Source organism: Pedobacter frigidisoli (assembly GCF_032678525.1).
Taxonomy (GTDB): domain Bacteria; phylum Bacteroidota; class Bacteroidia; order Sphingobacteriales; family Sphingobacteriaceae; genus Pedobacter; species Pedobacter frigidisoli_A.
Map to the genome: position 1 here is coordinate 1 of NZ_JAVTSE010000006.1, position 57,671 is coordinate 57,671.

General features: G+C 41.3%; 49 protein-coding genes and 1 tRNA gene. 30 read left to right on the forward strand and 20 right to left on the reverse strand.

Annotation, left to right across the window (positions count from 1 at the left end; all coding sequences use genetic code 11):
* The first annotated feature begins 405 nt into the window (after nt 1–405).
* From R2Q80_RS16315 to R2Q80_RS16335, 5 genes are all read left to right on the forward strand, one after another.
* Nucleotides 406–477: transfer RNA gene (locus R2Q80_RS16315), tRNA-Arg, on the forward strand.
* A gap of 265 nt (nt 478–742) precedes the next feature.
* Entirely contained in the window at nt 743–2,074 is a 1,332-nt protein-coding gene (locus R2Q80_RS16320; RefSeq protein WP_316800624.1) for a Gfo/Idh/MocA family oxidoreductase, read from the forward strand.
* 434 nt (nt 2,075–2,508) lie between these two features.
* The gene (locus R2Q80_RS16325; RefSeq protein WP_316800625.1) at nt 2,509–3,246 is read left to right on the forward strand and encodes an Error-prone repair protein ImuA; all 738 of its coding nucleotides are present in this window, start codon (nt 2,509–2,511) and stop codon (nt 3,244–3,246) included.
* 2 nt (nt 3,247–3,248) lie between these two features.
* Nucleotides 3,249–4,760 carry a DNA polymerase Y family protein gene (locus R2Q80_RS16330; RefSeq protein WP_316800626.1) on the forward strand — a complete coding sequence of 504 codons (1,512 nt, stop codon included), beginning with the start codon at nt 3,249–3,251 and terminating at the stop codon, nt 4,758–4,760.
* 11 nt (nt 4,761–4,771) lie between these two features.
* Nucleotides 4,772–8,002 carry an error-prone DNA polymerase gene (locus R2Q80_RS16335; RefSeq protein WP_316800627.1) on the forward strand — a complete coding sequence of 1,077 codons (3,231 nt, stop codon included), beginning with the start codon at nt 4,772–4,774 and terminating at the stop codon, nt 8,000–8,002.
* Between the two features lie 200 nt (nt 8,003–8,202).
* Here the strand turns inward: R2Q80_RS16335 and R2Q80_RS16340 are convergent, their stop codons facing one another.
* From R2Q80_RS16340 to R2Q80_RS16350, 3 genes are read right to left on the reverse strand one after another with little or no spacing between them, the layout of a single operon-like run.
* Nucleotides 8,203–8,973, reverse strand: a complete 771-nt coding sequence (locus R2Q80_RS16340) for an alpha/beta fold hydrolase (protein ID WP_316800628.1) — start codon at nt 8,971–8,973, stop codon at nt 8,203–8,205.
* Complete coding sequence (locus R2Q80_RS16345; protein ID WP_316800629.1) at nt 8,973–9,782, reverse strand: SDR family NAD(P)-dependent oxidoreductase; 810 nt, start codon at nt 9,780–9,782, stop codon at nt 8,973–8,975. Before R2Q80_RS16345 ends, R2Q80_RS16340 begins: the two co-directional genes overlap by 1 nt.
* A gap of 52 nt (nt 9,783–9,834) precedes the next feature.
* Nucleotides 9,835–10,551, reverse strand: coding sequence for a DUF3891 family protein (locus tag R2Q80_RS16350; RefSeq protein ID WP_316800630.1), 717 nt, complete (start codon nt 10,549–10,551; stop codon nt 9,835–9,837).
* A 218-nt stretch (nt 10,552–10,769) separates the two neighbouring features.
* Here R2Q80_RS16350 and infC point away from each other — a divergent pair, with 218 nt between their 5' ends.
* Nucleotides 10,770–11,339 carry a translation initiation factor IF-3 gene (infC, locus tag R2Q80_RS16355; protein ID WP_316800631.1) on the forward strand — a complete coding sequence of 190 codons (570 nt, stop codon included), beginning with the start codon at nt 10,770–10,772 and terminating at the stop codon, nt 11,337–11,339.
* Nucleotides 11,340–11,449: 110 nt separating this feature from the next.
* Here the strand turns inward: infC and R2Q80_RS16360 are convergent, their stop codons facing one another.
* Nucleotides 11,450–11,911, reverse strand: coding sequence for a PA2169 family four-helix-bundle protein (locus R2Q80_RS16360; RefSeq protein ID WP_316800632.1), 462 nt, complete (start codon nt 11,909–11,911; stop codon nt 11,450–11,452).
* A gap of 290 nt (nt 11,912–12,201) precedes the next feature.
* On the opposite strand from R2Q80_RS16360, the gene R2Q80_RS16365 reads away from it, so the two are divergent.
* The 3 genes from R2Q80_RS16365 (at nt 12,202) to R2Q80_RS16375 (ending at nt 16,211) form a co-directional block, all read left to right on the forward strand.
* The gene (locus R2Q80_RS16365) at nt 12,202–14,028 is read left to right on the forward strand and encodes an ABC transporter ATP-binding protein (RefSeq protein WP_316800633.1); all 1,827 of its coding nucleotides are present in this window, start codon (nt 12,202–12,204) and stop codon (nt 14,026–14,028) included.
* 189 nt (nt 14,029–14,217) lie between these two features.
* Nucleotides 14,218–15,594 (forward strand): magnesium transporter, encoded by a 1,377-nt coding sequence (mgtE, locus tag R2Q80_RS16370; protein WP_316800634.1) that lies wholly within the window; start codon nt 14,218–14,220, stop codon nt 15,592–15,594.
* 5 nt (nt 15,595–15,599) lie between these two features.
* Entirely contained in the window at nt 15,600–16,211 is a 612-nt protein-coding gene (locus R2Q80_RS16375; RefSeq protein ID WP_316800635.1) for an HAD hydrolase-like protein, read from the forward strand.
* A 53-nt stretch (nt 16,212–16,264) separates the two neighbouring features.
* Here the strand turns inward: R2Q80_RS16375 and ychF are convergent, their stop codons facing one another.
* Nucleotides 16,265–17,365, reverse strand: coding sequence for a redox-regulated ATPase YchF (gene ychF, locus R2Q80_RS16380; RefSeq protein ID WP_316800636.1), 1,101 nt, complete (start codon nt 17,363–17,365; stop codon nt 16,265–16,267).
* Between the two features lie 182 nt (nt 17,366–17,547).
* Between ychF and R2Q80_RS16385 the strand changes: the two genes are divergently transcribed.
* On the forward strand, nt 17,548–18,009 hold the full coding sequence (locus R2Q80_RS16385; protein ID WP_316800637.1) for a hypothetical protein: 462 nt from the start codon (nt 17,548–17,550) through the stop codon (nt 18,007–18,009).
* A gap of 80 nt (nt 18,010–18,089) precedes the next feature.
* Here R2Q80_RS16385 and R2Q80_RS16390 read toward each other — a convergent pair whose 3' ends face one another.
* Both R2Q80_RS16390 and R2Q80_RS16395 read right to left on the reverse strand, forming a co-directional pair.
* Complete coding sequence (locus tag R2Q80_RS16390) at nt 18,090–18,413, reverse strand: DUF3276 family protein (protein ID WP_047799385.1); 324 nt, start codon at nt 18,411–18,413, stop codon at nt 18,090–18,092.
* Nucleotides 18,414–18,481: 68 nt separating this feature from the next.
* Nucleotides 18,482–20,272: an ABC transporter ATP-binding protein gene (locus R2Q80_RS16395; protein WP_316800638.1), complete on the reverse strand. Its 1,791-nt coding sequence runs from the start codon at nt 20,270–20,272 to the stop codon at nt 18,482–18,484.
* A 108-nt stretch (nt 20,273–20,380) separates the two neighbouring features.
* Between R2Q80_RS16395 and R2Q80_RS16400 the strand changes: the two genes are divergently transcribed.
* The 8 genes from R2Q80_RS16400 to R2Q80_RS16435 all read left to right on the forward strand — a co-directional run bounded on the left by R2Q80_RS16400 (nt 20,381) and on the right by R2Q80_RS16435 (nt 26,216).
* Nucleotides 20,381–21,469 carry a Glu/Leu/Phe/Val dehydrogenase gene (locus R2Q80_RS16400; protein ID WP_316800639.1) on the forward strand — a complete coding sequence of 363 codons (1,089 nt, stop codon included), beginning with the start codon at nt 20,381–20,383 and terminating at the stop codon, nt 21,467–21,469.
* A gap of 46 nt (nt 21,470–21,515) precedes the next feature.
* Nucleotides 21,516–22,466, forward strand: a complete 951-nt coding sequence (nusB, locus tag R2Q80_RS16405; RefSeq protein WP_047799382.1) for a transcription antitermination factor NusB — start codon at nt 21,516–21,518, stop codon at nt 22,464–22,466.
* A gap of 1 nt (nt 22,467) precedes the next feature.
* Nucleotides 22,468–22,914 carry a DUF1573 domain-containing protein gene (locus R2Q80_RS16410; RefSeq protein ID WP_316800640.1) on the forward strand — a complete coding sequence of 149 codons (447 nt, stop codon included), beginning with the start codon at nt 22,468–22,470 and terminating at the stop codon, nt 22,912–22,914.
* Between the two features lie 51 nt (nt 22,915–22,965).
* A complete protein-coding gene (gene yajC / locus R2Q80_RS16415) occupies nt 22,966–23,286 on the forward strand; it encodes a preprotein translocase subunit YajC (RefSeq protein ID WP_047799380.1) in 321 nt (106 codons plus the stop codon).
* Nucleotides 23,287–23,401: 115 nt separating this feature from the next.
* Nucleotides 23,402–24,349, forward strand: coding sequence for a YbbR-like domain-containing protein (locus tag R2Q80_RS16420; RefSeq protein WP_316800641.1), 948 nt, complete (start codon nt 23,402–23,404; stop codon nt 24,347–24,349).
* A complete protein-coding gene (gene coaE, locus R2Q80_RS16425; protein WP_316800642.1) occupies nt 24,349–24,963 on the forward strand; it encodes a dephospho-CoA kinase in 615 nt (204 codons plus the stop codon). Before R2Q80_RS16420 ends, coaE begins: the two co-directional genes overlap by 1 nt.
* Nucleotides 24,964–25,031: 68 nt before the next feature.
* On the forward strand, nt 25,032–25,979 hold the full coding sequence (locus R2Q80_RS16430) for an exonuclease (protein WP_316800643.1): 948 nt from the start codon (nt 25,032–25,034) through the stop codon (nt 25,977–25,979).
* 84 nt (nt 25,980–26,063) lie between these two features.
* Nucleotides 26,064–26,216, forward strand: a complete 153-nt coding sequence (locus R2Q80_RS16435) for a DUF5522 domain-containing protein (protein WP_316800644.1) — start codon at nt 26,064–26,066, stop codon at nt 26,214–26,216.
* Here R2Q80_RS16435 and R2Q80_RS16440 read toward each other — a convergent pair.
* The 3 genes from R2Q80_RS16440 to R2Q80_RS16450 are packed head-to-tail and all read right to left on the reverse strand — an operon-like array spanning nt 26,213 to nt 28,220.
* Nucleotides 26,213–26,929 (reverse strand): ZIP family metal transporter, encoded by a 717-nt coding sequence (locus R2Q80_RS16440; protein WP_316800645.1) that lies wholly within the window; start codon nt 26,927–26,929, stop codon nt 26,213–26,215. The genes R2Q80_RS16435 and R2Q80_RS16440 overlap by 4 nt on opposite strands.
* Nucleotides 26,929–27,492 (reverse strand): phosphatase PAP2 family protein, encoded by a 564-nt coding sequence (locus R2Q80_RS16445; RefSeq protein WP_316800646.1) that lies wholly within the window; start codon nt 27,490–27,492, stop codon nt 26,929–26,931. The genes R2Q80_RS16440 and R2Q80_RS16445 overlap by 1 nt, the downstream gene beginning before the upstream one ends.
* Nucleotides 27,489–28,220, reverse strand: a complete 732-nt coding sequence (locus R2Q80_RS16450) for a class I SAM-dependent methyltransferase (RefSeq protein ID WP_316800647.1) — start codon at nt 28,218–28,220, stop codon at nt 27,489–27,491. The genes R2Q80_RS16445 and R2Q80_RS16450 overlap by 4 nt, the downstream gene beginning before the upstream one ends.
* Nucleotides 28,221–28,381: 161 nt before the next feature.
* Here R2Q80_RS16450 and R2Q80_RS16455 point away from each other — a divergent pair, with 161 nt between their 5' ends.
* The 3 genes from R2Q80_RS16455 to R2Q80_RS16465 all read left to right on the forward strand — a co-directional run bounded on the left by R2Q80_RS16455 (nt 28,382) and on the right by R2Q80_RS16465 (nt 30,235).
* Nucleotides 28,382–29,062: a DNA alkylation repair protein gene (locus R2Q80_RS16455; protein ID WP_316800648.1), complete on the forward strand. Its 681-nt coding sequence runs from the start codon at nt 28,382–28,384 to the stop codon at nt 29,060–29,062.
* A 79-nt stretch (nt 29,063–29,141) separates the two neighbouring features.
* Complete coding sequence (locus R2Q80_RS16460; protein ID WP_316800649.1) at nt 29,142–29,864, forward strand: pirin family protein; 723 nt, start codon at nt 29,142–29,144, stop codon at nt 29,862–29,864.
* Between the two features lie 68 nt (nt 29,865–29,932).
* Nucleotides 29,933–30,235, forward strand: coding sequence for a hypothetical protein (locus R2Q80_RS16465; RefSeq protein WP_316800650.1), 303 nt, complete (start codon nt 29,933–29,935; stop codon nt 30,233–30,235).
* Between the two features lie 14 nt (nt 30,236–30,249).
* Here the strand turns inward: R2Q80_RS16465 and R2Q80_RS16470 are convergent, their stop codons facing one another.
* The 5 genes from R2Q80_RS16470 to tgt all read right to left on the reverse strand — a co-directional run bounded on the left by R2Q80_RS16470 (nt 30,250) and on the right by tgt (nt 37,752).
* Nucleotides 30,250–30,531, reverse strand: coding sequence for a LapA family protein (locus R2Q80_RS16470; protein ID WP_316800651.1), 282 nt, complete (start codon nt 30,529–30,531; stop codon nt 30,250–30,252).
* Between the two features lie 4 nt (nt 30,532–30,535).
* On the reverse strand, nt 30,536–33,340 hold the full coding sequence (locus R2Q80_RS16475) for a hypothetical protein (RefSeq protein WP_316800652.1): 2,805 nt from the start codon (nt 33,338–33,340) through the stop codon (nt 30,536–30,538).
* A gap of 1,293 nt (nt 33,341–34,633) precedes the next feature.
* Nucleotides 34,634–35,512, reverse strand: a complete 879-nt coding sequence (locus tag R2Q80_RS16480) for a DMT family transporter (RefSeq protein WP_316800653.1) — start codon at nt 35,510–35,512, stop codon at nt 34,634–34,636.
* A 3-nt stretch (nt 35,513–35,515) separates the two neighbouring features.
* Nucleotides 35,516–36,619 (reverse strand): LptF/LptG family permease, encoded by a 1,104-nt coding sequence (locus R2Q80_RS16485; RefSeq protein WP_316800654.1) that lies wholly within the window; start codon nt 36,617–36,619, stop codon nt 35,516–35,518.
* Nucleotides 36,620–36,621: 2 nt separating this feature from the next.
* Nucleotides 36,622–37,752 (reverse strand): tRNA guanosine(34) transglycosylase Tgt, encoded by a 1,131-nt coding sequence (gene tgt, locus R2Q80_RS16490; protein WP_316800655.1) that lies wholly within the window; start codon nt 37,750–37,752, stop codon nt 36,622–36,624.
* Between the two features lie 228 nt (nt 37,753–37,980).
* Between tgt and R2Q80_RS16495 the strand changes: the two genes are divergently transcribed.
* On the forward strand, nt 37,981–39,108 hold the full coding sequence (locus tag R2Q80_RS16495) for a glycosyltransferase (RefSeq protein ID WP_316800656.1): 1,128 nt from the start codon (nt 37,981–37,983) through the stop codon (nt 39,106–39,108).
* Between the two features lie 23 nt (nt 39,109–39,131).
* A complete protein-coding gene (gene rsmG / locus R2Q80_RS16500) occupies nt 39,132–39,767 on the forward strand; it encodes a 16S rRNA (guanine(527)-N(7))-methyltransferase RsmG (RefSeq protein ID WP_316800657.1) in 636 nt (211 codons plus the stop codon).
* A 48-nt stretch (nt 39,768–39,815) separates the two neighbouring features.
* Here rsmG and R2Q80_RS16505 read toward each other — a convergent pair whose 3' ends face one another.
* The 3 genes from R2Q80_RS16505 to R2Q80_RS16515 form a co-directional block, all read right to left on the reverse strand.
* Nucleotides 39,816–40,790: a M28 family peptidase gene (locus R2Q80_RS16505; RefSeq protein WP_316800658.1), complete on the reverse strand. Its 975-nt coding sequence runs from the start codon at nt 40,788–40,790 to the stop codon at nt 39,816–39,818.
* A gap of 40 nt (nt 40,791–40,830) precedes the next feature.
* On the reverse strand, nt 40,831–44,370 hold the full coding sequence (smc, locus tag R2Q80_RS16510; protein WP_316800659.1) for a chromosome segregation protein SMC: 3,540 nt from the start codon (nt 44,368–44,370) through the stop codon (nt 40,831–40,833).
* 147 nt (nt 44,371–44,517) lie between these two features.
* Nucleotides 44,518–46,815 carry an ATP-dependent helicase gene (locus tag R2Q80_RS16515; RefSeq protein WP_316800660.1) on the reverse strand — a complete coding sequence of 766 codons (2,298 nt, stop codon included), beginning with the start codon at nt 46,813–46,815 and terminating at the stop codon, nt 44,518–44,520.
* Between the two features lie 139 nt (nt 46,816–46,954).
* On the opposite strand from R2Q80_RS16515, the gene R2Q80_RS16520 reads away from it, so the two are divergent.
* Entirely contained in the window at nt 46,955–47,278 is a 324-nt protein-coding gene (locus R2Q80_RS16520) for a DUF493 domain-containing protein (RefSeq protein WP_316800661.1), read from the forward strand.
* A gap of 25 nt (nt 47,279–47,303) precedes the next feature.
* Here R2Q80_RS16520 and R2Q80_RS16525 read toward each other — a convergent pair whose 3' ends face one another.
* A complete protein-coding gene (locus R2Q80_RS16525; protein WP_316800662.1) occupies nt 47,304–48,278 on the reverse strand; it encodes an SGNH/GDSL hydrolase family protein in 975 nt (324 codons plus the stop codon).
* 265 nt (nt 48,279–48,543) lie between these two features.
* Between R2Q80_RS16525 and R2Q80_RS16530 the strand changes: the two genes are divergently transcribed.
* The 6 genes from R2Q80_RS16530 (at nt 48,544) to R2Q80_RS16555 (ending at nt 55,994) form a co-directional block, all read left to right on the forward strand.
* Nucleotides 48,544–49,914 carry a dipeptidase gene (locus R2Q80_RS16530; RefSeq protein ID WP_316800663.1) on the forward strand — a complete coding sequence of 457 codons (1,371 nt, stop codon included), beginning with the start codon at nt 48,544–48,546 and terminating at the stop codon, nt 49,912–49,914.
* A gap of 238 nt (nt 49,915–50,152) precedes the next feature.
* Nucleotides 50,153–51,541, forward strand: coding sequence for a phosphoglucosamine mutase (gene glmM, locus R2Q80_RS16535; protein ID WP_316800664.1), 1,389 nt, complete (start codon nt 50,153–50,155; stop codon nt 51,539–51,541).
* A 3-nt stretch (nt 51,542–51,544) separates the two neighbouring features.
* Entirely contained in the window at nt 51,545–52,693 is a 1,149-nt protein-coding gene (locus R2Q80_RS16540; protein ID WP_316800665.1) for a cysteine desulfurase family protein, read from the forward strand.
* A 558-nt stretch (nt 52,694–53,251) separates the two neighbouring features.
* Nucleotides 53,252–53,455 (forward strand): hypothetical protein, encoded by a 204-nt coding sequence (locus R2Q80_RS16545; RefSeq protein ID WP_316800666.1) that lies wholly within the window; start codon nt 53,252–53,254, stop codon nt 53,453–53,455.
* A gap of 209 nt (nt 53,456–53,664) precedes the next feature.
* Nucleotides 53,665–54,987, forward strand: a complete 1,323-nt coding sequence (locus tag R2Q80_RS16550; protein WP_316800667.1) for a cytochrome ubiquinol oxidase subunit I — start codon at nt 53,665–53,667, stop codon at nt 54,985–54,987.
* Between the two features lie 2 nt (nt 54,988–54,989).
* Nucleotides 54,990–55,994: a cytochrome d ubiquinol oxidase subunit II gene (locus R2Q80_RS16555; RefSeq protein WP_316800668.1), complete on the forward strand. Its 1,005-nt coding sequence runs from the start codon at nt 54,990–54,992 to the stop codon at nt 55,992–55,994.
* Between the two features lie 80 nt (nt 55,995–56,074).
* Here the strand turns inward: R2Q80_RS16555 and R2Q80_RS16560 are convergent, their stop codons facing one another.
* Entirely contained in the window at nt 56,075–57,622 is a 1,548-nt protein-coding gene (locus R2Q80_RS16560) for a M20/M25/M40 family metallo-hydrolase (RefSeq protein ID WP_316800669.1), read from the reverse strand.
* Nucleotides 57,623–57,671 lie beyond the last annotated feature (49 nt).

Here is a 57,671-nt window from a genome sequence, read left to right on the forward strand (position 1 = left end):
GGAAGTCATGTTAGCGTCTTGTGCAAATAATTGCGACGACAGGCCCAATAAAGCAATCAACATTGTTGATTTTGTAAATTTCATGTTCATGTTGTTCATTTTTAATTTGGCTTAACAACAGGAACTGCTATACAATGTTTCAAAACCGTTACAAAATTAACACAACCTGTAGGTTTGGTTTTTAGTGAATCTTTCATGCCTCCTTTGCCGTAGGTGCCCGATTTTTATTATGAGCTGAGGTACCAGGGTAATTGAGATACGGGGTTAATTGATCGCGTTATCGGTTGTGATAGTATTGTTAGATTTTGTCTGATTTTCCGATAGTTCCAGCATCCAAGTTTTTGTAGAAAATTAGCATCAAAACATTAGTAATTGTAATCTAAAGTCATATATTTGCGGCTCAAAGTTCCCATAGTTCAATGGATAGAATTGTGGTTTCCGGTACCACCGATGGGGGTTCGAATCCCTCTGGGAACACTTGAAGGGACGATTGTTAAATCATCCCTTTTTTTATTTACATTCGTTACTGCTAAATCCCTCATTTTAAGATAGTTGGTTTTTCTGATAAACCGGGCGACTTTTTTCTTTATAACCTGGAAAACAATAGTGGCGCAACAGCACGTGAAGTGATGTTTTGGCTTTAGAAATGAGTAACATTCTTATTGATTTTAACGATATTTCTTGGAGGCTCCACTTATTATTTTGTAATTTACTGTCAGTATAAACCGTAAACCAAATATAAATGCTAAACCGTAGAAAATTCATTAACTATGCTGCAACCGCAGTGGGAACCACCGCCATGCTTTCTGCTTTAGACAATCCTGCCTATGCCCTTTTTAATAAGACTATTGGTGCAAACGACCAAATCAATATTGGTGTTATAGGAATCAAAGGCATGGGATGGTCTGACCTCAAAGCGGCCCTCAAAGTACCAGGCGTAAATCTGATCGCCCTGTGTGACAGTGATGCAAACGTGCTTGATGAAAGGATGGCCGAATTAAAGTTGATGAATGTTGACGCCGCAAAAGTAAAAAGATATACAGATTATCGTGCGCTGCTTGATAATAAAGATGTTGATGCCGTAATTATCGGAACACCTGATCACTGGCATGCCCTGATGATGATTCATGCCGTACAGGCAGGAAAAGATGTATATGTTGAAAAGCCCGTCGGCAACTCCATTGTTGAATGCAGTACCATGGTCAAAGCACAGGAAAAATACAATAAGGTTGTGCAGGCGGGTCAATGGCAGCGCAGTCAGCAACATTTTAAAGATGCTGTTGATTTTGTAAAGAGCGGCCAGCTTGGAAATATCAGAACGGTGAAAGTATGGTGTTACCAGGGCTGGATGAAACCCGCTCCGGTAGTACCTGATACATTACCTCCTGCAGGCGTTGATTATGCCATGTGGCTTGGACCGGCGAATAAAAGAGCATACAATGCCAGCAGATATCACTTCAATTTCCGCTGGTTCTGGGATTATGCCGGTGGGTTAATGACCGACTGGGGAGTGCATTTATTGGATTATGGCTTGCTGGGTATGAATTCTCCTGTACCAAAAACCATATCTGCATTAGGTGGCCGCTTTGCTTATCCTGATTTGTATGAAGAAACGCCTGATACGCTGACCACCTTATATGAGTTTGATAAGTTCAACATGGTATGGGACTCTGCTATGGGTATTGATAATGGCTCTTATAACCGCAACCATGGGATTGCCTATATTGGCAACAACGGCACACTGATCCTCAACAGGCAAGGCTGGGAAGTTATTGAGGAAAAGGTAAGTGGAAATAAAGTGAGCAAGCCTTTTATTAAATCATCAGATAATGGATTAGACAATCATATGGTCAATTTCTTTAGTGTGATCAGATCCAGGAAAAAAGAAGAACTAAACTGCTCTATACAGGATGCTGCGCATGTAGCTACCGTTGCTCAAATGGGAAATATTGCCTTCAGAAGCGGACAAAAATTATCATGGGACAATGCTAAACACGAGTTTACAGACAAACAGGTTAACCATAAATACCTGCTGGCCAAGTATCATAACGGTTACAGTTTACCCAAAGTTTGATCTGACTAACTTATTAAAAACCTTGGTCACTAAATCACAAGCATGCGCTAAGCATGACTAGTTTCATACTTTTATAAATTGTAATAAAATTGTTTATCGGGTAAGACGTGACTGCTTTAGAACGCCACAGTCAGCTATCATTCATAATCGTGGATAATGTTTTACAGGGTTCTTAATTGGTTATAACATGTATATTACTTGGTTCTAATTTGGTTAACGCCAAATAATACCCGGTTTAAATGCTTTTAAACCGGCTTTTTTAAGCGAGAATGCCTTTGACGACTCTTTAAACCCGGTTTACAATTAACAGTTACATAGCGGAAGTGACAAATCATATCTTTTCCACATTTTCTGTTTGCTAACAAAATTAGCTTTATGTTTGTTGTGTAATTTTATATTACTATTTAATTTAGTATTATAATTATGCATTAATCATGGGAGCTAAAAAAGATATCGTTCAAAAACTGCAGCAGGATATCCTGCTTTGGCAAGGCTTTAAGCCTAAATCTGCCGGCAAAGCTGAGCGCATCGGACTTGGCGAAATCGAAGATGCCTTCCCTGGAGGCGTATTTCCCAAAAAAGCCATCCATGAATTTATCACGCTCTTTCCTGAACACGCAGCTGCCAGCGATGGATTTATTGCCGGGCTGCTTTCCGTACTCATGAAGAACGGTGCCGCCTGCGTTTGGGTCAGTACCTCCCGGAATTTATTCCCTGCTTCCTTAGGCCTTTTTAATGTTGAAACCGAACGGATCATCTTTATGGATGTGCAGACAGAAAAGCAAGTGCTCTGGATAACGGAAGAAGCTTTAAAATGTGAAGGCCTTGCTGCGGTGGTGGCAGAAGTCAATAATATATCGCTGATTGAATCCCGAAGGTTACAGCTTGCTGTAGAAAACAGTGGGGTAACCGGGTTTATACTGCGTAAGGATGGAAACAAAAAAGCCAGTACGGTTGCCACTGCAAGGTGGAAAATAAGTCCCTTGCCTTCACATACCGAAGACGGGATGCCCGGGCTTGGTTTCCCGCTCTGGCAGGTAGAACTGTTAAAAGTGCGCAATGGTAACCCCGGTATTTTCATACTGGAATGGGCAGGAGAAAGATTTGTAGAAGTGAAGCAAGTTCAAACACCAATAATGTGGTCTGACCTGGAGGAGAGGCAAATTGGATAGTGATGATGCAAAAGCGTTTTGTTTCCATATGGTTCCGCCAGCTGCTGGTTGACTGGCAGCTTATCCGCCGTCCGGAACTTGCTGAAGTACCTTTTGTTTTTGCAGCGCCTGATCATGGAAGGTTGATGATCACCGCTGTAAGTCCGTTAGCCTTCAGCTTTGGGATTGAAGTGGGTATGCGCGCAGCCGATGCAAAGGCCATTTGTCCGGGACTGGATGTGCTTGATGATAAACCTGGCCGGGCAAGAAACTTACTTAAAGGACTAGGAGAGTGGTGTGTTCGTTATTCACCAATTGTCGCTATTGATGAGTTTGGTATGAATGGCCTGTTGCTGGATATTTCAGGCTGCGCGCACCTTTGGGGTGGCGAGCGGCAATATCTTAAAGAAATTGTTTCCCGTTTAAAAAGTAAAGGATATACGGCCCGCTTAGCCATTGCTGATACACCTGGTGCTGCCTGGGCAGTATCTCATTATGGCAAGCTTACCCCATTAATTCCTTCCGGGGGGCAGGTGGATGCATTGCTTGCGCTTGAGCCCGACGCGCTGCGACTTGAAGCATTCACGCTGGCGAAACTGCGTAAACTGGGCTTTCATCAGATCAAAAATTTTATCGGCATGCCCCGCTCCATTTTACGCAGGCGCTTTGGCGAAGATTTCCTGTTGCGGCTGGCCCAGGCCATTGGTACTGAAACAGAAGTAATCGTGCCGCTACAAGTACCGGTTCCTTTCAGCGAAAGGCTGGCCTGCCTGGAGCCGATTAAAACCAAGGTGGGTATAGAAATTGCCATTACTAAAATGTTGGAAAATCTGTGTAAACGCATGCAGACAGAAGGCAAAGGGCTACGTGCCGGAATGCTGACTGGTTATCGTATTGATGGCAAAATGGTGCAGGTTTCTATCGGCACCAGCGCTGCCACCCATAGCATCAGCCATCTTTTTAAGCTTTTTCAGTTGAAGATCGATCAGATCCGTCCGGGATTGGGGATTGAGCTTTTTGTCCTCGATGCGAGCAAAGTAGATGAGGTGCAAATCGCCCAGGAAGAGATGTGGACCTCCACACCCGGATTGGATGATCAGAGTGTGATCCGGCTTTTAGACCGGGTAGCAGGAAAGGTTGGTCCGCAGGCCATACAAAGATATTTGCCGGCAACCAGGTTCTGGCCCGAACGGTCAGTTTTTCGCGCTGCATCCATCACCGAAAAACCCTTATCCGGCTGGCGCGTGGATAAGCCCCGGCCTACTGAGCTGCTAAAGAATCCTGCACCCATAGAAGTGATGGCACTGATTCCCGATCACCCGCCGAAGTTTTTTATCTACAATGGTGTTCGTCATCTAGTCACCAAAGCCGATGGCCCTGAGCGGATTGAGCGGGAGTGGTGGTTAGATCAGGGTGAGCACCGGGATTATTATCAGGTAGAAGATGAGCAGGGTAGCCGTTACTGGCTCTTCCGTTCCGGCCACTACGGTGGTGATGAAAAGTATCAATGGTTTATTCATGGATTTTTTGCTTAAAGGAATAGGTTATGGCATATAGCGAATTACAGATTACTTCAAATTTTAGTTTTTTGCGTGGGGCCTCCCATGCCCATGAACTGGTGCAACAGGCCGAATCGTTTGGCTATCAAAAGATCGCCATTACCGACCGGAATACCCTTGCCGGAATCGTACGTGCCCATGCGGCCTGCAGGGAAACCAATGTTAAGCTGATTCCTGCCTGCAGACTGGATCTGTTAGATGGGCCAGCTTTGCTGGCTTACCCTACTGATAAAGAAGCTTACGGTCGGCTCTCGGCACTGTTAACCCTGGGCAATATGCGGGCCGAAAAAGGTTCCTGTCATATCTCACGGGCAGATGTATATGCGCACAGCAAAGGCATCATTTTTACAGTGGTGATGCCGGGAGTGCTCAACCGCCGGTTTGAATATGAAGCGGATTTCATCAACGCAGTGGCCGAGTACAAGCAGGCATTTGGAAGTCAGTTATACCTCAGCGCCACCCGCTCTTATATGGGTAATGATGATAAACTCATCTTTAGAACTTCACAGCTCTCAGAGATTTATAACATCCCGGTTGTGGCCACTGGTGATATCCATTATCATGATCCTTCACGCCGGGAATTGCAGGATGTATTGACCTGTGTGCGTGAAAAATGTACCATTCAGGAAGCTGGCTTTCGTTTGCATCAGAATGCAGAACGGTATATGAAAGAGGTAGTGGAGATGGAACGTCTGTTCAGAAGATACCCCAGCGCCATCCATAATACCACGGTAATTGCTGAAGCCTGTAATTTTTCACTTGATGAGCTCAGATACGTGTATCCGGAAGAGATTAACCAAAGCGGGCGAAGTCCCATGGAAGAACTTGAATACCTGACCTGGAAAGGTGCACACGGATACTATGGGGAGGTGATCCCGGAGAAGGTGATTAATATGATTAACCGTGAAATGGAATATGTCAGGCAGATGGATTATGCCAATTATTTTCTTTTTGTAGAAGATATCGTGCGTGAGGCAAGGTCGCGCGGAATCCTTTGCCAGGGAAGAGGATCGGCCGCCAATTCAGCCATCTGCTTTGTACTGGGTATCACTTCGGTAAATCCCATGAAGTTTGATCTGCTGTTCGAACGTTTTATTTCACCGGCCAGAAATGAACCACCTGATATTGATGTCGATTTTGAACATGAGCGAAGAGAAGAGATCATCCAGTATATCTACAATAAATACGGCCGCGACCGGGCAGCCATTGTGGCTACCGTAACCCAGCAACATCAAAAAGGGGCTATCCGGGATGTGGGGAAAGCCATGGGACTTTCCGTAGATACCATTAACCGTTTGTCCAGTTCCATCTGGGAGTTTACCAATGAATGGTTTGAAGGAAAACGTGTAAAGGAACAAGGGCTCAACCCGAATGATCCCCACCTGAAGAAGACCCTGGAACTCACCTCTCAGATGATGGGTTTCCCACGGCAGCTCGGGCAGCATACAGGTGGATTTGTGGTAACGCAGGGCAAGCTGACTGATCTTTGCCCGATCCTGAATGCCCGGATGACCGACCGGACCAATATCGAATGGAACAAGGATGATATTGATGCGCTGGGTTTTTTAAAGGTAGATATCCTTGCGCTGGGCATGCTCACCTGTATCCGTAAAGCATTTGATTTGTGCCGGGATCATTACGGCGTGCAATATACCTTGGCCAATATTCCGGAAGACGATCCTGATGTTTATGATATGATCTGTGTGGCAGATACTTTAGGGGTATTCCAGATCGAGAGCCGCGCCCAGATGTCGATGCTGCCCAGATTAAAGCCCAGGAAGTTTTATGATCTGGTGATAGAAGTCGCAATTGTAAGACCAGGTCCTATACAGGGCGATATGGTACACCCTTATTTGCGCAGGCGGAATAAAGAAGAAGATCCGGTTTATCCTTCGAAAGAACTGGAGGCCATACTTCACAGGACTTTAGGTGTCCCACTATTCCAGGAACAAGCCATGAAAATCGCGATTGTAGCTGCTGGATTTACCCCTGCAGAAGCCGATGGACTGCGCAGGAGCATGGCTACTTTTAAGCTAAAGGGGATGGTGAACCAATATGAGCAGAAGCTGATCGATGGGATGCTGAATAAAGGCTATTCTGAAGAATTCGCGAAACGGATATTCCGGCAATTAGAAGGTTTCGGAAGCTACGGATTTCCTGAAAGTCACGCTGCTAGTTTTGCCCTTTTGGTATATGTATCCTGCTGGTTGAAACATTATTATCCTGATGTATTTGCTACCGCATTATTGAACAGTATGCCGATGGGCTTTTATCAGCCCGCCCAAATCGTAATTGATGCAGAGAAACATATGGTTCAGGTCCGCGAGGTAGATATCAATTATTCCACCTGGGATAACAGGCTTGAAGAAAAATCGGGTAAATATTTTGCCATCCGTTTAGGATTCCGGCAAATCAGTGGAGTGAGGGCAGAAGAAATGGAAACGCTTGTGAATGCGCGGGGCGAGGGCTACAAAAGCATTACCGCCCTGCGTGATGCAGGAGTTTCAATTGCCAGCCTGGAGCGGCTAGCCGATGCAGATGCCTTTCGCTCACTGGGGATGGATCGCCGGAAAGCATTATGGGAAGTCTCCGCCTTACAGGATATGCCGGTTGAACTTTTCAAAGGTCAGGCTTCTGAGAGTGTACTGGAAACACAGGTGGAGTTACCATTGATGGGCAAAGGCGAGCATGTGGTACAGGATTATGCAACCGTTGGTCTTTCGCTCAAAGCCCATCCGGTGAGTTTCGTTCGTTCGCAACTCGATATGCTAAACATTCGTACCTGCCATCATATGAATAATGAATCTACCGATGGGCAATTGGTTAAGGTTGCCGGACTGGTTCTCGTACGTCAGCGCCCGGGAACAGCCGGAGGGGTATGCTTTATTACCCTTGAAGATGAAACAGGCTATTCTAATCTGGTGGTGTTTGAAAAGTTATTTGAAACTTACCGAAAGGAAATCCTGCATTCCCGGTTGCTGATGGTAGAGGGAAGGTTGCAGCGCGAAGGCCAGGTGGTGCACGTCATTGTAAGCAAGTGTTTTGATTTTACGAAAATGCTGGGTAAACTCGTGCAGCGGGAGGTGGATAATTTACCCGTATTGACTTTGGCCAGGGGCGATGAGAAAACGGCGCCATATCCCGCGCAAAACAAAAGAACGCAGGTAAGGGAAGACGCAACAAAAGATGCCTTTCACGGGGGGAGGAATTTTAAGTAGCTTAAACCTTACAAGACAATGCACGTTTTTTTGCGGTTGTCTTGTTTTTTTTACGGCAACTTCCTGGCAAATAGATACAAAATACCGAATTTATTTATTAGCAGATTTCTAAGATGAAAAAGGACCACAAAAGCGATCCTTTGGATGATATCAACCAAACAAACTAAAATCCGGTAACTACTCCGGCGTGATATGATTACTTAATAACAAATTTCTTTAAGAATTATTTCAGAGAGCCATAAGGTATCCTCAAGAGGAATCAGGTGCCCGCTGCGGTCTGTGTTAATAATTTCTGTAGTAGCAGGAAGATTTGGAATTGTTTCCGCTCTGGTCATGGCATCTGTGATTGCGGGATCGCCATGGGATACAATTAGTGAAACCGGAATGGAAAGTGTCCTGGTATATTCAGCAATTGAGTGATGTATTCCTTTATCTATCCACCATTTCCGGGTTTCAGGGTGAACCTGTTGAGTGGTGAGTATGGCCGTTTCAAGCTTTACATCACTGAGCTCAATATTGATACTTTCCATAACACTCTTCTTTGCTGAAGATTCATCGGGGCACAATCGCATCGCTTGCTGTTGTGCTTCAGGCATTTTTTCTACGCCCGGAGGTGATGGCGCCACCAGTATTACCTGTTTGACTTTTCCGGTATCCCGATCATCTACCGCACACTGCAGGGCCAGTTTACCGCCCATCGAATGGCCGATCAGAGTGTAGCTTTCAAGTCGGAGTTGCCTTAATGCTCCTTTAATATAATCTGAATAGCCTTGAATTGAGGGTTGAGGCAGGGGAGGGGTATTCCCAAAACCGGGCAGATCAAGTGCTACGCAATTGAACTTTCCCCCAAGATTTTCGATCACCCATTTCCAGGTGATTGCTGCACCACCGAAGTAGTGTAAAAATACCAGTGCGGGACGGTTAGTTGTTGCACTGGTATTTTTGGTATTATGTTCGTGTTGTGTTGTCATTAAAATGCAGATTCGACAGCGCCACCGTCTACCCGATAGTTACTGCCATTTACAAAACTGGCCAATTCAGATGACAGAAACGCAATGACGTTCGCCACTTCATTGGTTTTTCCCCTGCGGCCCACAGCAAGGTTTGGCCGTTTGTTTTTAAGAAACCATTTAATGGCTTCATTTTTATCTGTACCACGTTCTTTAGCCAGGTCTTCCATCATTGCATCTGTCATTGGTGTGGCAATGAAAGCTGGTGATACACAATTAAAAAGTAATCCATCCTTAGAATAGGATCGTGAAAGGCATTTGGATAAGTTAATGATTCCTGCTTTACAGGCATTATATGGCGATTCTTCTTCGTAAGGCTGGTAGGCATTTTCTGAGGCCACCAGTACTACCCGTCCCCAGCCGTTTTGCTGAAGATGTGGAATAAACGCCCGGCATAAGCGTACGGCGCCAAGCAAATCCACCTCTATGGTTTCCTGCCAGTCGTGATCGCTTAGCGTAAGAAAATCGCCTGCTGCCCCACGTGCGCCGGCGCAGTTGATCAGGATATGCGCCAGTCCAAACTGCGCTTCAACCTCTTTGGCAAGATTCAATACGCTTTCGTTTTTCGACAGATCTACAGTGATTGTCTTCGCTTCAACACCATCCACCTCGCTTTTTAATTCTTCCAGGGCCTGGGCTAGTTTTTCTTCTTCAACATCCGCCAGAATAATTTTTGCACCTGCTTTTGCCAGCAATTTTGCTGTTTCCAATCCTATTCCCGAATCTCCGCCGGTAATTACGGCTACTTTGTCTTTGATATTTAAATCCATCTATTTATTTTTTATGATTTGCTCATGTTAGTGTTGCTACGGCCATTGTTCGTCAGGCCTTTTCCGCAATCCTGATTTCAGTTAATGCTATAGGTGCAGCCTTCAGTGCAGCTCTGAATGCCTCATTGTTTTTAAATTCTAATTGTTTAATGGTCCTAGTTTCATACCGAACGGTGAACTCATCTGCATCGAAGGGCCATGGCTTTACCACGATGGTCTTATGTATTTCACTCAAGCTATAAGCTACTCCGTCTGGTCCGGAGCTGATTTCGATATGGCGGTTTTCGGGTGGTATCTCGCCCTGACAAATCAAAAGCGAAAAGGCATCGCAAAATTCTAAAAGCTGATAAGCGCTGTCGGCTTCTGATGCAGATACGCCGGCTTCTTTCAACCACTTTGTTTCCTGCTTCTTTAAGCTGGAAAGGAAAGACCTGGCCAGCGGATCTTCGCCATGGGTAAATGCGATGTGCCTGGCTATAAGCAAAGTTACAAACCTGCTCTTAGTGAGGGCCATATCCATCAATCTGGATGTGGCATCCAGATCGAAACGGGTAGCCTTGAAATTGATGGGTGCGCCATTTCCGTCGATTAGGGGATCGCGTTCAAACTCGTTATAGATATCGTCGTGTTCAGCTGTTGCCGTTAACGTTTCCACCCAATGCGATGGCTGGTTGGATAACTTCCACCTGGCGCAGATCTGACCTGCAAGAAGGCCATGTGCCCGTTGGGTGATAATCTGCCACCCAATGCCATTATAAGCAACAATCATACTATAAAAAAAATTTTAGCCAGACTTTTCATGGGAGTAGATTTACTTTATGATAACAAGGCCCGGGGGAGCATTGTTCAGGAAAAATAAAAAGAGTTTTAGAATTCTTAACTGAAAGTCATCATCTGCAATCAAGGCCGGCTGATCCAACTAAATTTATTATATTGAGCGTAACGCAATTGATCGGGTGATCAATGGTTTAACTAAAACATAAAGATTTGGCTTTAAAAAAATCGGGATTTTTCAGGGGTGCCCGCATGCCCTTTAAGAAAAAAGAAGCGGAACACAAAATCAATGACTTCATTTTATCAACAGAAGTCCGCCTGATTGGCGAAAACGTAGAACCGGGAATTTATTCCCTTGAACAGGCTAAGGAAACAGCAGCCACCTTAGGGTTGGACTTGGTTGAAATTACGCCCAATGCACAGCCCCCGGTTTGTCGCATTATCGAATACAGTAAATTTCTCTACGAACAGAAGAAAAAACAAAAAGAGATTAAGTCGAAGGCTAAGCAGACGATTATCAAAGATATCCGTTTTGGGCCTAATACGGACGGGCATGACTTCCAGTTTAAACTGAAGCATGCCTTTTCATTTCTGGAGAGCGGAGAAAAGGTGCGTGCCTATGTACATTTTAAAGGAAGGGCAATTGTTTATAAGGAGCAGGGAGAGATTCTGTTACTTAAATTTGCTCAGGCGCTGGAAGGCGTTGGTAAGGTGGAGCTTCTGCCTAAACTGGAGGGAAAACGCATGTTTCTGACTGTCGGTCCCAGGAGTGGTAAAAAATAATTCACACGAAGTTATTGGAACGACAGGTATACGCTGAAACGATCATCAGTAATGATATAAACAAAAAATCCCGTCCACCTGGACGGGATTTTTTATCATGAAGTGTATTTTTATATCGCTTTGTGTGCATCACGCAATGCCTTGATCGAATCGTGGCTGGCGTTGATACCGTCTTGTTGTTTCAACAATACTGTTCTGATTTGCTCTCCTAATTCATTTTCAGACAAAGCTTCTCTGTATGCTTTTTTAATGGCATCTTCACCACGCTCACATTCTTCAAGGATGCTATGGCGATCATCGCCACCAAAACTGGCTTTGATATCGATCCATGCCCGGTGGATAGTACCTAAAATGGTATTACCTACGGTAGGATCTTCACCTTGTCTTCCAACTAAACCTGCAAGTTCAGTTACATTTTCACGGCTACCTGTTGCCAGTTTTTCGAAAACCGCTTTCAGGTCAATATTTTCTTCGCTAAGGTCTTTTGCAGCTTTTTCAAATCCGTCTGCACGATCGTTGTTAATCTGAATAAGGTCGTTTAAAACCTCTACAGTTTTTGGTGTATTTTCCATAGTTATATTTTTAATAGATATGAATTAGAACACAGCGACTGCTTTAAAAGTTTTGTTAATTTTTTAAATAGCTCCTATAGCTATGGGATTTATGAAGGCTGAAACTTGGAAGATTGTGAAAGACGGGAGTTGCTAATTTTTAGGTAAGTTGTGCAGATTGGAGCTGTTGATAAAATATTTAAAGTATTTTCCATTCCGCTACGTCTTATACCGTGATTGGCTGCGGTATGTAAATTAGGCGATGAAGATCATTGGTGTTGTAGCGGCTGCGCTATGGTTAAATTAAAATAATGGCAAGGAGATTAAATAGTGGTGACGCATTAGGCGTTGAACTTTCAAAAGCGAAAATTAATAAGGAAACATTGGGCCATGTGGCCCGTTTACTTAGTTATTTAAAACCATACCGCTTGCAATTTATTGCAGCGCTTTTTTTTCTGTTTCTGTCGAGCCTGGTGGGGCTGGCTTTTCCCTCGTTTATAGGTGCGTTGATTGACACCGCACAAGGCAAACGTACAGATGGTTTTTTACCTCATACCATCACCGGCATTCTATTGCTGTCCTTCATTGTATTGGCTTTACAGGCCGTGGTGTCGTATTTCAGGATATTATGGTTTGTAAATGTTGCAGAGCGGTCGCTGGCTGATATCCGTCGGGATACTTATTTCAAATTGATTACACTACGCATGCGTTTCTTCTCTAGCAGGCGGGTTGGAGAATTGAACAGCCGGATTTCTGCTGATTTATCGCAGGTACAGGATACGCTCACCACAACCCTTGCTGAAATGCTCAGGCAAGTGGTGTTACTGATAGGGGGCATTATTTTTATGGCTGTTATTTCAACAAAACTGGTATTTGCACTTTTACTGATTTTGCCTGTGATGGTAGTATTTGCAGTGTTATTCGGCAGGTTTATCAAAAAAATATCGCGCCAGGCGCAGGATAAGATGGCAGAATCGAATACGATAGTGGAGGAGACCTTGTTAGGTATTGCGAATGTAAAAGCTTTTGTAAACGAATGGTATGAAGCTACAAGATACAAGAAAGCGATTGGAGAAGTAGCAAGCATTGCAATTAAGGGCGCGAAATATAGGGGGATGTTTGTTTCCTTTATTGTTTTATGTGTTTTTGGTAGTGTGCTGGCTGTTGTAGGTTACGGTTGTATTCTGGTTAGCCATAATGAAATTACCTTCGGAGAGCTATTGAAATTTTCACTTTATGCCATGTTTCTGGGTAGTTCACTGGGTAGCTTTCCCGAGCTGTTTGCTAATTTACAAAAGGCTGTTGGCGCAAGTGAGCGTGTTCTTGAAATACTTGGGGAAGAAGGGGAGGCTGTATCAACCAGTGAGAAGCTGGAGGTGATAGATCAGAAGATAAGCGGAAACTTTTCATTTAGTCATGTTGGATTTGCTTATCCTTCAAGGCCGGAAATAGCGGTATTGAAAGATGTATCATTTGAGGTGAGTGCCGGACAAAAAGTGGCTATTGTGGGGCCAAGTGGTTCTGGAAAATCGACTACTGCAGGGTTAATACTTCAATTCTATCATCCTCAGCATGGCGAAATTTTATTTGATGGAAAACCTGCTGATGCCTATTCACTGGCGGATATAAGGGGACAAGTGGCCATTGTACCGCAGGATGTGATGTTATTTGGGGGTACGATATTGGAAAACATTGCTTATGGAAAGCTTTCTGCAACCCAGGAGGAAATTATTCAGGCGGCAACACGTGCAAACGCACACCAGTTTATCACTTCATTCCCGGAGGGTTATGATACTGTTGTTGGGGAGCGCGGGGTTAAGCTATCTGGCGGACAAAGGCAGCGGATTGCGATTGCCCGGGCACTGTTAAAAAATCCGTCTATCCTGATATTGGATGAAGCGACTTCTTCCCTCGATTCGGAATCTGAACGTTTGGTACAGGAAGCCCTGGAGGAATTGATGAAAGGCCGTACTTCAATCATTATTGCACACCGCTTATCGACCATCAGAGAAGCCGATTTAATCATGGTAATGGAGAATGGCGTCATCATTGAATCAGGTACTCATCAGGAATTACTGACCAGTGAAAAAGGTTTATACAGGTACCTGAGTGGGCTGCAGTATGATATGGGTAGCTAACCCTGGTGAGCCGTTGAAATGACACTGTAGATAAACATTTTTTGAGTTCAGGGGTTTCTTTTGTTGTGATTTCACTTTACTCAAAATTAATGCATGCTTAATGCCAAAATTGGCATTTTAGAAAATAAAAGTGCACCTTTGCGAACCGCAATTAAAGGTTTAGGGCATGTAAAACATTAAAGTTTATTTATGGAAGAAATGGTTGTAGAAGAGGTTCAGGAACTGATTGATAAAGAGAATGATAAGGCGCTGAAGCAATATCTTGACGGACTGAATATTTCTGATGTTGAAGAATTAATAGATGAACTTCCACAATATGCAGCCAGATTCATAGAGACAATTTCCTTAAACAGGGCCGTAAACGTTTTCAGAATTCTCGATTTTCCTACTCAGGAGCGTATCATTAAAAAACTTTCGGGCAATAAACTTAATCAGATTATCAAGGATTTACCACCGGATGACCGGACAGCGCTCTTTGGTGAGCTGAAAGGTGATGTGGTAAAAAAAATGATTACGCTTTTACCTCCGGAAGAGCGGAAAGAATCGCTGGCTTTATTGGGTTATAATGAATACAGTATCGGGCGTTTGATGACGCCAGATTATATTGCAGTAAAGCCTGAATGGTCGGTTTCGCGGGTTTTGGCTCACATCAGGCGTTATGGCAAAAACTCCGAAACCATTGATGTGGTTTATGTGATCGACAGGGAAGGGGTTTTGCTCGACGATATCAGGATCAGGGAAGTGCTACTGGCCGATCCGGAAGCGATTATCGGCGAATTGACGGATAAACGTTTCATTGCGCTTAAAGCAAATGATCCGCAGGAGGATGCTATTGGTATTTTCAGGATGAATAACCGTGTGGCCTTACCCGTGGTTGATGAAAATAATATTCTTTTAGGCATTGTTACTGTTGATGATATCCTTTGGATTGCCAATGAGGAATATACAGAGGATATGCACAAAATAGGGGGTACTGAAGCATTGGATGAGCCTTACCTGGACACCTCTATTTTTAATCTGGTTAAGAAAAGGGTGGGCTGGCTGGCTATTTTGATGATCGGAGAAATGCTCACTGCCACTGCAATGGGTTTTTTTGAGGGGCAAATACATAAAGCTACGGTACTGGCTTTGTTTATTCCTCTGATTATTTCCTGTGGAGGAAATAGCGGATCGCAGGCATCTACATTAATTATTCAGGCGATGGCCTTGGGCGAGGTAACGATTAAAGACTGGTGGCGGGTAATGAACAGGGAGATTACTTCGGGGTTTCTGCTGGGCTTGTGTTTAGGGGTGATTGGATTCCTGAGGATTTTAGTATGGCATGTAGCCGCTCCGAATGTATACGGTGAACACTGGATTTTAATAGCGAATACCATTAGTGTTTCCCTGGTTTTTGTGGTGTTATGGGGATCTTTAAGTGGCTCTATGCTTCCTATTTTACTCAAGCGGCTAGGTGCCGATCCGGCAACCTCTTCTGCTCCCTTTGTGGCCACTTTGGTTGATGTGACCGGATTAATTATATATTTCAGCTTCGCCGTTTTATTTTTAAAAGGCGTTTTACTTTAACTTAGATGAAAAAAATTACCACATTATTTACTGATATCGGTGGGGTATTGCTCACTAACGGCTGGGACAGGCAGGCAAGGGGTGAAGCAGCAGTTTTATTTAACCTGGATTCAGTTGATCTGGAAGAGCGCCATCACCTGACTTTTGATACTTATGAAGTAGGTAAGCTTACGCTTGATGAGTATCTGGAGCGGATTGTTTTCTTTGAAGACCGTAGCTTCTCTTACGACGATTTTAAAGAATTCATGTTCAAAAAATCGTTGCCATACCCTGAAATGATTGAACTGATCTGCGAACTGAAGAAAAAATATAACCTAAAGGTTGCTGTAATTAGCAATGAGGGGAGGGAGTTAAACCAATACCGGATCAATACTTTCAAACTGAATGAGTTTGTCGACTTCTTTGTATCGTCGAGCTTTGTTCATTTTCGTAAACCTGATGCTGATATTTTTAAGGTTGCCATTGATATTTCACAAAGTGACGTGGAGACGAGTCTTTATATTGATGACCGGATGCTGTTTGTTCAGGTAGCTGAAGGGCTGGGACTGAAAGGAATTCACCATAGCAGCTATGAGGATACTAAAGCGCAACTTAGCGCATATGGCTTAGCGTTATAAAAAAAGAGCTGCTTGTTAAAGCAGCTCTTTTTTTATGGAAATCGCTTTTGGGTTTATACATTAAACCTGAAGTGCATGATGTCTCCATCTTCCACTACATAAGTTTTTCCTTCTACACCCAGTTTACCGGCATCTTTACAGGCATTTTCTGAGCCAAGTGTTACAAAATCATTATATTTAATCACCTCAGCACGGATAAAACCTTTTTCGAAGTCGGTGTGGATTACGCCGGCTGCCTGTGGAGCAGTGAAGCCTTTAGTTATAGTCCATGCCCTTACTTCCTGCACCCCAGCAGTGAAATAGGTATATAAGTTTAACAATTTGTATGCTGCGCGGATCAGTTTGTTCACACCAGATTCATCAAGTCCTAAGTCGGCCAGAAATTCCTGACGTTCTTCATAACTCTCGAGTTCAGCTATTTCAGATTCGATTTTGGCTGAAATAACTAACACTTCAGCTTTCTCGTCTGCCACGTTCGCCTTTACCAAATCAACATATTTGTTTCCTGTAACTACTGAAGCCTCATCAACATTACAAACATACATTACCGGTTTCTGGGTAAGTAAGCCTAAATCTTCTATGAAATCAAAATCTTCCTGTGCTAATGGGGCAGTACGGATTGATTTACCACTTTCCAGGTGCGCTTTAACAACGGTTAGTATTTCATAGGTGCGTTTTGCATCTTTATCTCCACCGGTTTTAGCCATTTTTTCTACCTTCTGAATACGTTTATCTACAGTGTCCAGATCTTTAAGCTGTAATTCGGTATCAATGATTTCCCTATCGCGGATTGGGTCTACTGAACCATCTACGTGGATCACATTTCCATCATCGAAACAACGCAATACGTGTATAATGGCGTTAGTGGCACGGATATTTCCTAAAAACTGGTTACCTAAGCCTTCACCTTTCGATGCACCTTTTACCAGACCGGCGATATCTACAATCTCAATGGTATTTGGCTGAACCTTATTGGGCTTCACCAATTCGGCCAGTTTAGTTAACCGGTCATCTGGTACAGTAATTACGCCAACGTTAGGCTCAATTGTACAGAAAGGAAAGTTAGCTGCCTGTGCCTTTGCATTGGATAAACAGTTAAAAAGTGTTGATTTTCCCACATTTGGTAAACCAACAATACCACATTGTAATGCCATTTATATTATAGTCTTAAGTCTTTATTTAATCATGTTCAGGAAGATATGTCGTTGAACACGATGTGTTTCGCGGCTTTCCTCCTAAAAATCCCGCAAAGATAATCTTTTAAACGTTTATTTAAAGCCGGCAATTTGTGTTGATCGATATTTTGTCTAAGTTTATCGAAAATTTAAAAAAGATAATGGAAGAATTTGAGCAAGAGAAGCCTGAAGAAGTGACATTAGTCGTTACCGAGGAAATGCGCAGTTATATTTATGATATCACCAAGTGGGCGAAATTTTTATCGATTGTTGGATTTGTGTTTGCTGCATTACTGATTTTGATTTCATTTAGTGTGCCTGCTATGCTATCCGGTAATCCGGCCTTAGCTAAGCAGCTGGGTCCATTGGGGCAGGGTGGTTCTGTCATCGTTACCATTTTGTACCTGGCTTTGGGGCTGTTTTATTTCTATCCCAGCCTGCTGTTATCGAGAATATCGGGCAAAGGGAAGCAAGGGGTGTTGTTTGGCGATCAGGAAAGTCTGGATACTGCGGTTTCCAATTTAAAGTCGCTATTTAAATTCTGGGGTATTGCTACAATTTTGGTTATTGCAGGGTATTTCCTTTTGGTGTTTTTAGTAGGTGCCGGAATGGCTGCTGCTTAAATCCTCGATATAAAGTTCGTACAATAAGAAAGCCTTTGTGTCTGATGAAACAAAGGCTTTTTTATTGAAATTATATTGTTTTAAAAAGAAAAATCGTCTGATGCTCTTCCAACGTGCTCTCCGTTTTCAGAATATTCATAGCGTTTTTCAACAACGTCCTGATGAGACTTAATGTAATCAACCGTTTCATTAAGACCTTCTGTAAATTTTTCGAAGTCTTCTTTGTATAAGAAGATTTTATGTTTTACAAATACACCGTCTTCTAATCTTTTCTTGCTCTCGGTAACTGTTAGATAATAATCACCTGAGCGAGTAGCCTTCACGTCGAAGAAATAAGTTCTCTTACCTGCTCTAACTTTCTTTGAAAAAACTTCTTCTCTTTCCTTGTTGTCGAATTCTCCCATGGTTGGTATTGATGTTGGTTTTTGGTTTCGGTAAATATAAAGCAAATATTTAAAGTTCAAAGTACAATTTAAATACTTTTTGTTACTTCTTCTAAAAGTTGGTTATTATAGAGCTCGGTATAGGTGCCATTTAGTTTAAGTAATTCATTATGTGAGCCTTGTTCGATGATTTTTCCATCATCAAGCACCAGAATTTTATCTGCATTTTTTATTGTAGAAATCCTGTGGGCAATTAAAATACTGGTCTTATCTTTCATGATTTTACCCAGATTATGTAGGATTTCTTCCTCGGTTTTGGTGTCAACGGCAGATAAACAATCGTCGAATATTAAGATTTTTGGGGATTTAATCAGGGCGCGGGCGATGGAAACCCTTTGCTTTTGCCCGCCCGATAGCGTAATACCGCGTTCGCCGAGCATGGTTTGAAACTGTTCTTCGAAGTTGATAATGTTCTGATAAACCGAAGCGTTTTTCGCTGCCTGATGAACCTCCTCATCGGTAACCTGATCAAGGCCAAAGGCAATGTTGTTTTTAATGGTATCAGAGAAAAGGAATACTTCCTGAGGTACAAATCCGATCTGGCCACGGTAGTTTTTAAGGTTAAGGGATTTCAGGTCTTTATTATCGATTTTAATCCTTCCCTGCTCCACATCATACATGCGCATAATCAGGTTGGCGAGCGTAGATTTTCCAGAGCCTGTTTTACCAATAATGGCGATAAATTCACCACTGTTAATTTCAAAACTGATATTTTTTAACGCTTCGATGCCTGTATCCGGATAGGTAAAGCTTACATTTTCGAAGGTGATGTTTCCGCTTACTTCCCTGTCTGCTGTGGTATTGGATTGAATGTCGGATGGTATATCCAGAAACTCGTTTATTCTCTTTTGCGATGCGGCTGCTCTCTGGATGAGTGAGGTTACCCAGCCCAGCATGGTTACAGGGAAGGTAAGCTGATTAATATATATGATGAATTCGGCGATGTTACCTGCGGTGATACTGCCATTCATTACCTGTTTGCCTCCAATAAAAATGGTTAGTATGGTACTTAAGCCGATTAACAGCAACATGGTTGGATAGAATAAGGCCGACACCTTAACCAGACTCATGGAATCTTTCTTATAGTTGTTGCTCTGAATTTCGAACATGTTGCGGGTGTAGTCTTCACGCACATAAGATTTGATGATCCTGATGCCTGAAAAACGTTCCTGCACGAAACTTGATAATTCGGATAGCCGTTCCTGAATCTGACCACTCTTTTTGAAAATCAACGTGTTTACATAGTAGATGATTACCACGAGGAAAGGCAGCGGAAGAAGGCAGTAAATGGCCAGTTTGGAGTTAACATCAAACATTGACCATATAATTAATACCGATAGTACAAAAGTATTGATGGTATACATGATTGCAGGGCCAACATACATCCTTACACGGTTTACATCTTCTGTAGCCCGGTTCATCAGGTCGCCTGTATTGTTGCGGCGGTAAAAACCAAGGCTCAATTCCTGATAATGCTGATAAATTTCATTCTTCATGTCAAATTCGATATGTCGCGACATGAGGATGATGGTTTGGCGCATGAAGAACAGAAATAAGCCGCGCAATACATATAGTGCAATTACGAGTAGGCCGAAATAAAGCAGGTTGCTGCTAAATATACTGTAGATAATTTCCTGTCGGTTAAACCCGTTGAACAGGTTATATATCTGCACATTTTCGGTAATCAGATCGACTGCATATCCGATTACCTGCGCCGGTACAACGCCGAAGATATTGGAAATCACTACGAATATACTGCCTGGAATAATCCACCATTTATATTTCAGGAAGTATTTGTTTAACCGGCTAAGATGTTTCATGTTTGGCAAATTTAGCCAATGCGGAAGTAATTTTGTTATAGTTTAGTTAAATAGGTGTAATAATGGTTTTTTATTTTAATTTTGCAGCAGGTTAGCCGAATGATCAATATGCCAGTAAATTCTTCGACAGATACTTCCATTTTAGAGCAATTGAGTGCTTACGGGCATAAAAAGTTGGTCTTCTGTAATGATCCCGATACAGGTTTAAAAGCTATTATTGCGATACATGATACCACGCTGGGGCCGGCATTGGGCGGAACGCGGATGTGGAGTTATGCTACAGAGGGGGAGGCGTTGGAAGATGCACTGCGTTTATCGAGAGGGATGACTTATAAAGCAGCCATTACCGGCTTAAATTTAGGAGGTGGTAAAGGTGTAATTATAGGTGATTCGAGAAAGGATAAAACAGAAACTTTAATGAGGAGCTATGGCAGGTTTATTAAAAACCTGAATGGTGAGTTCATTACAGCCGAAGAGATGGGCACTAACACCCGTGATATGGAATATATCCGGATGGAAACCCATCACGTTACTGGTGTTCCTGAATCAATTGGTGGTGCCGGAAATCCTGCTCCGTTTACGGCGCAAGGGGTTTATCTGGGTATCAAAGCAAGTGTTAAGGAGGTTTTCGGAACCGACATGCTTGCTGGAAGGACCGTCGTAGTGCAGGGGATTGGCAATGTAGGAGAGCATCTGGTTGCTCTGCTGCGTAAAGAAAATGCCGAAGTGCTGATCAGTGATATTAACCAGGAGCAGCTGACATACGTGGCCCGGAAGTACAAGGCGAAACCGATTGAGGCTGACAAGATATTTGGATGCGATGCGGATGTTTATGCACCATGTGCGATGGGAGCTACAGTGAATAATAAAACCATTGAGCGAATGAAGTTTGCCATTATCGCAGGTTCGGCAAATAATCAGCTCAAGGATGAAGTGGTTGATAGTGAACTGTTATTGAAGAAGGGAATTCTTTTTGCACCCGATTATTTAATTAATGCAGGTGGATTGATTTCATGTTACTCGGAACTGACAGGTTTTGGTAAAAAACGTACCGTTCAGTTGACAGAAAATATATATGATGCAACGCGTAGCGTGATAAAACTAAGCAAAGCAGAGCATATATCTACAAATATTGCAGCAAACCGGATTGCTGAAAAAAGAATAGCAGATATTAAAAAAATTAAATCGTCATATTAAATAATTATTAAAAAAGGTTTTATAAACCGCACTCGTTCTTACATTCATGTTAAATAGAAGGCACTTAAGAATCAAAGCTTTGCAAAATATTTTTGCTTGGCAAATGGCAGACAAGAAAGACATTAAAGGTGATTTGAAAACTTTAATGCAGAGCATTGATAGCGTGTACGAAATGTACATCTGGATGCTATCCCTAATGGTAGAAGTTACTGAGTTTACAGCAAACGATGCTGCTGAACGCGCAAACAAGTACCTGAAAACCGAGGCGGATTTAAATCCAAACATGAAATTGCTGCACAACAAATTCAGTGTTATGCTTCAGCAAAACCCCGAGTATGTATCGGCAATTAAGAAATACAAAGTAGACTGGGGTTTCGATCCTGAGATTCGCAAAACAGTTTACAATTCATTAAAAGCTTCCAAAGAGTATGCAGATTATCTTGCAGATCCAAACGAGAGTTTGGAATCATCAAAAGATATCATCAAATACATTTTCAGGAAAATCATTTTAAAAAATCAGGGTATTATCCAGGTTTTTGAAGAAAAATTCATCAACTGGCAGGTTGACCACGAGGTGATGAAAGGTATGGTAGCCAAAACTCTGAAAAACTTCACTTTTGATGATCCTTTCAAAAACAAGTTAACAGAGATTAGCGCCGACTGGATTGAAGACAGCAAGTTTGTACAGGATTTGTTTGTTTACACCCTGCAAAATGATGCCAAATACCAGGAAATGATTGCCGACAGGACAAAAAACTGGGAATCGGAACGTATCGCTCTAATGGATACTATTTTAATGAAAATGGCCATCTGTGAGCTATTGAACTTCCCTTCTATTCCGGTTAAGGTAACCATAAACGAATATCTTGAGTTATCAAAAGATTACAGTACACCGAAAAGTAATTCGTTTATAAACGGTATTTTGGACAAAATTTTGGGTGATCTTAAAAAGAACAACACGATTAAGAAAGTGGGTCGTGGATTAATTGAGGATTAACATGAAAAAACTATTCATACTGGCAATTGCAGCAATATCTTTTAGCGCTTGCCGCAATGCGAATAATACTGCCAACCAACAAACTGCAGCTGGTGACACCACTAAAGGGTCGAAAATAGCACCTGCAGATGCACCTGTGATTGTATTCGAAAGAGATATTTTCGATTTCGGTAAAATTGAGCAGGGGGAAAAGGTAGTACATGAGTTTAAGTTTAAAAATACAGGTAAAAGCCCTTTAATCATTTCTAATGCTACAGCTACCTGTGGCTGTACCATTCCGCAGGTACCAGGGGAACCGATTTTGCCGGGTAAGGATGGAAAGATTAACGTGGTTTTTAACAGTGAAGGTAAAATGGGCATGCAGGATAAGGTAATTACAGTTACGTCAAATGCGAACCCGAATATCACCACTGTACATTTAGTGGGTGAGGTTTTAGAAAAAAAATAGTGCTAAAAATGCGCCATGTTTAACTAATCAAAAAATAAAATAAATAGAGAAATGACATCAACAATAATTTTACAAGCAACGGGTGGATTTGCGCAATATGGTCAGTTGATCATGCTAGGTGCTGTGGCTGTAGTATTCTACTTTTTTATGATCCGTCCGCAAGTTAAAAAAGCGAAAGAGCATAAGAAGTTAATTTCGGAGTTAAAGAAAGGTGATAAAATTATCACTACAGCAGGTATTCACGGTCGCATTGCCGATATGAATGAAACTACTTTTCTTATTGAAGTAGAAGGTGGTACTAAAATCCGCTTCGATAAATCAGCAGTATCTCTGGATGCAACTAAAGCAGCTGCTCCTGCGGTTAAAGCATAATTGATTCTTATCAAAATATAAGCGCAGTCCCGAAAACTTTCGGGACTGTTTTTGTTTTATTACATTTGACTTTATGGTTAATGATATTTTTCATTAAGCGACAATTCATTGTGCTATGCCCTTTATCCGGTTAACTAAAATTGAGAGAAGACGTGTTTTAAGCCTTTTGGCTTGCCTGGCGCTGGCTATTGCAGCCTGGTTCTTCATGGCTCTAAATAACAAGTATATCTACAATGCGAAAACTGTGCTGGTATTTAAAAATTCGCCTACAAAGCGGGCTTTTTATCCCTTGCAATCTGATACAGTTGATTTACAAGTGGAAGGCACAGGCTGGCAATTGTTATTTGCCCGGTTAAGGATTAGTCCACCATCAATTTCCATTAACCTGAGTCAGTTAAACAGCAAGGACTTCATCGTTTGTTCGGATCAGCTTTTTAGCATTAACCAGCAGGTGGAAAGTGCACAGAAGGTTATTTCTATTAAACCAGATACCCTGTATTTTGATTTTACCAAGCGGGTAGTGAAGCGGGTTCCGATAAAGCTGATACAGAAAATTGAGTTTGTTAAACAGTATGGAATAGCGAACGAGATTCTCCTGAATCCAAAGTTTGTTAAAGTTGCTGGTCCTTTGGAGGAGCTGAACAAAATAACCTACTGGCCTACTGATACTTTGAAGCTAAATAAAGTACAATCGAGCAGTGCCATCAGGGTTGCTTTGCAGCATAGCATACATAAAAACGTTAGTATATATCCTTCATCGGTAGAGGTAAAGTTGGGGGTAGATGAGTTTACGGAGAAAACGCTTGAAGTTCCATTGAAAATAATAAATAACAGGAACTATAACAGTATAAAACTTTATCCTAAAAAAGTAAAGATTACATTTTTAGTGGCCTTAAGTAATTTTAATCAGGTTGATACTGATTTTCTTACAGCCATAGTTGATGCAGATGAATGGTCGAAATTGCATCACAATCAATTAACGGTTAAGTTAAGCGAGTTTCCGGGTTATTGTAAACTGGTAGGTATTAGTCCGGCTAAGGTAGATTTTGTAGTAGAGAAATAATGTATAAGGTAGGCATAACAGGTGGAATTGGTAGCGGAAAGACTACGGTGTGTAAAGTTTTCGAGGTTTTGGGTATTCCGGTATTTTACGCCGATACCGAGGCTAAAAACATCATGATTGAGGATGCGGAACTGATTGCGGGGGTAAAGCTGGCGTTTGGTAAGGAAAGTTATTTCAAGGATGGAAGGCTGAATAATAAGCATATTGCCGGTATTGTTTTCAACAATGAGGCGGAGTTGAACAAATTAAATGCCCTGGTGCATCCGGCCGTGTTCCGTGCCTTTGATACCTGGGAAGCCGGGATTGACCCTCATGTTCCTTATACCCTTAAGGAAGCAGCCCTGCTTTTTGAGAGCGGTTCGTATAAAATGTGCGATACCTCCATTCTGGTTACTGCGCCGGCAGAAGTGAGGATACAGAGGGTAATGAACCGCGACCAGGTTACGGCTGAGCAGGTTAAGGCCCGGATGGATAAACAACTCAGTGATGAAGAAAAAGCAAAAATGGCCAATCATTTTCTGATCAACGATGAAAAGCATCCCATTATTGAACAGGTATTAGCCTTGCATCAACTGTTTTTAAAAGCAGCAGCAGATTTAAAGGTTTCTGACTAAATGCGCTGCCTGGCTCCGGGAAAATCATCAACTGAACGCCACAAATTTTTAATCCCAAAAATCCAGTCATGATTTTAGACGATTTTATTACGATTACCCCTGTAGGTTTGTACTGCACTTATGGAGATTTTTACCTTGATCCTCAGCAACCGGTTAAGGAGGCGGTGGTTTCTCATGCGCACGGCGACCACGCCATAGGCGGTAGCCAGAATGTATATTGTACTGCAGCTACCGAAAGTTTCATGAAGCACCGTTACCGCAAGTTTGCAGCGGTTGATTTTCACATTCAGCAATACAACGAGATCTTTAATATTGGGGGTGTAGAAATATCATTTCATGCTGCCGGGCATATTCTGGGTTCTGCCCAGGTATTGATGGTATATCAGGGTGTAAGGTATCTTTATACAGGAGATTACAAACTGGAAGCGGATATTACTTGTGAGCCATTTGAGTTTGTTCAGGCTGATGTGCTGATTACAGAGAGTACTTTTGCTAATCCTGATACCAGGCATCCATCGGCAATTGAGGAGATTAAAAAGCTTAACGATACAGCATCCAATATTATGCTAGGTGCCTATGCACTGGGAAAGAGCCAGAGAATCATTCAGCTGCTTAATGATTTTTGTCCGGATAAAAACATCATGGTACACCATAGCATTATGCCCTTTGTAAAGATATATGAGGAGTATGGGGTGAAATTGGGCGCTTATAAAATGTACGATCGAAAGGTGATGAAAAACAATCATCAGCATCAGGTATACATTGTCCCGCCTATGGTTTTTCACAGCTATCATAAAGCCATCAATGTAGTCAGGGCTTTTGCTTCGGGCTGGAAGAACCTGCAGCAGCAGAATGGAATATCACTTTATATTTCTGATCATGCAGACTGGGATGCCATACTGGAAACGATTCAAAAAGTCAAGCCAGTCCAGGTTTGGACACTTCATGGCGACGGTAGTCAGTTAAAGGATTATTTTAGCAGCAGCTTGGAGGTTAAAATACTTAATAGCAAATGATGGAATTAATGGGGGGAGCTCTGAATGAACGGGAATTCCGCTAAATTCCATTCATTCAAAATTCACTCATCAGATAATTAAGGCATGAAAGAAGGCGAAGACTTTTATTTTAATGAAGAAGGATTTATGGTTTTTACCGAAGCCTATCATTTGAAGCGCGGCCATTGCTGTAAAAACAAGTGCAGGCATTGCCCCTGGGGTTATGGTAAAAAGAAAGAAAAGAAGAAAATCAGTTAATGTCCTGCAAGGAACCCAATTAATGCAACACCTATACCCAGCATAACGGCCACCATTTTGCGGGTGTTTATTTTGTGATCAGCACTCGATTCAAAAAGAATGGTAGTAGATATGTGTAGAAATATTCCGATTACGATTCCCATTATTTTATTGAAATAGGCATCTATTCCGCCGATTGTACCGTTGCTTAATCCTACGCTTACATAAAAGCCCAGAGGGGCCATTATTGCGAAAATAAAAAGGTATAATATGATGCTTCCTTTTTTAAAATGGTTTTGCATTAAGATGCTGGCCAATGCGAATGCTGCAGGGATATGATGTAGCGAAATACCAAATATCAATTCGTTGTGCTGATCTTTGGCCAAGGGCATCCCTTCGAGAAAAGCATGCAGACAGAGACTGATCATGATTCCGAAAGGAAACACGTGCCCGTCGTGGTGTTTGTGGATATGTCCGTGTTCCACACCTTCAGAAAATTGTTCAAGAAAAATCTGGAGCAGGAATCCAATCAGAATGAAAATCCCTATCTGGTTTTTGTCTGTTCCACTGTATGCATCAGGGATGAGGTGTAAAACGGTAATGGCAAAAAGATAGGACCCACTGAATGATAAAATCAGTTTCAGTAGTTTGGATTTGTCGCTTTTAACGAGGAAGATGGTAGACCCTCCGAAGAAAGCACAGCAAAAAAGTACAGCAAATTTCCAGGCTTCCATTAAATATCGGGTTGTAATTTTTTAAATATTCGGGAACATGTAAAACCGATTACCGTTCCAAGTATTGCCCCTGTAGTTACATCAACAGGGTAGTGTACACCTACGTAAACCTGTGCAAAGCTAATAATTGCAGCCCAGGCGATGCCCAGCGGTAAAACCGGTTTCCAGCGGCTGTAAAACAGGCAGATCAAAAATACAGCAATGGCAAAATGATTGGTGGCATGTGATGATGGAAAGCTTAAGCCACTTCCACAGGGAACACGGTGTATGATATCGCCCGACAAAGTAAAGTCATTGCAGGGCCTCACTCTTGCCACAAAGGGTTTGATCAGTCTGGCGGATATCAGGTCGCCCAGTGCAAATGTGGCCAGCAACATTCCGATGATGTAATATCCTTGTTTTTTATATTGTTTAATGCAAAATATGATAATAAAAAGGTATAGTGGAGACCAGAAAAACCGGTTTCGCATCAAAGGCATCAGCCAATCGAAAAAGCCGTTTGAAAGTCCGCGATGGATTTTCAAAAACCATTCAACATCAAATTGCTGTATGCTTTCTATCATGCTTTTTTGCAGATTAAAATTAAACGATCAGATTCAGGTAAGTTAAAATCTTCAAGCGCATAACTTCCGAACGATTTTTGGATAACCAATCCAGCTTTAGTCAACATCCGGTTGAAATCATCCACACTAAATGCCTGAACCCTTTCTTCAAAATTATATACCTTTTGCTGATCTTCGAAATTTATTTTTTTGATGATCTTGCCATCCACCACACTTTTAGTGATGTTGAAATTAATTCCGTCGAGTGATTTTACTTCGCAGGAGTTTAAATTTCTGATGATTTTTTCAGTATTGAAGTAATCAATGATCAGCACTCCATCTGCTTTCAGGCATTTTCTGAAAGTTTTAAGGGCGTTCACATGATCTTTTTCAGTTTCAAAATAACCAAAGCTGGTAAACAGGTTTAAGGCTACATCGAAATAATTGATGTAGAAAAGCTTCCTCATATCGTGAACAAGAAAGTGTAGTTTGTTGTTCTCGAACTGTTTAGCGTACTTTATGCTTTGTTCAGATAAGTCGATCCCTGTTACATCAAAACCCTTTTTGTTTAGGTAAATGGAGTGGCGCCCCTTACCGCAGGCGATGTCTAGCATTTTCGAACCGGTTGGTGGATTAAGAAAATGTGTGAGTTTATCAATAAAAAACTCGGCTTCGGCATGGTTTCTTTGTTGATAAAGGATATGATAATATGGTGAATTAAACCAATATTGGAACCACTTGCGTTGCATAACTGAGCTTTTTGTTTTGGAAGGTGCAAACTTAGATAAAATTGCAGTAAACGTAGTAGACAAATTTCACGGTATCGCAATTTTATTGCTTTTAGCTTTGTGCACCTGCTGATAAATAGGAGTGAGAAACCGGAATACTTAAATATTAATACATTAGTGTAATGAATGATGTAGACTTTATTCTTAATGAACTAAGTGGTCTTGGTGATCCTATGTATCTGAACAAAATGGCTCACTTCGGGATTGATGTGTCTAGGGCCTATGGTATCCGTGTACCTCATATCAGGCAGCTGGGCAAGGAAATTGGTCGTAACCATGAACTATCGCTTTTGCTTTGGGAAACGGGTTATCATGAGGCCCGGCTTTTAGCAACCTTTATTGGTGAGTATAAAATGGTCGCAGAAGCGCAAATTGATGCATGGGTAAGTGATTTTAGTTCGTGGGATGTATGTGACCAGGCTTGCGGCAATCTATTCGTTAAAACGCCTTATTTTAAGTCGAAAGTTTTTGAGTTTGCCAAAGCAGAAAAAGAATTTGTAAAACGTGCGGGCTTTGTGCTCATGGCGGAGGCGGCAGTGCACCTTAAAAAGGAGCCTGATGAGACGTTCCTGAGTTTCCTGCCACTTATTGAAGTGCATGCCTGCGATCATCGCAATTTTGTTAAGAAGGCGATTAACTGGGCTTTGCGGCAAATTGGGAAACGGAATGCGTTTTTGCATGATCATGCCATTGCAACCGCCCGGCGCATTCTGGGGCAGCAGAATAAGAAAGCAAACTGGATTGCACTGGATGCACTAAGGGAGCTGAACAGTGATGCCGTGTTGAGAAGGGTGGGTGCTTGATTGAGCATTACTTATCCTACATCAATGTGCAGCTTTAAATGTTGCTGTAAATTTGTATCATAAACAAGAAAGGAAATTTATGTCACAGTTTATTTTGCACAAATCAAACACCAGAGGTCATGCCAATCACGGATGGTTAAATGCTCATCACTCATTCAGTTTTGCGAATTATTACAATCCTGAAAGAATGCACTTTGGTGTTTTAAGGGTATTAAATGATGACTTGATTGATGGCGGAATGGGTTTTGGTACTCACCCGCACGACAATATGGAAATTATCACCATACCATTATCGGGCGCTATTGCACACAAAGACAGTATGGGAAATTCAGCCGTGATTAAAAGCGGTGAAATTCAGGTGATGAGTGCGGGTACAGGCGTTAGCCATAGTGAGTTCAATGCATTGGAAGATGAGAAGTTAAGCTTACTGCAAATCTGGTTGTTTCCCAATAAAAAGAATGTTACACCTCGCTACGACCAGATGACTTTAGACGCTGATGCACGGCATAACAATTTTCAGCAGATCTTATCGCCCAGTGCCGAGGATGCAGGTGTATGGATTCATCAGGATGCCTGGTTTTCGTTAGGAAAGTTCGATGCCGGATATGAAACTGAATATCACATTAAACGAAGTGAAAATGGAGTTTATGCATTTGTGATCAGCGGGGAAGTGACCATTAACGGACAAACTTTAAGTGCAAGAGATGGGTTGGGTATATGGGATACAGACCACATCAATTTTAAAGCCAATACCGATGGTGCGGAAGTATTGTTGATGGATGTTCCAATGGAATTGAACTAATAAAACATTTTTTATCATGCCTCGCAGATTTTAGTTTCTGCGGGGTTTATTTGTTTTTAAAAAAAAATATGCAAACTATCATACTTTACATCGGGAGAGATACAGAAATTACAGTGGTGATGAATCGTTTACTGAATGCCAGGCCGGAGTGGAAAGGGATTTGTGTGTGTGCGGATGAGGAAGCGGTTGCCGTTTGTAAAGCACAGCACATTGATCTGGTTTTACTTGGTAACGGAATAGACCATGAAGAAGAAAAAGCTTTAAAGGCAAGTCTGCTGGAATTGAGACCCAGTTTAAAAATCATTCAGCACTATGGTGGTGGAAGTGGTTTGCTTTACGGAGAAATTATGACCGCATTACATCAGGTGTAATGCGGTTTTTATTTCTAACTGATGTAATCCCTGTCTTCGTCGCTCAACTCCTTTTTGTTTGCAGGAGTTGATTGATTCCTTTCAATTTCATCGTCGTAGCTGCTGATTGTTTTGCGTGGACGACCAGCTACAAACCCAATGATGAATCCGATTACAATACAGATGCCGATGACCAGAAGTTTAGATACTGGAACCGTTCCGACAAGAAAATCGAAATCAACGGGTTCGGTGTTCACCATCAGAAATACGGTAAGCAATACAGTTAAGATGATGATGAAAATGGTTTTTCCGCTCATGGTGTTAAAAGCTATAATTAAATGAAAACTCTAATATCGGATTTTGATTGTATATCTTGTTAACAAAAACCAACCTTGCTCCAACATCTACAACAGGCTGATACCTCAAAATGTTTAAGCTACTGTTTAATTCTAATCCAAAAGTTTTAGGTTCCCTGATATTGGTATCAACACCGATGTTTTCATAGTGGCCAAAAAAACCTGCCCTGAAGTTTCTTACATAAGCCAGTGAGCCAAGCTCCCAGTCAGGAAAGGCAAATGGAAATCGGTAATTGAACAAAAGGGTATTTTGTAATTTAGTTTTTGCTAAAATATTATTGTAACCATACACGGTAGATATTTCGGTGGAGTATTGGTTTACGCCAGTTGCTTTCTGGTAATTGAAGCTGGCCAGGAAGGAGTGGTTTTTTGCCAGTCCCGGAAAATAAAAGAAACTTTCCAAAGCCATAATCTCTCCTCCTAAATTCTTATCGAAGGGTTGGTGATTGTAGGTAGCCCTTAAAACCTGCGCCCATTTTGGAGCGATATCCCGTTCGGTAGTTCTGGTGCTGTGATTGAAAGCAAAGCTGTACTCCATCGGGAATTTAAGTTCACGAATAAAGTTAGCCGGCATGTTTTCGGGAAGGTACCGTTGCGTAAAACTTGTTGCCGCATTTAGGGTAAATGCATAGGTATTATTCCTTGCGTTAAAAGAAAATGGGATGGAGGCGTTCAGCTTGGTATAGTTCTCCCGCCAGTCGCCTTGCTGAATCACATTTTTAGCGCGATAGAACGTTCTTCTCGGTCGGTTTCGATAAAGTACAGATAACACCGGGTAGAGTGCTTTATAGCTAATGTCTGCCGTGTACTCGAAACGCTTCAGATCTCTGTGGTATTTCGCGCCGGCATAAACGTTCATGGTGTTGAGCAGATTGTTGGACTGAAGTTCGAGACCGAAAGTATATTCGTTATCAATGGTGGGGATGATGCTGTGAAAACTGAAAAGATTTAGTGCCTGATGGTAGGGTTTAGATTGAAAGGTACTGTCGGGAATATTATCGAAAACGTTTCCTGTATTTTCCTGTTTTTCTGCCGCTGAGGCGAAGTCCACAAAAGCATCTTCGCCTATTGGTTTTGGGCTTAGTATTTGCTCAGTAATTTCGTATCCGTTTAGCTTATAGTCATTGAAGATTAGCTTACCATCTTGACTTTCGCCAGGATTGAATGCGCCATATCTGGAGTTCGTTAGTGCTTCAATTTTTTTGGTCTGCGGATCGATCGCGTAAATATTATCGGTACCATTAAAGTGGGCGTTGAACAGAATTTGTTCGCCGATAAAAACCGGCCGGCTGAGTTGTTGTCTGCTGTTCGCGATGATTATTTTTTTCGTCCCGTTTTCAAGCAGACTTAAATTTTTGCCCTGTTCGGTAACGCCGATATAAGCGATCTTTTTTCCGGTTTCATCAAAAGCCGGGGTTTGCAAAATTTCATTCTCCGGATTCGGATATGTTTTTAAAATCCGCCCTGATGCGGTTTCTATTTCGACCAGATTAAACTGATTGTTAAGTTCTACTTTGGCGGCAATAATTTTTGTTGCGTCGTTCGAAAGACTGGGGGAGAAGAGGCGGCTTCGGCTGCTTAATTTCCTGATTTTTTTTGTGATGAAATTGTAGGAGCAGATTACGCTATAGCTTCTTTGTTTGTATCTTGGATCGTATCTTATTTCATCCCAGATCAGGGTGTTGTTTTTGTAGCTGAACCAGGGCTGCTCCTGATAACCAATCCCGAATAATTTTTGTTCTGATTTATCATCGTTGATGATCACAAAATATCTTGCTTCCTGTTTACTTTCTTTAAGTGTCAGGATCTGATTTTTATTTAACCTTACAGGTAAAAAATAGTTGGTTGCCAGAGTGGTTTTTTTGTTGACGGAAAGGTAGTTTTCTTTCTGGTCTTTTTTAAGCTGGTTTGTCCATTCTTGCTTCAGTTTTTCCTGAGTAGAAAGATAGAAATTTTTTGTGTTTTGTTTGGTGAATTTTTTTAGGCTCCGGGAGAAGGGGTAAAGTCTTAGCGGTCTTTTTCTGATGTCGCCAAGTAGGCTGTCGGAAATGAACTGTCCGTACTGTGCCTTCATGTTCGCGACCATCGCATACCCGGTTTGATAATAGCCGGGAGTGACATCTTTATTCGATCCGAAGTATGCTTTGCTATAAGAGAATTTTTCGCCTTCCAGAATGGAGGCTCTGAAGGGCATGATCCAGTTGGGTTGCCGGCCTCGTCCCGATTCGGTTAGTGCAGTTTCGTTCACCACCGCATCACCTTCAAAAAACCAGGTTGGTATCCCCGCCCCAAAGTAGGCGAAGTAGACCAGCTCAGGAAAAGGGTTTGTTTGTGTTCCTGTCAATTTGTCAAATTGCGCAACATGTCGAAGTTCGTGAACAGCCAGGTTATTCAACCAGTCCTGGCTATCGAAATACTGTGGCGGAGTGGCAAAGAATTCAGACTTGCGAGGGGCCAGTTGAACAAATCCATTTGCGATGGTTCCCCGGTTCTGCAGAATGAGCGGAACCGATGTTTTTTGCTGCTGCAAGCTCAGGCCAACCCTAGGGTATATAAGGGGTAGGGTGTTGGACATTCGTTGTGCCTCCTTTTCCAATTCCCGGGGATAGATGATATTAAAGCCACCAGATGAAATATAGCTCCATTTTACACTAAGTGGGTTTTGTGCAGTGCTAAAAATTTGCCCAAAAACCGATGATGAAATAAGGCTTAATGTTAAAATAGCTAAATGCTTGATGAATAGATTTTTATTTTTGTATTTGATAGTCATTTAGTTGATTTGCTAAAATATTTAGTTTTATGAAAATTTCAATCTATTAATTATATGTTTTTTAAATTTAAATAATATTATTTAAAATATTGATTTATAGATTTATAATAAAATCAAAAGAATTCTGTATTTAATATTTATTGCTATGATTTATGTCGCTAAAAACCCTTATTTCAGGTGTCTGCTGTTCAATTTATCGGGCTGGCAATAATGAGATTAAATTACACTATTTAAATGATTTTAGCGGAAAAAAATTTGACAGTAATAGATTTATGTTGTCGAATATGTAGCTGCCATTCGGCTGCGTCCAGCTATTAATTTGGGATTAAAACTAATTTGGCTGATAGGGAATTTCCGCTTCTTGAAGAACGTCCATTCAACTTTTGAAATCTGACTCCCATCAATATTGTTTTTAGCTGTTTAAATATGGTGCTTTTTTAGAGTTTCACCCCGGGATTAGGTGATGTTTTTGTCGCTTACGCTTATAGGATGTATCAGTGGCTCTTCGCAAATTTTTTAGTCTTGATTAGTTTTTTTTTTGGTGACTTTATGTCATTTCCTTGGATTTTAACTTCTGCTTTTTTACCCGGCTAATACTTAATGAAAAGTTATCAGGTGCAGTTATGATCTGAATTCTGTTATCCCCATTTCAGTTTGAGTCCAGCCGGTTTTTTGCTTTCATTGTAAATTTTTTCACTGTTTATTAGTGTCGTATTTTTCTGTCTCAAGTTCGTTAGTTTGCAAAATTTGTATACAAAAGAGGCATGTTTCGCGCTAAAAAGCACTTGCTAATTGAGTTTCTTTGCAATATTCACCTGCTGGCGTCTTTAAAACACATTTTATCAAAATAGTTAAAAATATTTTTAATTTATTGATAATCAGATTTTTGTATGGTTTTTTTGTTTTTGAGCTCCTCACGGTTTAATCATACTGTTTTTCCGAAAATGTAAGCTGCTAAGCATGGTAAAAGCCTTAATAGTTAACATTTTGTCTGAATATTTAATGAAGATAAGCTGGATTTTTAAGCGTATTAGAGCGATTGGATTGTGGTGAATCCCATATATCGGTGAGAGAAATACTGTTTATAGAACGCTGGTTCTGGCTGTTGGTCCGGTGTTTTTCGAAGGTATTTTAAAGTCCTTTTCTCAGGCCTTTAGCTTGCGTAATTGAGGGGATTTCCTACGCGTTTTTGATGGATTCATGATGTTTTTTTGAGGCTTCTGATGGCGCTAATTGTCGCCGTTGATAGCCTGTGTAAATCGGGGACTTGAGTGTAAATTTGGGGCGGATTTCCTATAATTTATTTCTTCTTTTTTTGTAGATCGGATATAGGAAAATGGAGCCAATAATAATGGCTGCTCCTGCATAAAAACCACCGGTCATTTGTTCGTTATTTTTAAAGAAAAAGAAGGCAAGGATTACACCGTAAACAGGTTCCAGATTAGTGATTAAGGCGACCCTAAATGCGGATAAAGTTCGCATCACAGATACGCCTGCTACATAGGCTACGGAGGTGCAAAACGTCCCCAATATTGTGATGTAAATCCAGTCGGTAATATTCAGATTGAATGGCGTATTTAGCAAAGATCCGTCGTAAAATCTATATAGTGTGATCCAGCAAAAAGCACCTACAAGCTCATAAAATCCGATGATGGAGGGTTCACTTTTTTGAACTAACGTGGAGTTAATTGTTGAAAACAAACTCGACGCTACAGCGGCAAGCAAACCAAAAATAATTCCTAATGTGTATTGGGTTTCGAATTTGAATATCAGATAAATTCCAAAAATAATTAAAAGCCCGATAAAAATATCTCCGATTTGTACCGGCTGTTTTTTGATCAGCGGTTCGAAAATAGCGGTGAATAAAGTGAAAGAAGAAAGGCATACCAGCGTAACCGAAACGGTAGAAACTTTAATAGCGTGGAAGAAGAAAATCCAATGGATGGCAACAATTCCACCCGTTAGGATAAACTGAATAAGTTGTTTTTTCGTAACCCTTATATTTTTTTTTGTGATTAGAAACCACGCAAAAAGTGTGATGCTTGCAATCAGCACTCTGTACCATACGAGTGGTACTGCGTCGATAGAAATCAGTTTTCCGAGTACGCCTGTAAAGCCCCAAACCAATACGGTGAGGTGTAAGATTAACAGGTTTTTTTTATTGTCGTCCATCGACTATTTTGGTGCTCTTTTTAGTAGGTAAAGGCCTAAGATGGCAAAGAAAACAGTCGGCATAATTACCGCTGCGAGAGGGGGGAGTCCACCTTTGGTGGAGAACATTTGTGTAAATTGATTGAACACAATGTAAGCGAAGCTGATAAAGATTCCTATACCCAGTGAAACACCTACTCCACCACGAACTTTACGTGAAGAAAGTGCCACACCGATAAGGGTAAGTACATAGGCAGATAGGGGGTGAAAGAAGCGCTTGTAGCGCTCAAACTGAAGGTCGTTCATGACTCCTGTTCCCCTTGTTTTTTCTTTTCTGATTTTGTCAGACAGCTCCTTTGTTGTGAGGTTTTGGACCACGTTATCATAGGCCGAAAAGTCATCAGGGCGCATATCCAGAATGGTATCTTTAAGCTTTCCGGTACCGTAAATCATGGTCTCTTTTAAGCCATCTATTTTGCGTATGGAGTAGTTGCTCAATTGCCACTTTCTTTTCAATGAATCCCATTTAATGCTTTCTGCAACGATCTTTTTAGTCAGTACATCGCCGTCAAAGTTATCTAGTGAAAACCGGTATCCGTAATTGGTTTTATTATCGAAATTATCAATGTAAATGTAAGTCTTGTTATCCAGTTTCATGTGGATATTTGACTTGGTTGAAGGGTCATTTCGTTTTACAAAAGTGTTTTCAAAATTGTTTTTAAGGGTATTGGTATAGGGCAGTATATACAGGTTGGAAACCAGGTTTGCGGAGAATATGACGCTGGCGGAAATGAAGTATGGAAACAGGAACCGGTTGAAGCTGACGCCTCCGCTGAGTATGGGTACTATTTCGGTTTGATCGGCCATTTTAGCGGTAAAGAAAATTACTGCGATGAAGTTGATCAGTGGCGATAGCATGTTTACATAAAAGGGGATGGACCCGGCATAATATTTGGAAAGAATGCCCCAAAGGCTGAGTCCGCTCTTCATAAAATCATCCATCTTTTCAGACAGGTCAAATACCACAATAATGATCACAAAAATGGCGAGTGTGTAAACAAATGTACCCAAGTACTTGCCTATGATATATTGATCGATGATTTTAATTTTCCCTTTTAGTAGACTCATTTTTATAGTTTGTTACCTAAAACTTTAACCATTTTATTTTTCCAGTCATAGAACTCTCCGGCTATGATTCTCTCGCGTGCCTGCTTTACCAACCATAGGTAGAAGTGCAGGTTGTGCAGCGTTGCAATCTGTGCACCAAGCATCTCATTGCTGTGTACCAGGTGGCGTAAATACGCTTTACTGGTTACCTGGTCAGCATGCAAGTCACTTTCTGCATCTAATGGAGAAAAGTCGTTTTCCCATTTCTTATTTCTGATATTAATGATGCCATTTCTGGTAAATAACATTCCGTTACGGGCATTTCTGGTAGGCATCACACAATCGAACATGTCTACACCAAGTGCAATGTTTTCCAGAATATTGATTGGTGTGCCTACACCCATTAGATAACGTGGTTTTTCGTACGGCAATATGTCGCAAACAATCTCCGTCATGGCATACATTTCTTCAGCAGGCTCCCCAACGGATAGCCCCCCAATGGCGTTGCCATCGCGGTTCATACTTGCAATAAATTCTGCAGACTTAATCCTTAAATCTTTGTAAACTGATCCTTGCACGATGGGGAAAAGCGTTTGCTCGAAACCATATTTAGGTGCTGTATTATCGAAATGAGTACAGCAGCGCTGTAACCAGCGGTGGGTCATTTTAATTGATTGTGCTGCATAGGTATAATCACAAGGATAGGGTGTACATTCGTCGAAAGCCATGATGATATCTGCTCCAATGGTGCGTTGAATATCCATGGCGTATTCGGGTGTAAACAGATGTTTAGAGCCATCGATGTGCGAATGGAAGGTTACACCTTCTTCCTTTATCTTACGTACTTTACTCAACGAATAAACCTGATAGCCGCCACTATCAGTTAAGATCGGGCGGTCCCAGCCAATAAACTTATGTAATCCTCCTGCTTTTTCAAGGATATCCAAGCCTGGTCGCAGGTACAAGTGATAGGTATTTCCAAGGATGATCTGGGCATCTATATCCTGTTTTAACTCGCGTTGGTGTACGGCTTTAACGGTTCCGGCGGTGCCAACAGGCATAAATATCGGGGTCTGTATTTCGCCGTGCGCTGTCGTAACTGTACCGGCCCTGGCTTTAGACTGTGGGTCTTTAGCCTGTAAACTAAATTTCATCTGTATCGTTTTATTTTCTCCATATTAAATGGAGTTTTCCCCCATCAAAATACTTCTTAACCAAAGCTAATTGGCGTTTTGATGCCGGACGGTTAACATGTATTTTTTCTCGTCAAAAATCTTCCAAAAATAGCAAAAATTGAGGGCATATTTTTCTTTAATTTTTTTCCACATCAAGGCGTATTACAGATTAAAAATGAGAAATTTGACCCTATTTATTTCATCATCGTGATATTAACCCCTATAGAAATTATTCTGCTCTCCATTCTGGTATTTTGCCTGCTGGTTCAGTTATATTATGTCCTGTTTGTTCACCTTAAACTGGCGAATGCGGTAGTTGAAGACGTTCCAACGATAGCCCGAAAGCCGTTGAGTGTTGTGGTGTGTGCACGAAATGAGGTTGCAAATTTAGGTGAATACCTGCCAACGCTGATGACTCAAAACTATCCGGAATATGAGGTTGTAGTTGTTAATGACCGTTCATGGGATGGAACAGAGGAGCTATTGGAGCAAATGGCTAAAAAGTACAGCAATTTGAAGGTGGTGAAAGTGTTGGACAATGACAAATTTTTAGCGGGTAAAAAATTTGCAGTCACCATGGGTATTAAAGCCGCAAAGTACGACTGGTTGGTATTCACAGATGCGGATTGTACACCAGCTTCAGACAACTGGCTGATGAGTATGCAACAGCCGGCAGATGAGCACACAGAAATTTTGTTAGGCTATTCCCCTTACCTGAAAAGGCGTAGTCTGCTGAATGCGCTGATTCGTTTTGAAACTTTCTTTACGGCAGTTAACTACCTGGGCTTTGCTTTAAAAGGAATGCCATATATGGGTGTAGGCAGGAATATGGCTTACAAAAAGGCCTTGTTTTTCAAAAACAAAGGTTTTGCTGCGCACATGCATATACCTTCCGGAGATGATGATTTGTTTGTAAATGCTCATGCCAGCAAATACAATACTGAAATCCGTTTAAATATGGACAGCCACGTGTGGAGTGAGCCTAACCGCACCTGGGGTGGTTATTTAAGGCAAAAGAAACGACATTTTGGAGCTGGAAAACTCTATAAAGCGAAGCATAAGTTCATTTTAAGCCTTCAAATTGTGATGCAGTTTATGTTTTACGGATCATTTGCAGCCTGTATGTTCTTTAGCAGGGAAGCCCAATATATGGCTGGTGCAATACTTTTGTTAAGTATTGTGATCAGGTGTTTCGTATATCCAAAGTTGTTGAAAAGGCTGAACTATGGAGATTTGCGTTGGTGGTTCCCAATTTTAGATATACTTTTGTTCCTGTTTTTAACACTAAACGGATTTCTGGCCATGTTTGGCAAGAAAAAAGTTAACTGGAAATAGATTACACTTTTAAGAATTACCATATGGCTGATATAAAACCCGATATCATTTTAAAATATTTTCCTGATTTAACTGCCAGACAGATTGATCAGTTTTCACAGTTATTTGATTTATACGTTTTCTGGAACGCCCAGATTAATGTGATTTCGAGAAAAGATATTGAAGAGTTATATGAGCGCCATGTGCTTCACTCACTTGGTATAGCAAAAGTTTGTACATTCAGAAAGGGTGAATCAGTATTGGATGTTGGAACGGGTGGTGGTTTTCCAGGGATTCCGCTGGCCATATTATTTCCTGATACGCAGTTTCATCTGGTCGATTCGATCGGGAAGAAGATTAAAGTGGTGAAAGAAGTTGCCGCTGCTTTAGGGTTGGATAATTTAAAAGCCGATCATCTGAGGGCAGAGCAAATTAAAGATAAATTCAATTTTGTGGTATCAAGGGCTGTAACCCGCCTGGGCGAGTTTTATCCATGGATTCAGGGAAAGTTTAAAAAAGAAACACTGAACGCCATTCCTAATGGTATTTTATATTTGAAAGGTGGAGATTTAGATGAAGAAATCAGAGAATCAAAACTGAAAGCAGAATTATATCCGCTTTCAGAATATTTTGAAGAAGAATTTTTCGATACGAAATATGTGGTTTATGTGCCTCAATAATTTTTGCAAAGGGCCTACTTACACAGGCCTTTTGTTTTAAGTAGCCCTCTAGAATTTATTTACTTTTTGCGGGTTATCCCTCATCAGCATTTTATCTTTTAAAGTTTCCTGCAGTTGAGACTGCTTGTCGATGCTTTTTACGACATCCAGAACCGCATTGGCTGCATCACTGAAAAACTGTTTGGTGATGGTGGAATATTCATCGGTTGCTTTGTGATAATCTTTATGATCTTCTACACCGAAATAAAGAAACGGGATGTTTTTAGCATTGAAGGCACCCTGATCACTTTGGTTGGTCCAGTCGTCATGCCCAAGTTTAGGATCATCATGGCCTAAAATCACCCTGATTTCCTTTCTCGTTGTATCTACATACTTTTTCAGTTCAGGGTATTTGAATGTACCACTAACATACAATTCGCCCTTATCGCTATGACTGATCATGTCCATATTTAAATTAACGGCAATGGTGTTGATGTCAACCGGAGGGTTAGCCACAAAGGCTTTCGCACCCTGCAGTCCCATTTCTTCCGCATCGAATGCTGCAAAAATGATGGTGTTTACCGGTTTGTTCTTCGCAAAGTAGGCGGCAATCTTTAACAGGCCTGCCGATCCTGAAGCATTGTCGTCTGCACCATTAAAAACCTGATCCTTTATAATCCCTAAGTGGTCGTAATGAGCAGAAACTACGATTACATTTGTTGTTTTTCCAGGGATGTAGCCGATTAGATTTGTTCCGTTTACCTTTGTTCCACCGCGTGAGTTGAATGTAAAGTCCTGAGCATAGTTTACATGCTGCGGATATGACTTCAGGCCTAGTTTCTGAAACCTTTCCCGGATATAAGCCCTGGCCATTTCCGCACCTTTGGTGCCGGTTTTTCGACCCTGGTATGCATCAGAAGAAAGCACTTCAACATCTTTAAGTAGTTGAGTATCCACTTTACCTGAACCTGATGAGGTCTGATTTTTTACTGATGAACAGCTGCTTAGCACGATGGCTAAGGAAAGAATATATGGTATTTTCATTTTGTTATTCATAACGCGTACCTTGCACAGATAGTATCAACTATGCAGCCACTTCTCTCAAGTCTACTGCTACTACTCTCGATACCCCTTGCTCTACCATGGTTACACCGTAAATAATATCTGTGCTGGCTATTGTGCGCTTATTGTGCGAAACGATGATAAACTGCGACTGACCGGAGAATTTACGTATAATATTGTTAAACTTATCAATGTTGGTATCATCGAGCGGAGCATCAACCTCATCAAAGATACAGAAGGGAGCTGGTTTTAGTAAATACAGCGAAAATAAAAGGGCTGTAGCAGTAAGCGTTTTTTCTCCTCCTGATAACTGATTGATAGATAGCGGCCTTTTTCCTTTCGGACGGGCAATGATGTCAATATCTGCTTCTAAAGGATTAGCGGTATCTGATAGAATCAGGTCGCAGCTATCTTCATCATTAAACAATGAACGGAACACCACAATGAAATGCTCGCGGGCCTGGGTAAAGGCCTGCATAAACTTATCTTTTGCAGTATCATCTATTTCTTTTATCGTTTGGAGTAGATCAGTCTTGGCAGCGTTTAAGTCTTTTTTCTGGTTCTGGATAAACACATAACGTTCTTCCATTTCTTTAAAAGCTTCCATTGCCATGGAATTGATTGCGCCAAACTCATCCAGCTGACGTTTCATTTTTTCTACTTTTTGTCTGATTTCGAACTCACTTTCCAGTGCTTCAATTTCCGTTTCAGTTTCCAGCAGGTCGTTGATATCAATGTTAAATTCTACGGCTAAACGTTCTTTCAGGGAATTTAAATCTATTTTGAGGGTATTTTTCTTGTCTTTGATTTCCGTTAAGACAAAATCTGTTTCTTCACGGTTTTTACGGATGGTAGACAGGTTGGTTTCTACTTCGTTGATATTGCCTTTACTATCAAAATATTCCTTCTCTACATCCGCCAGGCCCTTTTCCATTTCTTCGCGCTGCTGATACATTTCAAGAAGAGTATCATCGCTCAAATCGGTATGTTGCAAGGTTTCAGTAATTTGGGCCAGGGTTTCCTGAAGTTCTTTTTCGTTTTGGGCAACCCGCTTGTTTAACGCTTCTTCCTGCACAAAACGATAATCAAGATCTTTTTCAAGGCCCGATAGTTTATTTTGTTGCTGGTGGAAACGAATATTGTCCTGATTAAATTTGCCAGCAGTTTCGTTAACCTGATCGGCAAGTTCCTGATAGTTAATTTGCTGTTCCTGCAGGTTTATATGGTCTTGCTGCTGTTTTTTTTGCAATTCTACCAGCGCCGGTAGCTTTTCTGAAAGTGATTTTTCAATCGATACAATCTTCTGGGCAATGTCGGTTTTACGGTTTTCGCTGGTTGTAATAAATTCCTGGTATTGATCGCGACGGGTTTGAACGGAAATCTGTTCATTGCTCAAACGGTTCAACTCCTGTTGCAAGGTGTTGATCTGATTAACTTTTGAAGCCTCTTTCAGGGTAAAAATATTGTCCGTTTCTGCTTTTATTGCTGAATTGAACTGATTGATAAGGGATTCTGATGCCTTAATCTCTTTCGCCAGATTCTCCAGGTTTTTTGCGCGGCCTATTCTTTTACCTTCGAAGAGCCCGACAGAACCACCGGCTAACGTAACCCGTGTTTGCGCATACTTACCGTTTTTAGCTAAAATGGTGAGGTTCTCTGCTGGCGTCTCCTTAAAAAGCTGTTCCTGTTCGTTTACAGCAATGTGAACATTTTGCAGCAACAGGTTACAAAGATTCTGATACTTTTTATCAACTTCAATTACGGATAGTGCAGAGATTAGTCCTTCCCGGTTAGCAAGTGCAACATTTTTATCCGGAATATTTTCGAGAATGAAGAAATTGGCGCGCCCGCGACTGGCATCAGTAAGTAAATTGATCGCCTGCACAGCGTCAGCATACTTTTCGACCACATAATGATTCATTACAGGTTCAAGATAATTTTCAATTGCTATGCGGTAATCTTCGTTGCAAAACAAGATGTCAGAAAGGAGCAATGCATTTTTGGCGAACGCATTATTCTTTTTTAAGAAACGAATAGATTCGGGAAAGCCTTCAAGGCTATCTACGAGCGATTTGGTGAGGTTATATTCGTTTTGTTTAGCGTCTTTTTTACGGTTTTCGGCTGTTAGTTTTTCTTTATTTGAACTTAAATTAAGCTCTGATTCCAACAGTTTTTGCTTTAAAATGTCTTCTGCTTCCTTCAGTTGTTTAATGGTGAGCTGTTTTTCACCAACCTGAATGTCCAGCTCGGCCAATGCATGATCAAAAGCTTTCAATTCCAGTGTTTTGGTTTCAGTATCGTCAACATTTCTGTTGGTCTCCTGCACCAAGGCATCTTTCTGGATATTTAAAATATCAATTTCTTTTTGAGACTGATATACCTGATTTTGTAAATCATTAACAGATTTGATGAAGTTATCGAGCCTGTTTTTTTCCGTTTGCTGCTGTTCACGGAATGTATCCAAAGTGGACTTAAGCAATTTTAAATCAGATTCTACCTTATTAAAAACTTCAGTCTCTGTTAATACCTCTTCGTTTAAACGCTTGATATTGTATTTGATATGATTAACCTGGTTTTTATCTTTTTCCAGCTCTCCTGATACCCGGGTTTCCTTTTCCTGTAAAAAGCGCATCTGCTCATTTTTTACTTTTTTCTCGCTTTCATAGGCACGTATTTTGGAAACAAGTTCATTCGTTGCCTTTTGCTGGATAGATAAGTTTTTTTCCTGATTGATGCTTCCCAGTTTGAGCTTTTGCAATTCGGCTTCCTGGGAATCTATTTTTGTGCTTAGCTCAGTTCTGAAAACCTGCTGGCTTTGTTCCTGGGTTTCCAGCGTATTTAAATCCGTACGGAAAAAGGCAATCCGGTGGGTGGCCAGCTGTACACTCAGTTCGCGGTATTGTTCTTTCAACTTGTAGTAGCGCTCCGCTTTCCGGGCCTGGTTTTCGAGTGTTTTTAAGTTCTTTTCAATCTCGAATAGCAGGTCTTCAACGCGTTCCAAATCCACTTCAGTGTCTTTAAGCTTATTAAATGTTTGTTTTTTTCGGAGTTTATATTTGGAAATGCCCGAAGCTTCTTCGAATAAGGAACGGCGGCTATGCTCTTTATTATTAATGATTTCATCAACCATTTTAAGCTCGATAATGGAGTAACTATCCGAGCCTATACCGGTATCTAAAAATAAATCTGTGATATCTTTTAAACGGCATTGAACATCATTTAATCGATATTCACTATCACCGTTCCGGTAGAGTTTTCGGGTAACCGTAACCTGCGAGTAAGCGGTGGGCAGAATATTTCTGGTATTGTCAAAGCTTAACGAAACCTCTGCAAGCTGTGCCTGTTTCCTGTTTTTTGTGCCGTTGAAAATGATGTTTTCCATCTTCTCGGAACGCAATGCTTTGGTACTCTGTTCTCCCAAAACCCAGCGCATGGCATCAATAACATTCGATTTTCCACAACCATTCGGCCCTACAATAGCTGTAACTCCCTCATTAAAATTGATGGTCACCTTGTCGCCAAAGCTCTTAAATCCTTTAATTTCTAACTTAGTAAGTTGCATGGTTTGTGGTCGGGAGAACCGACTTCAATAATAAGGATAATTTCGGGCTTTTTCAAAATAATAGCCACAGAAAGAAGTATTGAAGCGGAAGCCGGCGGGGAAATATCGCTTAGCCACAGCCTAAGTTTAAGCTGAGGCATGATACCGTTATTTCACAATCATGAGCTTTGCAAACTTCAGTAATAACTGCTTGTTGCCTAAGCCCTGGAAAAATACTGTGGCTTTTACATCAGGTAAGCTTCCTTCCAGGCTTACAATTTTACCAAAACCGAATTTTTCGTGTTCCACTTCCATGCCATTCTGAAATTCATTGGGCTGTGATGGCGTGAAGCCTGCGGTAGGTACGTGTGCTTTGGCCAGCAACGAAGTGGTTTTAGGGCGTGGAGGTGGGGCAGAAGTTGTTCCGGCCGGTTTCGGCTTGCTGAAAAAATCGCGGGGCTGAGATGTCCAGGTTTTGCGCTCATCGTCAAAACTACCCTCCAGCATATTGCTTTTTGCAGGCTTAACATCCAACTCTAAAAACCGCGGATTGATTTCATTAATGAAACGGCTTGGTTCGCAGTTGGTTAAGGTTCCCCAGCGATAACGTGATGTAGCGTAGGTGATGGTCAACTTAATTTCTGCTCTGGTGATGGCCACATAAAACAGGCGTCGTTCCTCTTCCAGATCAGAGCGGGAATTTACTGACATTTGAGAGGGGAAAAGGTTCTCTTCCAGACCAACAATAAACACATTTTTAAATTCCAGACCCTTTGCAGAGTGAATGGTCATCAGGGAGACGGTATCCTTGTTTTTGTCGCCGTCTTTATCATCATTGGTTAGCAGTGCCACATCCTGCATAAATACATCCAGGCCTTTTTCTTCTATATCTTCACGTTCGGCAAACTCTTTGATACCATTTAATAACTCCTGAATGTTTTCATACCGGGCTCTGCCTTCCACACTATCATCGGTATATAGTTCTTTTAAAATACCTGCGTGCTGGGCGATGAATAATGCTGAATCGTATGCATCAAGCTTTTTCGCTTCGGCCTGAAAGCTTTGAATCATCATTGAAAAATCGTTTAGCTGATTGGCCAGGCGGCCATCAACATACATGTGGGCATTTGAAATCACGTCCCACATGGTGATATTGTGCTCATCGGCTGCAACAATAATTTTATCGATGGAGGTATCTCCAATACCACGTTTGGGGTAATTGATTACGCGTTTTATGGCTTCCTCATCTTTCGGGTTAAACGTAAGGCGGAAGTAGGCAATCAAATCCTTGATCTCTTTACGTTGGTAGAAAGACGTCCCGCCGTAGATTTTATAGGGAATATTCAGCTTGCGTAAGCCCTCCTCCATGGCCCGGCTTTGTGCATTCGTACGGTAGAGAATGGCAAAATCATGATATTGATAACCCTTCAGGCCGCGTTCCTGAATGATGGATTCGGCAACCAGTTTTCCTTCTTCGTTATCGGTAAATGCGCGGGAAACCTTTATCCTGTCGCCTTCAACATTTTCGGAAAAGACATTCTTCTCCAGCTGGTTTTTGTTATTGGCAATAATGCTGCTGGCAGCATCAACGATATTCTGTGTTGAACGGTAATTTTGCTCAAGTTTATAAACTTTTAAATCAGGATAGTCGCGTTCGAAATTCAGGATATTTTGAATATTCGCTCCACGAAAGGCGTAAATACTCTGCGCATCGTCGCCCACTACACAGATATTCTGATAGGCGGCTGCGAGTTTTTTTACAATGGTATATTGAGAAAAGTTGGTATCCTGATACTCATCCACCATCAGATACCTGAATTTTTGCTGGTATTTATTTAAAACATCAGGATGCTCTTTAAGCAGGATATTGGTTTTAAACAACAGATCATCGAAATCCATTGCACCTGCCCTGAAACATCTTTTGGCGTATTGCTCATAAATCTGACCTAATAAAGGCCGTTTATTCTGAATGTCTTCAGCCTGAATCTGATCATTGGCCTGATACTCACCCCAGGAAATCAGGTTGTTTTTAGCCGAGGAAATTCTTCCGTATACAAAGTTTGGTGCATATAATTTATCATCCAGCTGCATTTCTTTTAGGATTGCACGGATCACGCTCTTGGTATCGTCGGTATCGTAAATGGTAAAGTTATTCGGATAACCGATTTTTTCTGCTTCAACACGAAGAATCTTTGCAAAAACAGAGTGAAAGGTACCCATCCATATGTTTTTAGCTTCAGCCCCCACCACCTTACTGATCCGCTCACGCATATCCTTACTGGCTTTGTTGGTAAAGGTTAAAACGAGAATGTTAAAAGGATCAGTTCCGGTTTGGATCAGGTGGGCCACACGGAAAGTTATTACTCGTGTTTTTCCCGAACCAGCACCTGCAACAATCATTACCGGTCCTTTTGTATTTTCTACTGCTGCTCTTTGTTGTGGGTTTAATCCTTCTAAATAGTCCAAATCGGCTCCTGTTTTTTTGAGGGTCAAAAATAATGATTCCCGGGCTTTTTATTGAATTTGTGGATAAATAGAAGTTAATCGTGCTTATGCCAAAATTACATGGTTCTTTTTTGGGAATAGAATTTGATATATCGCTGCTATGGAAGAGAAAAAAATGAATAAAGACATTGAGTTTACTGATATCCCTGAAGGCGCAAGCGCCGATATTTATACCAATTTGAAGGAAAAACTGGAAAGTGTTCAGCAGTTTCCGGGACTATATCATTTCAAGTTTATCATTACCGGTGGACTGGATAAGGTAGAAGAGTTGCGTAAAGTTTTACCTGATGATGAATTTCTTGAGCAGCCATCAAAAACCGGCAAATATGTTTCGATAACGGTTAAGAAGCAAGTTCAAAATGCAGATGAGGTGATAGAGGTTTATAAGAAAACCGGCGAGATTAAAGGAATTATGATCCTTTAACTTGTCAAAGATGCAGGCAAGCTCGTTACCTGGCAACAATAAATTTCTTTGCCGTATTATATTGCCCTGAGTCAGAAGTGATTTTGAAGAAGTAAATGCCGGGAACAAATGTTGTAGTGTTAATCTCCAGTGTATGTTTCCCGGTATTCAGGTACTCATTCACAACAGTTTTCACGAGTCGACCCATCAGATCGAAAACCTGAATGTTTATTTTATCTGTTTCAGGTAGGACAATATCAAGGAATGTTTGGCTTGAAGCAGGGTTAGGGTAGTTTTGAGATACAACAAATTTCAGGAATCTATCAAAAATCGCTTTGTTGATGGTATCGAAGATCACATAACTGATGAGTCTGTAGCCACGTGCGTTAGGGTGATAAGGGTCCTGGTATAAGGAAAAGTCCCTTCTTATAGCGGCATTGATGTCGGCCAAATATATTTTATATTCGGATGCCAGTCTCCTGTACACAGTATTAAGTGCCCTAATCGTGGCATTTGCTTTAACAAGGGTTGGGTTATTTCTATCGTCGACAAACTGCAGGGTACATATTATAGGCACTAATTTCTGTGCTACGCTGGAGTTGAGTAATGAACGCATATTTGCTTCTGTCTCCGCCACGCTTCCTCTGCCATTAACAATTGCCAAAGCATCGTTAATTCCCATATCGATAACGATGAAGCCCGTTCTGTCTTTTATCGCATTGTCAATTCTCAGCAAACCTTGTGAGGTGGTTTGTCCCCCTATTCCAAAATTGGTGATGTCAACCACCTTATTCTGATAACACTGTAAAAAATTATTTTTAAGTGCATTCTGGAAGCCGAGACCCTGAACGCCTTCAACGGTGCTGGCCCCGAACGTTACGATATTGATACTGTCTTTGGAATAATACTGAGCTGCTTCAGGGCAACTTACATTTGCCGGAGTAGTACTTACCTGAGCAAAACTTTCAGGACAGATGAAAAAAAGCAGCAGAAGAGAGGTAAGTATCGTGCTAAATTTCATTTACAATGTTCTTTCTTACAGGGTTTAAGGATATCCGTTAAAAGCCGCAATTTACATAAAAAATAGTATCATCAGCAATACATTTGCAGGCTTTTTAACAATATTAACATCCGGTTTATTTAACCATTAACAGCAAAGTTTGGTTTGCTTAAATTCCGTTGTTTTAATTTTTTGATAGGGAACAGGCGGGTAGCAGATACTTTAATCGTCGTGCATTTATAACCTTTAAACCGTAACACCTATATTTGCCCAAATTCATTTTGTTATGCAAGAGATTAAAAATTATGTAGAAACGCACAAGCAACGCTTTTTAGATGAGTTGTTCGAGCTTTTGCGGTTTCCTTCGGTTAGTGCTGATCCTAAATTCAGAGGTGATGTTTTAAAAACCGCTGATTACGTGGCTCAGAAGCTGAAAGATGCCGGTGCAGATAATGTAGAGATTTGCCAGACAGCTGGTTACCCGATTGTTTATGGTGAGAAAATTATAGATAGCGCATTGCCTACTGTATTGGTATACGGTCATTATGATGTACAGCCTGCAGATCCGCTGGAGTTGTGGCACACTCCGCCTTTTGAACCCACAGTACGCGATGGTAAAATATACGCCCGTGGTGCTTGTGATGATAAAGGACAATTCTACATGCATGTAAAAGCTTTTGAATTGATGAAAGAAACAAATACGCTTGCCTGCAATATTAAGTTCATGATTGAAGGAGAGGAAGAGGTAGGTTCGGCCAATCTGGGTATCTTCGTTAAAGACAATGCTGAGCGACTGAAAGCAGATGTGGTATTGATTTCAGATACTTCAATGATCAGTATGGAACACCCTTCTATTGAAACAGGTTTACGTGGTTTAGCCTATATGGAGGTGGAGGTTGTTGGTCCGAACCGCGATCTGCACTCGGGTGTTTATGGTGGTGCAGTGGCTAATCCCGCCACTATATTATGTAAAATGATTGCTTCGTTACATGATGAAAATAATCATATTACTATCCCTGCATTTTACGATAAAGTGATTGAGTTGACCGATGAGGAGAAAAAAGCTTTGAATTCGGCTCCATATGATGAAGCAGAATATAAGAAAGATCTGGATATCGAAGAAGTTTGGGGAGAAAAAGGTTATTCTACACTTGAACGTACGGGAACACGTCCGACACTGGAAGTGAATGGTATCTGGAGCGGTTATATTGGCGAAGGCGCAAAAACCGTTTTACCAAGTAAGGCAAATGCCAAAATATCAATGCGTTTGGTACCTAATCAGAGTTCGGAAGAGATTGCAGAAATTTTTACTAAACATTTTGAAAGTATTGCTCCAAAAAATGTGAAGGTTAAGGTTACCCCGCATCACGGTGGTGAACCAGTAGTAACGCCTACTGATAGCGTTGCTTACCGTGCTGCTGAAAAAGCCATTGAAGATAGTTTTGGAAAAAAAGCAATTCCAACCCGTGGGGGTGGTAGTATTCCAATTGTTGCATTGTTTGAAGATGTACTGGGCATTAAATCGGTATTGTTTGGATTTGGCTTAGACAGTGACGCACTTCACTCGCCAAATGAGAAATACGATATCTACAACTATTATAAAGGAATTGAAACTTTGCCTTTATTTCACAAATATTTCGCAGAATTCAGTAAATAATTTAGGCCTGAATGACTTATCCCTGCCTGATTTAAAACAGGCAGGGATTTTTTTATATTTTATTTCTCAATTTACTCACTCGCGCATACGTTTGATTATGCAAGTCAGCATAATTTTCTTCCCCTGTATGCTGTAAACTGATATAAAAGCAATGTAATTTAATACCGTTGGTTGCTTCGAAATAGGGGCTGTCTTGCTTTTTTTTCGTATTTTTGAGATTCAATAAAAACACAGAGGAGTGACGTTAATAAAATCAATTTCAGGAATAAGAGGAACCATTGGCGGCCAGGCCGGAAACGGTTTAACCCCTTTAGATATCGTAAAATTTACAGCTGCATTTGGTAGCTGGGTGGTTCAGAAAACCAATAATAAAAGGATTGTGATTGGCCGGGATGCCCGCATTTCGGGTGAAATGGTTAATAACCTTGTTGTTGGAACCCTTCAGGGCCTTGGAATTGAAGTAATTGATTTAGGTCTCTCTACTACACCAACGGTGGAAGTGGCTGTTCCTGATGAGCAGGCAGGTGGGGGGATTATCCTTACCGCAAGCCATAATCCCAAACAGTGGAATGCTTTAAAGCTATTAAATGACAAAGGTGAATTTATCAGCGAAGCCGATGGGAAGGATGTACTTGATATTGCGGAGACGGGTGCTTTCGCATTTGCAGAAGTTGATCAGTTAGGCAAAGTGATAAAAAACGATACCTATGTTCAAAAACATATTGATAAGGTATTATCGTTGCCATTAGTTGATGTTGAGGCGATCAAAAAAGCAGATTTTAAAGTCGTTATCGATTGCGTAAATTCTACGGGTGGTATTTTTATTCCTGCTTTATTAAAAGCACTTGGAGTGACCAGAATTACTGAACTCTATTGTACTCCCGACGGGCATTTTCCACATAACCCTGAGCCATTACCAGAGAACTTAACAGAAATTTCGAAAGAAGTGCAGAAGCAAAATGCCGATCTGGGCATTGTTGTAGATCCGGATGTAGACCGTTTGTGTTTCGTAAATGAAGATGGAAGCATGTTTGGCGAAGAATACACATTAGTTGCTGTTGCAGATTATGTGTTAAAAAATACGCCGGGAAATACGGTCTCCAATCTTTCCTCAACCCGTGCATTGCGCGACGTAACGGAGCAGGCAGGTTCCGACTATAATGCATCGGCCGTTGGTGAGGTAAATGTGGTGAACAAGATGAAGGAAACCAATGCAATTATCGGAGGAGAAGGGAATGGTGGAATCATTTATCCCGAATCGCATTACGGCAGAGATGCCTTGGTTGGGATAGCCCTGTTTTTGACCCATCTGGCCAAATTTGGTAAATCTATCTCAGTGTTAAGAGGCAGTTATCCTCAATACTATATTTCTAAAAACAAAATTACCCTTACTCCGGAAATGGATATTGACAATTTGCTTAAGCAGGTTGAAGAGAAATATAAAAAGCAGCCATATAGTACCATCGATGGATTAAAAATTGAGTTTGATAAAACATGGGTACATTTGCGCCGTTCTAATACTGAGCCAATCATCAGGATTTACAGCGAAGCTGAAAATGAAACGATTGCTGAAAGTCTGGCGAATAAGATCATCTCAGACATCAAAGAAATCCTTAAATTAAACTAGTACATGAAAAGAGTTTATTTAGATAATGCCGCCACTACACCTTTGGACAAAGCGGTAATTGCTGAAATGACCAACGTGATGGAACACTATTTTGGAAATCCTTCAGCCATCCATGCCTTGGGAAGAGAGGTGAGGACGCTTGTGGAGAAAGCACGTAAAACTGTTGCCGGACTACTTGGCGCATCTCCATCAGAGATATTCTTCACTTCAGGTGGTACAGAAGCTGACAACACAGCAATACGTTGCGGGATTTCTGCATACGGTATTAAACATGCAATCACGTCTAAAATTGAGCACCATGCGGTGGAGCATACTTTAAATATGATGCTTAAGAATGGTGAAATAGATAAACTCAGTTTTGTGAATATTGATGAAAGAGGCAATATAGATTATGCGCATCTGGAAGAATTACTGCAAAATAATGAGCGGTCCTTTGTCTCTTTAATGCATGCCAATAATGAACTGGGGACACTTACCGATATGATCAGGGTGGGCGATATCTGCGAAAAACATAGTGCAATTTATCATGCTGATACTGTTCAGACCATGGGCCATTATGTCCACAACGTACGTGAGTTAAAAGCCCACTTTATTGTGTGTGCAGCCCATAAGTTACACGGACCTAAAGGTGTTGGTTTTTTGTATGTAAATAGTAATATCAAAATTCCACCGATGATTTACGGCGGTGCACAGGAACGCAATATGCGTGGTGGTACTGAGAATGTATACGGGATCGTTGGCCTGGCCAAAGCTTTGGAAATTGCCTATGCAGAGATGGAAGAACATCAGACCCATATTCAAGGCTTGAAGGATTATTTAAGAGAACAGCTTATTGCCGAAATTCCGGGTATTGCTTTCAATGGTGAAACTGATGCCGATAAAAGCTTATACACTGTTTTGAACGTATCTTTTCCTGAAATGGACATGGCAGATATGCTGCTGTTTAACCTGGATATAAATGGAATATGTGCTTCGGGTGGAAGTGCCTGCTCTTCAGGTTCCAATATCGGATCGCATGTTTTGAATGGTATTCATGCAGATCCTAACCGTCCCTCAGTAAGGTTTTCATTCAGCAAATTTACCACAAGGGAAGAACTGGACTATGTAATTGAGAAAGTTAAAATGGTAGTAAAGCAAAATGCTTTAGCTTAAAATACAGGTGACCAAATAGACAAAGTTCCGGAGCAATCCGGAACTTTTTTGTTAATAATAATAAGTTTGATAGCATGCTCATTATTGTACTTAAAGTCTTTTGGTTTTTAAATATTAAAAGCTTAAATTTAGTGTAGTATTTGATCAGAGCAGTTTGAGCAGACGAAAAGTGAAAATTAAAACTGCCAATGTATTTCCCCCCATATTACCTTACAGATATCTCTACGGTGTAAGGTTCAGCATCATTTTAGAATTGTAACCTATTCAAAAAATAATAATGCTATGGAAACTAACCAGATTACCCCAACCGGAGTGCAACAATCATCGAACTTAAAATTAAGTGATGAAAGAAAACACATTTACAAATTTCTTCTTGCCCCGTTTTCATTTGAATCGTCCAATCATTTTACCAAAGTGCACAAAAGAAAATTCCTTTCATTTGGATGTATACATGAATTCAGGTAAAAAGCGGCAGATGTAAAGTCATTCTCTTTACGAGTAAGTGAAAACAAATCTATTTCCTACTTGTTCTCTTAATACATCAAAATAGAAAATACTATGGGAACGACTAAAGAAAAAGGAAAAGTTATTGAGAATGACTTACTGGATAAAAAGGTTGAAGATGTTAGGGAACATGATTCGCTGGACAATAACAAGTCATCCAAGCAATCAACAAATTTGTTTAACAAAGACAAAGGCAGAAAAAACAATGCATTTGGCCCCGGACATGAGCCAGGAACAACGCCAGGATCAGGAATCTAGGGTGGAGCCAATAATTACGGGCAAGTTAATTGAATTCAAGCCATGGCAGATGTCGTGGCTTTTTTAATTTAATTGTGGCCCGTTTTCTCCAAATCTTTTTTCAATTTATAAACGTTCTATATTTAAAATAATGCTCAACAGGTTTGTGTAATTCGGTACGGATAACCCCATATCTGTTATATTTGCGTTACACCTAATCCAACTCAGATATGGATGATTTTTTAGCTGCCCGTTCTCAAATGGCCTTATCTTTAGGCTTCCACATCGTTTTTTCCTGTATTGGTATGGTTATGCCATTCTTTATGGCCGTATCACATTATAAGTGGCTGAAAACAAATGATGAGGTTTATAAAAACCTGACAAAGGCCTGGAGCAAAGGGGTGGCTATTTTTTTTGCTACGGGAGCGGTATCAGGCACCATGTTATCTTTTGAACTGGGGTTGCTTTGGCCAAAATTTATGGAGCATGCCGGTCCAATTTTTGGGATGCCATTTTCTTTGGAAGGTACGGCATTCTTTATTGAGGCCATCGCTTTAGGCTTTTTCCTTTATGGCTGGAATAAGTTGAACAAGTGGTTTCATTGGTTTACGGGTATGGTTGTTGGTGTAAGCGGACTGGCTTCAGGGATTCTTGTTGTTGCAGCAAATGCCTGGATGAATAGTCCGGCCGGCTTTGATTTTGTTGGCGGGAAATACCTGAACATTGATCCTATTCAGGCTATGTTTAATAAAGCCTGGTTTTCGCAGGCATTACACATGTGCCTGGCGGCGTTCACGGCTACAGGCTTTGCAGTGGCGGGGGTACATGCTTTAATGATACTACGAAATCGAAACAAGTTGTTTCATTTAAAGGCTTTCAAAATTGCAGCAACCTTTGCCTGCATTGGCGCATTGCTGCAACCGCTTAGCGGAGACCTTTCTGCGAAAGATGTAGCCAAAAGGCAGCCCGCAAAACTGGCGGCGATGGAAGCACTTTATCATACTGAAAAGCCCGCACCTTTGTTAATAGGGGGGATTGTGAATGAGGAAGATAGAACAGTAAAAGGAGCAATCAAAATTCCCGGAGCACTGAGTTTTCTAGCCCACGGTGATTTCAAAGCTGAAGTGAAGGGTCTGGATCAGATTCCTAAGAATGAGCAGCCCCCTGTTGCAATAACCCATTATGCTTTTCAGATTATGGTAGGCCTGGGTACTTTTATGATGCTGATATCAGTACTCTATTTTTTTAATTTGTTCAGAAAGAAATCTTTTGCAGATAAGCCCTGGCTGTTGAAACTGTTTGTTTTTGCCATTCCATTGGGCTACATTGCATTAGAAGCGGGTTGGGTAGTTACGGAAGTAGGCAGACAGCCATGGATCATATACGGAATCATGAGGACCAAAGATGCAGTTACCCCAATGCCTGGAATTGCTTATTCATTTTACATTTTCTCTGCCATCTATTTCTCTTTGAGTATTGTAGTCACCTTTTTGCTTTACAGGCAAATTAAAATGGTGCCAGTTGTTTATGATCAACCTGTTGAAGTAAAATAATTATGGAATACGTAGTCATTACTTTTTTATGTTTGGGTATTCTGCTTTACTTTCTTCTTGGAGGTGCAGACTTTGGAGCGGGCATTATTGAACTGTTCACGTCGACAAAGAACAGGAGCAGGACCCGAAAAACCATGTACCAAGCTATCGGGCCGGTTTGGGAGGCTAACCATATGTGGCTCATTATCGCAATCGTAATACTATTTGTTGGGTTTCCGCATATTTACACCACGATGTCGGTGTACCTGCATATTCCGCTACTGATTATGCTTATCGGGATCATTGCCCGCGGAACAGCCTTTGTTTTTCGCCATTATGATGCGATTAAAGATGATATGCAATGGCTGTATAACCGTATTTTCAGGTATTCCAGCTTCGTTACGCCATTCTTTTTGGGGATCATTGCCGGGAGTGTAATTTCCGGACATATTGATACAGAGGCTAAAGATTTCCTTTCTGCTTATGTTTATAGCTGGTTAAACTGGTTTTCTATAGCGGTAGGACTATTTACAGTATCGCTTTGCGGTTTCCTGGCTGCAGTATACCTGATCGGCGAAACCGACAATGATCATGATAAAAGACGTTTCATTAAAAAAGCGGAATACATGAACATTTCTGCCGTTGCTTTCGGGGCTATGGTTTTTATTGCAGCACAGTTCGATAATATTCCACTCATCGACTGGGTATTTAGAAATACGGTTGGCTTAACGGCAATTATACTGGCCAGCTTGTCGTTATTTTTATTGTGGTACTTGCTGTTGAAAGGGAAAACAAAGGTATTGAGAATACTGGCCGGTTTTCAGGTGACGATGATCCTGGTTGCCATTAGTTATGCGCATTTTCCAAATTTTATCCGTTTAAAAAATGGTGATGCCATTTCGCTTTTTAAAACCGTTGGTCCGCCTAAAACCATTTATAGTCTGGGTCTGGCGCTCTTGCTTGGAAGTGTGTTGATTCTGCCTTTCCTGGGGTATCTGTTTTATAAATTCCAAAAGAAAGAAGAATAAAAGCCGATTCGGGCCTGTTTAAGACGAGGTCAATTCACAAAAGAGAGCATTTGAAAACAAATGCTCTCTTTTACTATCAATTACAAACCACCTTTCCTCGTGGCTTTTTTTAATTCAGGCCAAGTGGCTTGCTTACCTGTGCGTTCATTTACAGGTAAATCTGTAGCTTTTTCTGTAGACGTTTTTTCAGGATCTTCACAGGCCATATAAACCATAATGGCTGCCAAAATTACATTGCTGCGAATTTCGTCAAAAACAAGCTTGTCATAACTATCGCGGTTGGTATGCCAGGTATAAGTCCCGTAATCCCAGCTGGTAGCGCTTAGGGAATAACCGAGCGCACCAGCAGCAACGAAGGAGGCAAAATCAGAACCTCCGGCGCCTGGTGTTCCCGGGAAACTTGTTTTGATCTGGTTTTTTATGGTATCTGGTACTGCAGCTAACCAGCGTGTAATGTAATCTTTAGACTTTGCAAACCCTTGTCCACCGATATTAACTACGCGTCCGGTTCCATTATCCTGATTGAATAATGCCTGAAGGTTACCCACAATCTCTGGATGATCTTCAACAAATGCCCGGGAACCATTTAAGCCCTGTTCTTCACTACCCCAGTGCCCAACTAAAATGGTACGTTTTGGGTTAGGATAAAATTTCTTTAGAATACGCATGGCTTCCATCATCATGATGGTGCCCGATCCATTATCCGTTGCACCGCTTGCACCATCCCACGAGTCAAAATGAGCAGACAACATCACATATTCTTTTGGCTTTTGCTTTCCCTTAATTTCTGCAATGGTGTTGAACGTGGGCACCACACCGAGTTCTTTTGATTCTGATTCGATCTTGAGCATGGGTTTATTGCCACCCATAGCTAAACGGTAAACCAGGCCATAATCTTCAACTGATAAATCGAGTGTTGGGATTTTGGTGGTGTTTGCTCCAAAAATTTTATCCACTCCAAAGCCTTGCGACCAGTTGTTAATGATGATTCCGGCTGCGCCTGCACCTTCTATGGCCAGAGCCAGATTCTTCGCGGTTAAGCCCGTTTTGGCCATACCCGCCGACCAGGCTTTACCAGCTTCGGTTTTTTCTTTTTTATATTTTTCAAACAGATCTTTAGTGGCAAACTCTTCCCAGTTTTTTTCTGGCCGGCCGGAAATCTGGTTCATCGAAATTAACACCAGTTTACCTTTCACATTCGGCAACCACTGCTGGAAAGAAACCGAGTCGGTGATGGCAGGTAAAACAATGGCCTCTGCATTTATGGCTTTTCCATTTGTTGAAGGGCTCCAGGCCAACTGCGTTCCTTCAAGGGTTCTAAGCCGCGGACTGATCAAATCGATGTGGGTTACACCTCTTTCCCAGCCCCGCCATTCGCCCCATTTCTCATTTTTTGCAGAAATACCCCAGTCGCTATATTTTTTAACGGCCCAGTCGTTGGCTTGCTTCATTTGCGGTGATCCCACTAAACGGGGTCCCACAACATCCAAAAGCTCATGTGCCAGCTTCTCGAGCTGGGAGTTTTCGTTGACTTCTTTCACAATATTGTCAATCAATTTCTTGTCTTGTGCAAAGACAACAGATGAGGTAAACAGTAAAAGGGTAGGGAGGAGTAGTTTTTTATTCATAATAAGTTTTAGTTAGCGGATCAGGCTAATTTAACTATTTAGAGCCTGG

What these genes read in the sequence shown, in the direction of transcription:
- R2Q80_RS16420 (WP_316800641.1), top strand. Translation starts at nt 23,402, where the DNA reads ATGCCCTTTATCCGGTTAACTAAAATTGAGAGAAGACGTGTTTTAAGC.
- tgt (WP_316800655.1), bottom strand. Translation starts at nt 37,752, where the DNA reads ATGAAATTTAGTTTACAGGCTAAAGACCCACAGTCTAAAGCCAGGGCC.
- R2Q80_RS16475 (WP_316800652.1), bottom strand. Translation starts at nt 33,340, where the DNA reads ATGACTATCAAATACAAAAATAAAAATCTATTCATCAAGCATTTAGCT.
- nusB (WP_047799382.1), top strand. Translation starts at nt 21,516, where the DNA reads ATGTTAAATAGAAGGCACTTAAGAATCAAAGCTTTGCAAAATATTTTT.
- rsmG (WP_316800657.1), top strand. Translation starts at nt 39,132, where the DNA reads ATGGCTGATATAAAACCCGATATCATTTTAAAATATTTTCCTGATTTA.
- R2Q80_RS16340 (WP_316800628.1), bottom strand. Translation starts at nt 8,973, where the DNA reads ATGACAACACAACACGAACATAATACCAAAAATACCAGTGCAACAACT.
- R2Q80_RS16445 (WP_316800646.1), bottom strand. Translation starts at nt 27,492, where the DNA reads ATGATAGAAAGCATACAGCAATTTGATGTTGAATGGTTTTTGAAAATC.
- R2Q80_RS16360 (WP_316800632.1), bottom strand. Translation starts at nt 11,911, where the DNA reads ATGGAAAATACACCAAAAACTGTAGAGGTTTTAAACGACCTTATTCAG.
- R2Q80_RS16480 (WP_316800653.1), bottom strand. Translation starts at nt 35,512, where the DNA reads ATGGACGACAATAAAAAAAACCTGTTAATCTTACACCTCACCGTATTG.
- R2Q80_RS16520 (WP_316800661.1), top strand. Translation starts at nt 46,955, where the DNA reads ATGGAAGAGAAAAAAATGAATAAAGACATTGAGTTTACTGATATCCCT.
- R2Q80_RS16455 (WP_316800648.1), top strand. Translation starts at nt 28,382, where the DNA reads ATGAATGATGTAGACTTTATTCTTAATGAACTAAGTGGTCTTGGTGAT.
- R2Q80_RS16440 (WP_316800645.1), bottom strand. Translation starts at nt 26,929, where the DNA reads ATGGAAGCCTGGAAATTTGCTGTACTTTTTTGCTGTGCTTTCTTCGGA.
- R2Q80_RS16330 (WP_316800626.1), top strand. Translation starts at nt 3,249, where the DNA reads ATGATGCAAAAGCGTTTTGTTTCCATATGGTTCCGCCAGCTGCTGGTT.
- R2Q80_RS16320 (WP_316800624.1), top strand. Translation starts at nt 743, where the DNA reads ATGCTAAACCGTAGAAAATTCATTAACTATGCTGCAACCGCAGTGGGA.
- R2Q80_RS16545 (WP_316800666.1), top strand. Translation starts at nt 53,252, where the DNA reads ATGGGAACGACTAAAGAAAAAGGAAAAGTTATTGAGAATGACTTACTG.
- ychF (WP_316800636.1), bottom strand. Translation starts at nt 17,365, where the DNA reads ATGGCATTACAATGTGGTATTGTTGGTTTACCAAATGTGGGAAAATCA.
- mgtE (WP_316800634.1), top strand. Translation starts at nt 14,218, where the DNA reads ATGGAAGAAATGGTTGTAGAAGAGGTTCAGGAACTGATTGATAAAGAG.
- R2Q80_RS16410 (WP_316800640.1), top strand. Translation starts at nt 22,468, where the DNA reads ATGAAAAAACTATTCATACTGGCAATTGCAGCAATATCTTTTAGCGCT.
- R2Q80_RS16505 (WP_316800658.1), bottom strand. Translation starts at nt 40,790, where the DNA reads ATGAAAATACCATATATTCTTTCCTTAGCCATCGTGCTAAGCAGCTGT.
- R2Q80_RS16385 (WP_316800637.1), top strand. Translation starts at nt 17,548, where the DNA reads ATGGAAGAATTTGAGCAAGAGAAGCCTGAAGAAGTGACATTAGTCGTT.
- R2Q80_RS16350 (WP_316800630.1), bottom strand. Translation starts at nt 10,551, where the DNA reads ATGATTGTTGCTTATAATGGCATTGGGTGGCAGATTATCACCCAACGG.
- yajC (WP_047799380.1), top strand. Translation starts at nt 22,966, where the DNA reads ATGACATCAACAATAATTTTACAAGCAACGGGTGGATTTGCGCAATAT.
- R2Q80_RS16390 (WP_047799385.1), bottom strand. Translation starts at nt 18,413, where the DNA reads ATGGGAGAATTCGACAACAAGGAAAGAGAAGAAGTTTTTTCAAAGAAA.
- R2Q80_RS16560 (WP_316800669.1), bottom strand. Translation starts at nt 57,622, where the DNA reads ATGAATAAAAAACTACTCCTCCCTACCCTTTTACTGTTTACCTCATCT.
- R2Q80_RS16470 (WP_316800651.1), bottom strand. Translation starts at nt 30,531, where the DNA reads ATGAGCGGAAAAACCATTTTCATCATCATCTTAACTGTATTGCTTACC.
- R2Q80_RS16530 (WP_316800663.1), top strand. Translation starts at nt 48,544, where the DNA reads ATGCAAGAGATTAAAAATTATGTAGAAACGCACAAGCAACGCTTTTTA.
- coaE (WP_316800642.1), top strand. Translation starts at nt 24,349, where the DNA reads ATGTATAAGGTAGGCATAACAGGTGGAATTGGTAGCGGAAAGACTACG.
- R2Q80_RS16345 (WP_316800629.1), bottom strand. Translation starts at nt 9,782, where the DNA reads ATGGATTTAAATATCAAAGACAAAGTAGCCGTAATTACCGGCGGAGAT.
- R2Q80_RS16335 (WP_316800627.1), top strand. Translation starts at nt 4,772, where the DNA reads ATGGCATATAGCGAATTACAGATTACTTCAAATTTTAGTTTTTTGCGT.
- R2Q80_RS16430 (WP_316800643.1), top strand. Translation starts at nt 25,032, where the DNA reads ATGATTTTAGACGATTTTATTACGATTACCCCTGTAGGTTTGTACTGC.
- R2Q80_RS16400 (WP_316800639.1), top strand. Translation starts at nt 20,381, where the DNA reads ATGCCAGTAAATTCTTCGACAGATACTTCCATTTTAGAGCAATTGAGT.
- R2Q80_RS16395 (WP_316800638.1), bottom strand. Translation starts at nt 20,272, where the DNA reads ATGAAACATCTTAGCCGGTTAAACAAATACTTCCTGAAATATAAATGG.
- R2Q80_RS16555 (WP_316800668.1), top strand. Translation starts at nt 54,990, where the DNA reads ATGGAATACGTAGTCATTACTTTTTTATGTTTGGGTATTCTGCTTTAC.
- R2Q80_RS16525 (WP_316800662.1), bottom strand. Translation starts at nt 48,278, where the DNA reads ATGAAATTTAGCACGATACTTACCTCTCTTCTGCTGCTTTTTTTCATC.
- R2Q80_RS16460 (WP_316800649.1), top strand. Translation starts at nt 29,142, where the DNA reads ATGTCACAGTTTATTTTGCACAAATCAAACACCAGAGGTCATGCCAAT.
- R2Q80_RS16365 (WP_316800633.1), top strand. Translation starts at nt 12,202, where the DNA reads ATGGCAAGGAGATTAAATAGTGGTGACGCATTAGGCGTTGAACTTTCA.
- smc (WP_316800659.1), bottom strand. Translation starts at nt 44,370, where the DNA reads ATGCAACTTACTAAGTTAGAAATTAAAGGATTTAAGAGCTTTGGCGAC.
- R2Q80_RS16435 (WP_316800644.1), top strand. Translation starts at nt 26,064, where the DNA reads ATGAAAGAAGGCGAAGACTTTTATTTTAATGAAGAAGGATTTATGGTT.
- R2Q80_RS16375 (WP_316800635.1), top strand. Translation starts at nt 15,600, where the DNA reads ATGAAAAAAATTACCACATTATTTACTGATATCGGTGGGGTATTGCTC.
- R2Q80_RS16550 (WP_316800667.1), top strand. Translation starts at nt 53,665, where the DNA reads ATGGATGATTTTTTAGCTGCCCGTTCTCAAATGGCCTTATCTTTAGGC.
- R2Q80_RS16450 (WP_316800647.1), bottom strand. Translation starts at nt 28,220, where the DNA reads ATGCAACGCAAGTGGTTCCAATATTGGTTTAATTCACCATATTATCAT.
- R2Q80_RS16465 (WP_316800650.1), top strand. Translation starts at nt 29,933, where the DNA reads ATGCAAACTATCATACTTTACATCGGGAGAGATACAGAAATTACAGTG.
- R2Q80_RS16485 (WP_316800654.1), bottom strand. Translation starts at nt 36,619, where the DNA reads ATGAGTCTACTAAAAGGGAAAATTAAAATCATCGATCAATATATCATA.
- R2Q80_RS16325 (WP_316800625.1), top strand. Translation starts at nt 2,509, where the DNA reads ATGGGAGCTAAAAAAGATATCGTTCAAAAACTGCAGCAGGATATCCTG.
- R2Q80_RS16540 (WP_316800665.1), top strand. Translation starts at nt 51,545, where the DNA reads ATGAAAAGAGTTTATTTAGATAATGCCGCCACTACACCTTTGGACAAA.